We start from the raw sequence: 57,671 nt of genomic DNA on the forward strand, positions 1-57,671 counted from the left end.
ATCACAGAAAATATAGAAAGGATTGATCTATTCCTATGAAAAGTGAATCTGAAAAATTAAGGGAAATTTTAAGGGAACTCCCTGACTATGTCGTAAACTTTTTCTATGCCAAGGACTCTGTCTATCAGCCCAAAACCAAAGTCGCCTATGCGATTGATCTGCGTGTGTTTCTAAAGTATCTTCTCGAAGCGATTCCTGACCGCTTCCCGTACCCGTCAATCACCCAGATCCCGATGGACGCTCTGGATCAGCTTCGCCCAAATGACATTGTTATGTTTTTGGCATACTTGGATGAATACTCGATGAAGGACGCAGATGGAAACTACATCACCCGGACGACTCCGACCGGAAAAGAAAAGATTCAGGTGTTTGAGAATTCTCCGTCTGGAAAACGCCGAAAGCTCGCCTCGATCAAGGCATTTTTCAAGTATATGGTCATCAATGAATACATGACGAAAAATCCGGCGACTTATGTCGATATTCCAAAAGTACCGAAGAAACCGATCGTCGCCCTCACAGAGTCTGAGACAAAACGACTCAAAAAAAATGTTCAGACCGGTGCACAGAAAACGGAACGGGAAAAAGTATTCTTTGAGAAGACAAAATTGCGTGACAATGCGATCATCATGCTTTTTCTCGGAACCGGTATTCGTATCTCCGAACTGTTGAACATTGATATGTACGATTTGGATCTTGATGAACAGCGACTGCTCGTCCGGCGAAAAGGTGGACATACCGAGTTCGTCTACTTTAAAAAAGAGGTGCTCACTGCCCTCTCCGACTACATTGAACTGGAACGCCCGGTTCTGATGAAGATGAAGAGCGAAAAAGAAAAAAAGGCAAACGGACCGCTGTTTGTGTCAAACCGTGGCACACGAATCACGATCAATCGCGTTGGTCAGATTGTCAAAGAATATGGCAGATTTGTCCTGCCACCGAATGTAAAATTCTCTGCTCATCTTCTGCGCAAGAGCTTCGGAACCCAGCTCTATGAGCGAAGCGGTGGCGATGTCTCACTTGTCCAGCATGCACTGGGACATGCAGACTCCTCCACTACCACCCGCTTCTACATTGACTTTGATAAAAACCGCTTAAAGTTTTTGAAGGATGAAGGGGATTCCTCCGACAAGGAATAATATTTATTGCTCAACGGAATATTTTTGTGAACGGCTTTATAAGCCAGATCTCTCGGATCTGGCACAAAGCTGTAAGACTTATGACGAGTTTATTTTGAAAATGAAGGAAGTTTCTGAATTCTGTTTTCCCGTTCTTTTTCTATAAGTTTTGTATACACATGCTCCACAAACCACGGTTCCGTAGATTTTTTCAAGGCTTCTTCCGATGTAAACCATGCGACTCCGCTATTTTCGTCCGCCTTTATCGATACACACTCATCCGAATCCGCTTCCAACAAATACGTCACATTCAAATGCAGATGACTGGATACATATTTGCCTTTTTTTATATGACCATCCACGGTAAGAGACTCCAACGAAAAGATGTCTCTCGATACCGGGCGGACATCCGAAAGTCCCGCTTCCTCCTTGACTTCGCGAATCGCGACAGCTAAAAGATCCGTCTCCCCGTCCGCATGTCCTCCAAGCCACGACCAGGAATCATAAATATTGTGGTATACCATCAGAACCTTGCTTCGGTCTTTGTTGACAACCCAAGCTGATGCTGTCACATGTGCCACCTGATTCTCTCGCGAAAATGCATCTTCGTGCTCTTCGATCCAATTTGCGATCAGAACCTGGTCCCGCTCTTCCTGCTCGTTATATGGCTTGTAAGTTTTGATTGCATGAAGTAATTCCTGACGATTCATCGTTTGTCTGTATCCTTTCTCTTCTTTCTTTTTCTTGCAGAGTTTTCTTTTTTCGTTTAGATTCCCAGTGACTGAAAAAGCGTATACAACTCCTCGGCTTCCTCCATAGATGGTCGCCACCCAAGAACCCCTTAGAGTTGACAACCCGAAAGGCAGGAACATCGCCCAGAGGATCTGAGCGCAGGGCGCATCCCACCTGTCTGGAATGATTCAAATAAACAACAACCCCAACAGCGTCGCATACACCGCTTCATTTGCCTTTACCACAAATGTCAACTCTTCTTTTGTCTGATTCAAACGGCAGAAAAGATTCCAGACGCTTCGATCTGTCGAGCGCAGATAGCCCTGCTTATCATAATAATATCGCTCATCAATCAAGACTGCAATTCGGTCGGCTACTCGTTCTGGCTCCGGGCTTAACATCTCTTTCTCGCAGATATATCCGCGGGTTCGATAATCTGCAAGCAGACACTCTTCCTCCTCCTCATTGTTGGCATAGACAACCGAGATATGAGGATAAGAGAACGAAAGTCGCCTGTGAGAAAGATGCATCATGCTCTGAATATAAAAGGATAACTCGGCATTTGTGCGAATCCGGTTTGTCAGGTGATAGGTCTGAATACCGGACAAATTTTTCAGCTCACGCAGAGTAGATCGATCCAGTTCTTCCGGAGAAATCATATCTTCACAGTCACTTGAAAAGATGATAGGGCGATCCTTGCAGGATTTCAGTAACCATGCCAGTGTCTTTGGTGGAAGCAGATGCGCCTCGTCGACGAAGATCGCATGAAATTGCGAAAAATTGCTACTAACAGGGTTCATGTCACTGTGAGACAGATATTCAATTCGTTGCAGGCGCTCATGGAGAAGATTCCACTGTGCCTTTGCATCCCCGCAGTGAATCATACAAACCTGCTGTCTGACAGAAAGTTTCATCGCAAGATCATACAAAAGCAGGGTCTTTCCAGTTCCGGGAAGACCGGTAAACCAGAACAAACCTGTTCTCTCTGTGCGAATTTTCTTTAAAATCTGCCGTTCAATCTCCCTCTGCTGAGCCGTCAGAAAATACTCTTTTTTCAGAAAACGGGACGGCTCTGTGAGTGGGGAAATCAGATAAAGTTCCGCACGAAACAGCTCCTCAATATTTCCCTCATAATCTCTGCTCTCATTTTGCAGTTCCTCACACAATTTTTCCCAGTCTGTTTCTGCAAGATGATCGTGGTTTGTCAGGCGCACAAGCCGTTTTTGACTGCTGATATAGGTGTAGGAACGAATTGGTTTGCCAAGGACAGACAGGTAATAGCGATTTTGCAAAAGCTGTCGACGGATTGCTTCATCAGATACAGCTCCACTCTTTAACTCGATGTTTAAAATCTGGTCTTCCTTGATTTGAAGAAGATCAAATTCTTTTCCAAGACGTGGTATCTGGAAGGAGTAGAAAAAACGAAGGCGGGCGATCTCTGGCATATGAGCCTCCAGCTGATTCGTCAGATCCCTCATGCTCTCCCATTCCCACTTTCGCATTTTCAGAAAGCTGGTTCTTCCAGAGAGCTGTCGTTCCAATTTCTGCAAATGTTCCAGACTCTGAGTCCTCGTGATCGCATAAACCGAGATTGCCTTCATATTTTTTCCTCACCCTACTGATTACTAATTTTTGCAAAACCCAATTATAATGAAAAACGTTTGTGTTATTCCTATTATAATATAAAGAGACCACAAGTGGAAGTCCATTCAATCGCTCCTAAGAAAGTTTGCGATACCCACCCCTATAAAGGAGAGAGATACTCACTCTGAATCATATAGTTTACATAAATAAATTACGTAAACTTAATAATCTTTTTCTTTCTTTTTCCTTTCACAAATCACCCGAAAACCTTGAATCACCAATGTCGGAAGCATGGCGAGGAGCAGTGTCTGCACCAAATTTTGTGTGTTCATCGCCTGAATCTGAAAAAGACTGTGAAATGCCGGAACACCCACGACAAGAGCGAGAAAACAAGCGCCGATTCCAAACGCAAGCAGGCTTGAAGGATTGCTCTTCAAACCAATCGCAAGCAGGGGCAATTCACTCCGGCAATTAAATCCATGAAAGAGTCTTGCGAGTGTGATTGTCGCAAAGGCCATTGTCGATGCCATAACAGAGCTCTGTTTCAGTCCAATCGAGAAGGCAAAAATTGTTGAGAGTGCAATCAGTGCGCCCTCCACAAGCATTTTGATCAAGAATTCCCGGTTCATCAATCCTTCTTTCGGATCTCTCGGTTTTTCTTTAAGAACGCCTTCGTCTGCGGGTTCAATTCCGATTGCCAGTGCCGGAAGCGAGTCGGTGAGCAGATTGATAAATAAGAGCTGTACAGGCACGAATGGCAACGGGAGCGCTCGCAGGGAAGTGTATAAAACGACAAGGATGGCAGCGGTATTTCCCGATAACAGGTATCTCACTGCATTTTTGATGTTGCGGTATACGGTTCTTCCGTTTGCGACTGCTCGAATGATCGTGGCAAAATTGTCATCGGTGAGAATCATATCAGACGCATCTTTTGACACCTCGGTTCCGGTGATTCCCATCGCAACTCCGATATCCGCCTTTTTGAGTGCAGGGGCATCGTTGACACCGTCTCCGGTCATCGCAACCAGTTTCCCGGATCTTTGCCATGCGCGGACGATTCGAATCTTATTTTCCGGTGAAACTCGCGCATAGACCGAGATTTTTTCGATCGCCTGATCCAATTCCTCCTCACTCATCCGATCCAGCTCCATGCCGGTCAAAGCCAGGTCCCCGTCCTCAAACAGACCGATCTTGCGGGCGATTGCGACCGCAGTTATCTTGTGATCGCCTGTGATCATGACGGTTCGGATTCCCGCAGATTTGGCATCTCTCACTGCCTTGATAGACTCTGGACGTGGCGGATCTGCCATAGAAATCAGTCCGAGAAACACATAGTCGTACTCCGCTTCTCTGCACAGAGGTTCGCAGGATTCCTTGTATGCAAATGCCAGCACGCGCAGTCCTCGCTCAGAAAACTGTTGATTCTGTATCCGAATCTTCTCTCGTTCTGTCTCCGTCATCGGACAAATTTCATTCTGTCTGCGAATCCAGATACAGCGGTCAAGCAGAACATCCACCGCCCCTTTTGTCAGAATCGTTTCTTTCCCATGAATTCGGTATTTCGTGCTCATCAGCTTTCGATCTGAATCAAATGGAATTTCTTCCAGTCTTGCCATCATCTCTCTGAGGATTTCCTCGTTCATCCCCTGTTTCCCAAGAGAGCTATAGCTGGCAAATGCCGGAATCTCCCGAAACATCTCCAAGAGCGCTGATTCCGTTGGATCTCCAATGCTCTGTCCATCAACGATACTCGAGTCATTTGTCAGGACTGCATCGTAAACCAGATACCGCTGTGTCTGGTCGGTCATATCAAGAGCTTTTGCCTCGATTACATTTCCATTTACAAAAATCTGCTGAACCGTCATCTTATTCTGGGTCAGCGTTCCTGTTTTATCTGAGCAAATCACAGAAACTGCGCCAAGGCTCTCCACCGCGCTGAGTTTTTTGATGATCGCATGTTCTTTTGCCATTCTCTGCGTACCGAATGCCTGCACAATCGTCACAATCGAGGTCAGGGCTTCCGGAATTGCTGCAACAGCAAGTGCAACCGCAAAGAGCAAAGCGTCAAGAACCGTCATTTTGCGGGAAAGGCAGAGCGCAAAGACGAGACCACAGATCATCAAAATCAGAATGGCAAGTTTCTGGCTGAACTGATCTAAACTGCGCTGAAGCGGAGTCTTAGACTCTCCTGCCTGATGAATCATTCCTGCAATTTTTCCAAGTTCTGTCTGCATCCCTGTTGCCGTCACAACCACTACCGCCCGCCCATACACGACAAGGCTTCCCGAGTAGACCATATTGGTGCGGTCAGCTAAAGGCGTCTCGCCTGCAAGCACGCCTTCTCTCTTTTCTATATGGGAGGTCTCCCCGGTCAGAGAACTCTCATTGACCTGAAGCGAGTAGCTCTCTACAATTCTTCCGTCCGCGGGGATGAGATCACCCGCTTCCAGCTCCAGAAGATCCCCGATCACAATTTCCCGGGACGGAATCTCGATCTTTTTTCCATCACGAATCACTCTGCTGTTCGGGGAGGAGAGATTTTTAAGGCTTTCAAGCGACTGTTCTGCCTTGATCTGCTGAATTGTTCCGAGAACCGCATTTGCCACCAGAACAAGCAGGATTACCGCAGTGCTCTCCAAGTTTCCGGAGATCATCGAGATTCCACCTGCAATCAGAAGAATCACGACAAGAAGATCACAAAACTGACTGAGAAAAATCTGTCCCGCTGTCTTCTTTTTCCCCTCCTCCAGGACATTTTCGCCTGTTGTCTGCAACCGCTCTTTGGCAGTTTCACCCGATAATCCCGATCGCGTTGTCTTAAAACGTCGGAGTACTTCGTCAACCGACTGGCTCCATACTTCTTTCTGCATCATTATCATTTCTCTTTGCTCCTTTTCATTGTTTGATAAATTTTTAATCTTTAATGCTGAGGATCTCATTTGATGAGGTGATAAGAAAATCATGTGCAGAAAACGCTCTTTTGTCTCAGAAATTCTTTAGAAATTCAGAAAAGAATTTTGTACTGGAAATCCGTGGATCAGGATTTTCGTAACAAAAAAGAGACCTTTACTGCACCAAACATGTACAATCCGTGAAAATGCCAGTGGCATTTGTCATTTCTCATGACATGCAAAGCAATAAAAGTCTCGTTCCATTTCAATGATGTGTACTGTCCGGCAACAAAAAACAGTTGCGTGATGACGACCAGCACAACACCGGCGATCAAAACCGTCCGATGCGAACTACTCCCTAATATGTATTCCAATCTTATCATATGCGAGAAGTTCTTGTCAATTACTTTTTTTAACATGTAAAGTAACTTAATCAAATTTTTTAATGCAGATATGATGATAATCCACAGCGGAGTCCTTGAGCTCCGGTACAGCGACATCATATCGGGTAATCCAGAGAATATCCGTTCCAAGGTAGTCGGAGACTGCCTGTGCCGGAGCACCTCCCTGAACCATGCTTGCGACAGCGAGGTTGCGAAGCTGAGTCATCGTAAACGGCGGAATTTCGAGTGCTTCGCAGGCATCCTTGATATAGTGTTCCAACATACGGGCGGACAGACGCTTCTCAAAACGCCGTAACCGAAAGACAGGAAAATCCTTTTCCACCTGCGCCGGAATCAGCCGGACAATCAAATCAAATAGATCATCAGGAAGCTTAATCTTTCGCTCTCTGCGGTGAGTATCCGGAATGATCATTCCCTTTTGTCCATCGGCATCCATGAAGATATGACCGACATTCAATCCACACAACTCCCTCGTTGTCAGTCCACAGCGCAGGATCGTGGAGATCGCCACAAACATCGTGAGATCATCCCTCTCGTAGAAGTAGGTTAATACCTGATCTACATGCTCAAGTTTGGGAATCGGAGCGATCGGCTGTAATGACCACTCAAACTGCATCTTCGGAAAGGCTCGCTCAAAATGACCTTCCGGATTTGAGGTTGCCCCTGATTTTTGTACATTTTGGGATTGCACCACCGCCTGTTTCTCATCTATAAAACGTGCAAAGCCCCGCAAAGCTGCGATCTGCCACTGGAGCGTCTTTACTGTACTGCTCTTTGTATGATTCTGGAAAAACCGATCGGTCTTCTCCGGCGTGATCTCCATAAAATCACACTTTGTCTCACGACAGAACAGAGCCAGAAGACCGGCGTACTGACGTCTCGTCGTCTGCCGGATAAAACGTGCGGTATATTCCAGAAAAAGATTCTCTGTCTCTTCTGAAATGCAGGAGCACATCTCTCTCAGACAAATTTCATTTTGGTCTTCCATCCCGATTTCCTCTCTTTCTCTCTTTTACTTTTATTCCCGCACTGATGTACCGCTCCAAACAGCTTCGCTGTTTCTCTTATCCACGATTGGTAAACGCTTTGACGATCTCCACAAGAATATCCGCAATCTTTTCCATCGACTGAATGCAAACGTACTCATATCTTCCGTGGAAATTGTGACCACCTGCGCACAGGTTCGGGCACGGAAGTCCCTTGTAGGAAAGGCGAGCGCCATCTGTGCCTCCGCGGATCGGGCATACGACCGGCTCCACATCGAGAGATTTCATCGCGTTCTCCGCAATTTCGATCAGATACTTGTGCGGTTCAATCTTCTCGCGCATGTTATAATAAGAATCTTTCAGATTCAGCTCAACCGTTCCCTCACCATACTTGGTGTTGAGGTAAGAAACAACACTGGTCATCAGTGCTTTCTTCTCCTCGAATTTTGCGTGGTCATGGTCGCGGATGATATAGTTCATGTAAGCATGCTCGACATCGCCGGACATATTATTCAGATGGAAAAATCCCTCATAACCATCCGTGCATGCCGGATTCTGGAACATCGGAAGCATCTGCTGAACTTCCATTCCGATCAGGAGCGCATTCTTCATCTGACCTCTTGCGGAACCCGGATGAATGTTGACACCGTTGATATTGAGCTTTGCGGAAGCAGCATTGAAGTTCTCATACTCGATTTCACCGAGAGCACCACCATCAACCGTATACGCAACATCTGCGCCAAATCCCTCCACATCAAAGAAATCTGCACCGCGTCCGACTTCCTCATCCGGTGTGAAGCCGATACAGATTGTTCCGTGCTCGATTTCCGGATGAGTCAGCAGATACTCTGCCATCGTCATAATCTCGGCAACACCAGCCTTGTCATCTGCACCGAGAAGTGTCGTTCCGTCGGTTGTAATCAAATCCTGTCCCACATAACGCAGAAGCTCCGGAAAACGCTCCGGACTCATCGTCTCTCCGGTCTTGGCATTCATGTGGATTGTTTTTCCGTCATAATTGCGGATAATCTGCGGATGAATCCCATTTCCCGGGCAATCAGGTGAGGTATCCATGTGGGAGATAAATCCCACGGTCGGGATTCTCTTATTCGTGTTTGCCGGAATACGTGCATAGACATATCCATAATCATCCATGCGGACATCCTCTGCACCGAGAGCAACCAACTCTTCTCTGAGCATCATTCCAAGGTTTTTCTGCTTTTCTGTACTCGGAAATGCCTCCTGATCACTCATAGATTCTGTATCAACTAATACATAGCGAAGAAAACGATCTGTAATATTTGACATGATTTTCTGCTCCTTTGTTTGCCATTTTTGTCAGAGAAATTTTTGCTGACTTAAAGTGCCCCTATTATAGCATATTTTTCTGAATACTTCCACTCGTCGTTCATTTAACCCCCGGAGTTTGTGAGCTTCCTCTTTCTCCGAGTATGATTCCCCTATTCTTCAACAGAACTACGATCCCAGCGCATTTTTTTTTCAGCTTCCGTGATTGGGCGGATCACTTTGCAGGGATTGCCGACTGCCACAGAGTTGCTCGGGATGTCTTTGACGACCACGCTCCCTCCGCCGATCACAACATTACTGCCGATCGTGACTCCGGGCATCACCTGAACTCCGCCACCAATCCACACATTGTCCCCGACCGTGATCGGGTAGGCATACTCAAGTCCCTTATTTCGGCGCTCAGAATCGATCGGATGACCTGCCGTGTAGAATCCGCAGTTCGGCGCAATGAATACATTGTCCCCAAACGTCACTTTTGCACAGTCCAGAATGACCAGATTGTAGTTGGAAAAGAAATTCTCACCGATCTCAATATGATACCCGTAATCGCAGAAAAACGGCGCCAGAATGTCAAAGGACTTTTTTGTCTTTCCAAGAAGCTCCTTTATGATCGCCTTTTGCTTTGTCTCCTCTGTCGGACGCAGGTGGTTATACTCATAGCACAGTTCTTTCGCGTGAAGTCTCTCCGCTTTCAGTTCCTGATCATAGTTCGCATCGTAAAGCATCTGCCTTTGCATTTTTTCTTTTTCTGTCAGATCATGTTTCCTATCACTCATGAAAATACCTCCTGTTTTCCCGTTTTTACACCAATTTACAACTCTCCAAGTCATTTTACTGACCAAAGTTTAATGCAGTTGACTTTGCCGAGACTGATGAGAAACTGATAAGAAAAGCAAAAAGAAGAAGGGACTGATCGCCAGCCCCTTTTTCTTTCGACTTTGTTGATACTTGTTGATGTTTTTTGTTGAATAACCTGTTCTATCACGATCTATCATGAATATCAATCAAGTTATTGCTCTAATAGTATCGGAACTCCCCTGAAAAGTCAAGGAAAGATTTAAAATTCCAGATTTTTTAAGGGTCCATTTTTAAGAATTTCATTTTTCAAGATCCCAATCTCCAAATCCAATCAACACAATCAGCGATTTGCCAGTTCCTCCGTGATCTCTTCCCAGGTCACGCCCTTCTGAACCATCAGGACCATCGCATGATACAGGAAATCGGAAATCTCATACTTGATCTCCTCCGGGTCCGGATTCTTCGCCGCAATCACGATCTCCGTACATTCCTCTCCAACCTTCTTCAAGATCTTATCGATGCCCTTGTCAAACAGATAGTTGGTGTAAGAACCCTCCTTCGGGTGAATCTTGCGGTCTTTGATGACGGCATAGACATCCTCAAAGACCTTTAACGGGTTTGTCTCCTTGTAATCCTTCTCTGCAAGTGTCTGGAAGAAACAGTTGTGAGAACCGGTGTGGCAGGCAGGTCCGATCTGGTGGACTTTTGCGAGGATCGTGTCGTTGTCACAGTCAAGTTTTAAGGATTTCACATACTGGAGATGACCGGAAGTCTCACCCTTCATCCACTGAGTCTGACGGCTCCGGCTGTAATAATGCATTTTTCCGGTTTTCAGGGTATCCTCAAATGCCTGCTCATTCATATAAGCGAGCATCAGAACCTCATCGGTCTTGAAATCCTGAACGATGACAGGAATCAGTCCGTTTGGACCGAGTTTGAAATCACTCCACGGCACAGAAGACGTCAGAATATCCATCGGACAGCCCTTTTTGGAAAGTTCCTGCTTGAGTTCCATATAAGAGATTTCCTTATTGGTCTTGTCAGCCTCAATCGCTGTCAGAATCACGCCCTCGCAGTGATCTGCATGCAAAACGTGATAGACCGTCTCAGTCTCCGCTGTCTTGGTGCAGACAGCGAGAGCCGGAAGGTTTTCTGCCTTGCCTGCATCTGCGCTTTCGGCAACTGCTCCGTTTAAAATCAGCATGGAAACGCCGAGCTGTGCAAACTCTTCTGCGCGTGCAAGCGCCTTTTCATCGGAAACCATCATGAAAATCTTCTCAGCTCCGAAACGGTTGGAAACCTCACGGATCAGATCGACATTCTCCGGTTTGTCCGCATCAAGAAAAACTGCCTTTGCACCCGCATACAGATATTTCTTGACATCCTCCATGCGTTTTACGCGACCGCCGACAAGAATCGGCAGATCGATCACGCGAGCCGTCTCCTTGATCGATCCAATAACTGCCTCATGCTCCTCATCATTTTCGGAGAGATCGAGAATCAGAAGCTCATCTGCTCCGCTGTTGTTGATCTGCTCTGCGACTGTGATCAGGGAAGCCTCCAAAGTTGCTTGTGGCTTTAACAGATCTCCATCTGTCCCAAGCAGGATCGCCTGCTTATTTTTACATCCGATGGCTGTGATCAGCCGTTTGGTCTCTGCTGTCATAATTCTTTTTCCTTCTTCCTTTGGTTACTTTGTACCCTCAAAGAGATTGACTGCATCGCGAAGCACAATGCGGTTCTCATAAAGTGCCTTTCCGATGATTGCTCCGCGGATGTGATTCTCATTTAAAGCAGCGAGATCTTCCATGCAGGAAACACCGCCGGAAGCGATGATGTCAAGACCGGTTTTTTCCGTCAGCTCTCTCGTTGCATTTACATTCGGTCCGGAAAGCGTTCCATCTCGGGAAATATCTGTATACACGATGTGCTCCACGCCATACGTCTTCATCTGAAGGCAGAGATCCGTCGCAGAGATACTGCTCGTCTTCTCCCAGCCTTCAACGGCAACCATGCCATTCTTTGCATCCACACCGACTACGATGTGCTCCGGACCGAAAGTCTCCACTAACTCTTTGACAAACTCCGGATTCTCCACTGCCTTCGTGCCGATGATGCAGCGGGTGATTCCGAGATCGAGCATATAGCGGACTGCCTCCGCACTGCGGATTCCACCGCCGAGCTGAACCGGAACATTGACTGATTTCACGATCTCCCGAATCGCCTCCTCATTGACAGAGTGACCGGCAAGTGCGCCGTCCAGATCGACAAGGTGAAGAAAAGTTGCTCCCTCGCTTACCCAACGCTTTGCCATCTCTGCCGGGCGGTCGGAATATACTTTTTCCTGGTCGAACAGACCAAGCGTGAGACGGACACAACGTCCGCCCTTCATATCAATCGCGGGATATAACTGCATGAGTTTTTCCTCCTATGTTTTCCCTAGTATAAGTATCGATCATGGTCATATGAATCCATATCATGTTCTGAAAGCATGTTGCCTGCTGGTGAACTACCCCGACTTAAAGCGTGCCTTTTGTGGAGAGCACATCGGTGATGCGCGGATCAAAGCGGGTTGCCTGATCGAGAGCTTTTGCAAATGCCTTAAACGTCGCCTCAATGATATGGTGATTGTTGAGCCCATTGATCTGCTTGATGTGCAGATTCATCTCTGCGCCGTAGGAGACCGCATAGAAGAACTCTCTGACCATCTCCGTCTCGAGATCTCCGACTTTTTCCCGGTCAAGATTTAAATCATAGACGAGATAAGGACGACCGCACAGATCCAGTGCACACAGGATCAGCGCCTCATCCATCGGAAGAATGCTTGAACCGTAACGCACAATTCCCTTCTTGTCGCCGACTGCCTCGCGGATCACCTTTCCAAGCACAATTCCGGTGTCCTCGATCGTGTGATGGGTGTCCACCTCCAGATCTCCATCGACCGTAACAGACAGATCAAAGAGACCGTGGCGGGCAAATCCATTCAGCATATGGTCGAAAAATCCGATTCCTGTATGAATATCCGCCTTTCCACTGCCATCCAGATTTAATGTCATCTTGATCTTTGTCTCATTGGTATTTCGTTCCATGCTTGCGATTCGTTCCATCCCGCTCATCCCACAGCTCCTTTTTTTCGATTTTTTATTCTTAACGCTTTAATATGCTTAGCCTGTTTAGTCCTCAAAACGAACGCGAACGGAGTTTGCATGAGCCGTCAGATGCTCTGCCTCAGCAAAGGTCTCAATGTCCTTGTGTGCGCGCTCAAGAGCTTCTCTCGAGTAATAAATGATGCTGGATTTCTTCACGAAATCATCGACATTGAGCGGAGAGAAGAATTTTGCAGTGCCGTTTGTCGGAAGAACGTGGTTCGGACCTGCAAAGTAATCGCCGAGGGGCTCAGAGCTGTACTCGCCGAGGAAGATTGCTCCGGCATTCTGGATTCTTGTCATATCCTCGAACGGATTGCGGGTCACGATCTCAAGATGCTCCGGTGCGATCTCGTTTACGGTGTCGATCGCCTCTTTCATCGTCTCGGTCACGAGAATGTATCCGTAGTTGTCAAGGGACTTCTCAAGGATCTCACGACGGGAAAGTTTCGGAAGATAGCCATCCACCTCAGCAGACACCTTCTTTGCAAACTCCATGCTCGTTGTGACGAGAATTGCGGAAGCAAGCTCGTCATGCTCTGCCTGGGACAGAAGATCCGCTGCCACAAAATGCGGATTTGCGCTGTCATCTGCAAGCACAAGGATCTCGCTCGGTCCGGCAATACTGTCGATGCTCACATATCCGTATACCGCCTTCTTTGCAAGTGCGACGAAAATGTTGCCCGGTCCAACGATCTTGTTGACGCGCGGAATCGACTCCGTTCCGAATGCGAGGGCTGCGATTGCCTGTGCTCCGCCGACTTTATAGACCTCGGTTGCACCTGCAAGATGAGCTGCGATCAGGGTAACCGGATTGACCTTTCCGTCCTTTCCCGGAGGAGTCACCATCACGATTCGCTTTACACCGGCAACCTCTGCCGGAATGATGTTCATCAGAACGGAGGACGGGTAAGCGGCTTTTCCACCTGGAACATAGACACCGACACTCTCAAGAGCCGTCATCTTCTGACCAAGAATTGTGCCGTCCGGCTTGCTGTCAAACCAACTGCATCTCTTCTGCTTCTCGTGATACTCACGGATGTTCTTCATGGATTTCTTCATCACGGCCAGGAGATTCGGATCTACAAGGGAAAGTGCCTCCTGAATCTCTGCATCCGTCACGCGGATTGTGGAAGCGTCCAGAGATGCCTTATCAAATTTTGCGGTGTACTCAAAAAGAGCCGTATCTTTTCTCTTGCGGACATCATCCACAATCGCCTGCACCGTATCCTCGTACTCTGTATAGTTGTTCGGATCACGCTTTAACAGATCCGACATGATATTTTTCTTGCTCTGCTCGTCCAGTGTCACAATTCTCATCTTTTTATGCCTCCTGCTGTTCCCTATTTATTCCTCGATATTTATTTTTAAATATCTTAAATCAGGGTTTTTAAATCACGGATAATTTTTCCGATGCGCTCATTCTCCCGCTTCATGCTGACCTGGTTGACCACCATGCGCGCGGAAAGCGGGCAAACCTCCTCGAGAACCGTCAGACCATTCTCGCGAAGCGTTGTTCCGGTTTCTACGATGTCGACAATCACCTCAGACAGACCGACAATCGGAGCCAGCTCAATCGAGCCGTTTAATTTGATGATTTCAACCGTCTGATGCTTCTTGTTATAGAAATAGTCTTTTGCGATTGCCGGATACTTTGTTGCAACGCGGATCAGCTCGTGATGTTTTAAGCGCTCTCTCGCCTCCTCCGGACCACAGACACACATCCGACAGCGACCGATTCCGAGATCAAGAACCTCATAGAGCTTTCTTCCTTCCTCGAGAATCGTATCCTTTCCGACGATTCCGATGTCCGCTGCCCCGTACTCCACATAGGTCGGAACATCCGTCGCCTTTGCGAGGAAAAAGCGATAGCCGAGCTCCTCATTCGTGAAAATCAGCTTTCTGGAGTTCTTATCCTTCATCTCCTCGCAGGTGATGCCGATCTTCTCAAACATCTCCAATGATTTACTTGCAAGCCGGCCTTTCGCCAGCGCAAAGGTCAGATATCTCATGCCTGTACCTCCCCGTCTTCTGTGCTGTATTTTACTGCTCTTTTACCGTCACCGTCAAGATAAATCAGAGATTTAATCTTCTGGCGGGAAGCGCATGCCAGATACTCGGAAAAACTGTGCAGGGAATCTTTTCTCAAAAGCTGAACGGACTTTTTCTCTGCGCGGAGCTCTCCTGCCATGCGGATCGCCTCAGCTCTCGCACTCTCCTCGTAGAGAATCATCGTGTCAACATCGTCGGTCTTTGTGCAGATCTTTTGACGGGACAGGGCCGACATCAGGCGATCCACCTCAATCGCGAATCCGACCGCCGGTGCGTTCTTTCCGAACTGCTCAAGGAGCTTGTCGTAACGACCTCCTGCCACGATGTAGTCGCCGGTTCCGTAGGTATATGCCTTGAAAATAATGCCGGTGTAATAGCTGTACTTGCTCAGCATACCGAGATCATAGGAAACATAATCGCCAAGACCGTAGCTGTCAAGGATCTCCTGAATCTTCTCAAGACGCTCGATCGCACGGACCGCGCGCAGGTTCGATGTCATCGACTTTGCAAGGCGGATCTGGTCAATGTCACCGAAAAGCTCCGGAAGCTTCAGGAAGAGACGCTTAAGCTCAGGGGACATCGTCTGTTCACTCAAAAGTTCCTCGACACCGAAGTAATTCTTATTCTCAATCAGTTCTCTGAGCTGATCCTGCGTCTCCTCATCCATGTGCGCTTCCTCGAGGAGCCCGCGGTAGAAATCAACCTGACCGAGCTCCACCTGAAACTCCTTGAGTCCGGTTGCCTTGAGCGCGTCGATTGCGATCGCAATCATCTCGGCATCTGCATCGATCAGGTCATCTCCGATCATCTCCACGCCGGTCTGCGTTGCCTCCTTGAGTCTTCCGCGGTAGCTTGTGCTGTTCTGGAACGTAGAGCCAAGGTAGCACAGACGCAGAGGGAGCTGTTCGTCCATGAAATACTTCGCTACACAGCGCGCGATTGACGGGGTGATATCCGGTCGGAGAACGAGCGTATTGTTCTCACGGTCGAAGAACTTATACATTTCCCGACTGTCGACACTTCCGCGCTCCGCCTTGAAAATATCAAAAAACTCAAATGCCGGGGTCTCGATATTCTGATAGCCATACAGATGAAACACATTTTTAATCTGCTCCTGTACAGCAAGTTTTCTTGCACATTCGTCTCCGTAAATATCCCGGACACCATCCGGGGTATGCAGTAACTGATTATTCATAATGTCCTCATGTCCTCCCGATTCCTTTTTGATTCAAGTCGACGCTCACGGTGTATATTAGTCATTAAATTCACGATACATCTCGATTCATGGATCTCAATCAAATGAAAAAGTGTCCTGTGGCACGCGCAGAACACTTTCGCATGGTACAGTGATAATATAGTAACGTGTTGTTGCTATTATATGGTAAGAATGGACAGTTGTCAACTGTATTTTCAACAAATTGGAAAAAGTTATCCGACCAGAGTTCCCATTTCTTTAGTCGTTTGTCAGATGGAAACGATCCAGAACATAGAATGCCAGACTCATTGCCATTCCGACGATACATGCCAGAACCATTCCCTTTAACTGGATGTTGCCGATGTTGACCGCAATCCCGGAAAGACCTGTTACAAAGATAACGGAGGTCAGAGCCTGATTGCGGGACTTTGCGAAATCCACCTTGGAATCAACGAGAATACGAAGGCCGGAGGTTCCGATCATTCCATAGAGCAGAAATGAGATTCCACCGATAACCGGTCCCGGAATCGTGCTGATCAGTGCAGACAGCTTTCCGATGAAGGAGCAGATGATTGAAAGAACCGCTGCACCTGCGATGACGCGGACACTGTATACGCCTGTCATTGCCATGACACCGATGTTCTCTCCGTAAGTGGTTGTAGGCACAGAACCGAGCATACCGGAAATCATCGTGGAGAAATTATCTCCGAACAGACTGCGATGAAGACCCGGATCTTTTAAGAGGTCTCTGCCGATGATTTTACTTGTGACAACCTGATGACCGATATGTTCAGATGCAATGACGAGAATAACCGGAAGAATAATCAGGATGGCTTCCAGATTGAATTTTGGTGCAGTAAAATTCGGAAGTGCAATCCAGGATGCCTGTGCGACTTCCTCAAAACTTACAATTCCACATGCTACCGCTGCAAGATATCCTGCGATAACGGCAATCAGAATCGGGATAACAGAGAGAAATCCGCGGAAGAGAACTGAACCAAATACCGCGAATCCAAGGGTGACGAAGAAAACAATGACATTGCTTGGATTGATCGTCTCATCGAGAAGACCGGCATTGCTTGCAGCGGAGGAGGAAAGCTCCAGACCGATCAGTGCAACGACAGGTCCCATTGCTGCCGGCGGAAGTACGACATCAATCCATTTTGTACCAAATTTGTAGATGATCAGAGAAAGAATGCATCCGCAGAATCCGACTGCGACGAAACCGCCGAGTGCATACGGATAACCAAATTTGCTGATAACAATGCTCGCCGGTGCGAGGAAAGCAAAGCTAGATCCCAAATATGCCGGTGCTTTTCCTTTTGTCACCATCATAAAGATCAGCGTTCCGCAACCGTTCATCAAGAGAACGATTGCCGGGTTGATTCCGAAGAGAAAAGGTACTAAAACTGATGCTCCGAACATCGCAAACATGTGCTGGATGCTCAGCGGGAGCAACAGATTAAACGGTACCTTCTCGTCTACCTGAATGATTCGTTTGTGTTCCATACGTTTTTAGCCTCCTGTCTTTCCTACTTGTACTTGTATTGTACTTTTTCGGTACTTTGTATCCTATCTATTATTTCACATTTCGGAGGATTCGTCTACCATTATTGAAAAGATGTCCGTTCATTCTTGTTCGCCTTTGTACGTAGACAAAAAGTTTTTACACACACCTTAGAAAATGTGCTATAATGCTGTTAAATGATCAAAATGAAATCAGAGATCGATGGATATGTAATAATAAGATAGTTCCGTATCAATGGAAGGGCAAACGTATCATCGATCGGGGAAAGGATGAGTGTTTTGAAGATAATTGGAAGAAATGATCCATGCTGGTGTGGAAGCGGAAAGAAATATAAGAACTGTCATCTCGAGTTTGACAGCCATTTGAATCTTTTAAAGATGGGTGGTCATCAGGTGCCGAGCCATAATATGATCAAGACTCCGGAGCAGGTTGAGAAGATCAAAGAGAGCGCAGCAATCAATATCGCAGTTCTCGATTATGTCGCTGAGCATATCCGTGCCGGCATCACGACCGAGGATATCGACCGCTGGGTTTACGAGGAGACGACAAAACGCGGTGCGATCCCGGCTCCGCTGAACTTCGAGGGATTCCCGAAGAGTGTCTGCACCTCGATCAACGAGGAAGTCTGCCATGGAATTCCCTCCCCGGATGTTGTTCTGAAAGACGGTGACATCATCAATGTTGACTGTACGACCAATTATCACGGCTTCTATGCCGATGCTTCCCGCATGTTCTGCATCGGAAACGTCTCCGATGAGAAGCGCAAACTCGTTGAGGTGACAAAGGAAGCGGTAATGCGTGGACTTGCGCAGGTAAAACCGTGGGGCTATCTCGGTGATGTCGGTCAGGCAGTCAATGACTACGCAAAAGAGAATGGTTACAGCGTTGTCCGTGAGATCGGTGGTCACGGAGTCGGTGTCGACTTCCATGAGGAGCCGTGGGTGAGCTTTGTGACGAAAAAGGGCACGGAGATGGTGATGGCTCCGGGTATGATGTTCACGATCGAGCCGATGATCAACCTCGGACGCGCCGACATTTACGAGGACGACTCGAATGGTTGGACGATCCGCACCGACGACGGAAGCCCGTCCGCTCAGTGGGAGATTCAGGTTCTCGTAACTGAGACCGGCTATGAGCTGATTGCATGGTAAGACAACAAGAAAAACCAAAAAAAGAAATCGTAAAATAGTATTAAGAATATAAAAAAAGGTCATGGGTATTGTGATCCGATGTCAATTTTGATTTCCGATTTCACAGGTTCCATGACCTTTTTTATATGATAGGAAATTGCGTCCTATCATACAAAAACGCTCCGCGAGGATGCGCCAATTCTCTGCTTTCGTCGACTTGAACTTTATTCCTGCTCATACCCGTACCGAACAAGCTCATACTTCTCGTCATCCATCCCGCCCTTTGGCTCATAGGCAAACAGGATTTCTTTTAATCGCTGCATCCGGTCACCTGACTGGGCGGCCTGGGTGATAACAGAAGGATTTGCCAGCGTCTCCGTCTGTTTTTTGAGGTCTGCAACCATCTCTTCTAACGTCTCTTTTCTCTCCGGGATTGCAAGACCTGCCATCTTTGCAAGCATCCCGATCGACACGGCGCACTCGGTATCCGCGCTCAGCTTCGGAGTTTTCTCAAGCGCAAGTCGAAGCCGGATATCCACAGACTGTTTTACAATTGAGAATACCATTGTTGCCTCTCATCTCCTCTTCCGTTTCTATTTCTATATCATCATTCCCTCATTATCGTTTCATCACATTGAGTTTTTCCTTGGGTTTCGGGTTGAGTCACCCGATTTTTCCGGATATGTGTTCATCTTCCTTCGCATCGCGCCAGTCGAGATCAAGCTGAATCGCCTCGAGATAGTGAACAAGAAATTCCTTCTTTGCATAAATACGAAACTGATGATCAATCTCGTCGTATGTAAAACTCTTTCGCCCGCCATTTTGCATGCGCTCCCAGAAACGTTTTAAATCGCGCAGAGGAAGGTAGTAGAGTTCTTCCTCGGACTTAAAATAAAGAATGAGAAAAGCGATCCCTCCCTGCCGTTCAAAATCCTCCATAAATGCTACCTGATGCGGGTGGACATTTGCAAGTGGAAATGTGCGGACAGCGCACTCTTTTGCATCGAAACAGATCGGAATTCCCTGAACGGCTCCGATATAGTCGACCGTACTCTTCTGGTCAAAGTATGCGAGTGTGATGTGACGCGAGGATTTATCGATGTTGATCGGCGTGATCGGCGTCGGAATCTTCTGAATCAGCGCCAGATGCTTTTCACGGTAAAGATCATTTGTGCGGTTGATCATATCCTCGAGAATCGATCCCCGCAGTCCACGACTCTTCCAGGTTCCCATGCCGTTTTAAGCCTCCTTCTACTCTACTTTTCTGCTTATTTTAAGCCTCTTTCATACAGGTTTCTAATAATTCCTGACCAAACACCGCAACAAATGGCTTCGGAGCCGGTGCAAACACGCGCTTGCCCTCCAGATAAGAAAATGGCTCATTCAAATGTTTCGGAAATTCCATCTCAAACGAATGAAGCATCTGGGAAGTAATATGGAAACGCTTCTTCGCCTCCTCATTAACTGCGGGATTGCCGTACTTGTAATCCCCGACAAGCGGATGACCGATCGATGCGAGATGCGCACGGATCTGATGGGTACGACCGGTGATCAGCGTAACTTTCAGGAGAGTATAGCCATTCGCCTCTCCGACCGGAACATATTCGGTCTGAATCGGCAGAGCATCCTTGTGCTCCTTCTCAAAAATAGTCACCTGATTCGTCTTCTCATTTTTATAGAGCCAACCGCTGATGTGCTGACGTTCCCTCACGCTTCCTTTTACCGCACACAGATAATACTTATGCAGGGAGCGCTCCTTAAACATCGCAGAGAGCATCTGAAGACCTGCGAGAGACTTTCCTCCGGCTACGAGACCACTCGTGTTGCGGTCAAGGCGATTGCAGATCGACGGGCGAAAACTGCGAAGCTGGTCTTTCGTGAGCTGACCGGAATCAAGCAGATAGTCAATCAGATATTCCACAAGGGACTCATCGGTTTCCTTTGCCTTCTGGGAGAGCATCCCCGACGGCTTGTTGATCAGCAGAATATCCGAGTCCTCATAAATAATATCCAATTTTTTCTTGACTACTCTCTGTATCTTTACCTCAGAAAACTTTTCGATCGTCTCATCTGCGAGAAACAGGCGGACAAGATCGCCCTGCTCAAGTTTTTCTGCTCCGGTACATTTCTTTCCGTTTAAGGTAATATTTTTCTTGCGCATCATCTTATAAAGAAAACTTTTTCCTGCAAGATTCAGATATTTCGCCAGCAGTTTGTCGAGACGCTGACCTGCCTCATTTGCGCTAACATGAATTTCCTTCATAATAAATGAAATCCTTTCGTTAAGTCTTTCGTTTGGCCGTAATGTTTCCGTTTCGTTACTTTTCTTCTCTGCGTTCTTTTTTCTTTATCTTTCTTCGTTCTGTTAGCTTTCCTTTATATGGAAAGATTTTTCAGCAGACGAGATGCATACTCCACACTTCCATCATCCTCGTAGGAATCCGCCGGTTTGAGACTTTCGAGACGCTTAAAGAATCCATGCTCGTCCGAAATAATCTTAAAACTCAGCATCATCTTGTTTGCACGAAGCAAATCGGAAACCGTCTGCTCTGCCTTTGCTGTCTTGAGATTTTTCTTCGGACAGTAAGCATAGATTCCTGCCGGATGCACAATCACCGCGTCAAACGGCAGAACGTACTCTTTTGTTGTCACAATCAGATCATACAGAAGCAGGGTTTTCTTCTCATATGGCACAAGCTTCTGGTGAAATGTCTCACCCGGAGTCCGGTAATTCCAAGATGCGAGAAGCGGGGACGCCATGTTTGCCATCGGAAGAACCGTCAGAATCGCCATCACGGTCAAGACATTTTTCGTCGCCTGCTCACTCGCAAAATGACGTGCGAAAAGTTGGGCAAGAATAGCGAGAAGCAAAATCCCGGTAATCATGAGGCGCATCCGCCGGTTTGTCGTGCGGTATCCGTACTCTCCTTTTTCTTTCTTCTTTTGTCTCAATCTCTTTCATCCTTTCTAACCTTGTAAATCTAATCCGTTTCTTATGCTTTTTTCGTTTCGTTTTCTTATGTATCTTTTAAACTCAGAGATGTCGCATAAGTGCAAGAATCCATGAATGGGGGAGAACCTTGCACAGTACAAAGAATGCCTTCATCCACGGACCATAAATGGAAATCGCTTTTCCCATCATGCTGTCACGCAGGGCAAAACGCACGACCTTGCGCGGGTCTGCCATCGTAAGACGCTTGTAGAGTGGGATCTTTCCTGTCATCTCCGCAATATCAAAGAACTCGGTTTTAACCGGTCCGGGGCAAACTGCGGTCACTGAGATTCCCCGTTCACGCAGTTCCTCGCGCAGTGCCCGGCTGTAACTGAGGACAAAGGATTTTGTCGCCGAGTAGATCGCAAATCCCGGTTGGGGAAGAAAGGACGCCGACGATGCAAACTGAATAATCCGGCTGTTGAATGGCATATACGGGAGCACCATATGCGTGACTGCGCAGAGTGCTTCCACATTCAACTGAATCATCCCTGTCTCACTCTCAAGATCAAGCTCTCCGATCTTTCCGATTTTTCCAAATCCTGCGGAATTGATCAGCATACGAACCTGCGGACGGTGTGCCTCAAGCTCTCGCTCAAACAAAGTCCGATCATCCGTATTTTGAAGATCAAGAGGCAGGATGTGCAGGGGCACAGGCACCTGACTTTGAAGTTGTTCGAGTCGTTCTCCCCGTCTCGCAATCACCCAGATCTCCGAGAATTTCTCTCCAAAACGGTCTGCCAGCTGAATCACCGCTTCTCGCCCCATTCCAGAGGAAGCCCCTGTCACAATCGCAATCGGTTTTGAGTTGTTTTTCATGTACTCATCTGTCCTTTCTCGATTTTCAAATTTTTCAAATTTCGGTGAAAAGTTCCTCATAGTCCTCGATAAAGTAGTCTGCAAGCTGTTCTTTCTCCGCTCTCATTTTTACGGAAAAGTCATCCTCCACGGCACAAACCTCCATTCCTGCAGATTTTCCTGCCTGAATTCCCGCCGGAACATCCTCAAACACCATACAGGAAGCAGGTTCTACTCCAAGACGCTTTGCAACCTCCAGATAGATATCCGGAGCCGGTTTGCCGTTTGCGACTTCACATGCAGTTGCGACAACCTGAAAATAGGGGCGAATTTCCAAAGATTCCAGAACCGCTTCCACCATCGCCTGTCCGTTGCTCGTCGCAATTCCCGCAAGGATTCCGTGTTCCTTTAAGTATTCGAGAAATCTTCTCGCACCTTTCTTTAATGGAACCTGGGAGCGGTATTTTTCCAGACTCATCTCTACCCATGCCTGCTTGATCTCATCGAGAGACTTTGGAAGCTGAAACCGTTCCTTGAAATAGACGGCTGTCTCTGAAAAACTCATGCCCTCGATCACTTTTTCAAGGTCTGGCGGACATTCCAGTCCGAAACCGGAGAGATATTCGATGTCAATCTGATGCCACATCCACATCGAATCCACAAGCGTTCCGTCAAGATCAAACAAAACTGCTTTCTTTGTATTTACCTTTTCCATAATTCTTTGACCATTCAAATTTGTTTCGGAATTTTCCGTAATCGTATTTGTGATGGTTGTAGCTGCGGTGATTGTATTTTCGGTGGTTGCAATTCCATGCTGTTGAAGCGCGGAGATTTCCTCTGCGGTCAGGCGTCGATACTCTCCCGGAGTCAGCGTCTCATCCAGCTTCAAACTTCCCATTGAGAGGCGTTTTAAATATTCTACCCGACATCCGAGCACTTCAAACATTCGCTTCACCTGATGGAATTTTCCCTCCTGAATCGTCAGCAGGACTTCAGAAAGGGATGAAGAATCCTGTGCCAGATGAAGGATTTCCAGTCGTCCCGGTTTTATCTCCGTCCCGTCCTCCAATGTCATTCCCTTTGCCATCTGCTCTTTCGCATTCGCCGGGAGCACGCCGGAGATCTTCGCATAATACTGCTTGTCGACATGTTTTCCGGGGGCAAGAAGGCGATGCGTGAGATCTCCATCATTTGTCAGAAGCAGAAGTCCCTCCGTGTCGATGTCGAGTCTACCGACCGGAAACAGATCTCTGCGATTCTCCCCGCTCAACAGGTCAATGACAGTCTTGTGTCGGCCATCTTCCGTCGCAGAAATGACTCCCTGCGGTTTATAGAGCATATAATACTCATATGCGTGATACAGAATCTTCTCTCCGTCAAATGTGACCTCGTCGCGATCCGGATCAATTTTGCGGTCCGTCTTCTTCTCTGTCTGTCCGTTGATCTGAATTCGTCCTTTTTTTCCTGCTTCTCGAATCTGACTGCGACTTCCCTTGTTCATATCTGCCAGAAATTTATCCAGCCGAATCGGTTTTGCCATATATTTCCTTCTCCATTTCTAAGTTGCGATTGCCCGGTTCCAGTTGCGATCGAGCTTTATACTGCATTTAAGTGCGTTTCATTCCCTTTACTGCCAACGCCATCCCGGATAATACTTGTTCTTTAAAGATCCACCTGCGTATTTTGCCCAGCCGAGAGGGTAATCGTCGACACAGACAAGCACCCAGCCCTTTTTCCATTTTATCTCGTTTTCCTCAAGCGCAATCGTCTCACCCTTCAGATAACGGATCACACGATCATCCTCGCAGGAAAGATTCAGTGTCTGGCAGAAGTCCGAAGCCTTCATCGCCATTGCGACAGCCTGTGACGGCTCAAAACGCTTTCCCTTCCACTCACCAAGCAGAAGTCCTGTGCGGAGATAGCGAAGATTCCAAGACGGGTCAAATGTCTCCGGAAGCAGATAAACGCAGTTGTTTTTGATCATCATGCGGCTGCGGTCAAACGGCTCTGCGCACTGTTTTTCCCATTCGAGAAAATCACTCTCCTTCTCCATGGACTTGATCTCTTTCTCGTACGGATTCTTCCGGGGTATCGCTTTATTTTTCTTTTTCCGATTCTGATTCTGCTGATCCGCGACTGCTTTCTCTGCTTCCACTGCTTCTGCTAATACTGCCCCGGATTCAGATTCTTCTGCGGATTCAGCTTTGCTCTCCTGTGCATGCTTCTTTTGAAGTAATGCCAGAAAATGCCCTTCTCCGCGAATCTTGTGCGGGAACAGGCGAACAACCGGCTCTCCATCCATTCCGCCGACTGCACCGTCCCAGAGCGGGATCGGAACCAGCTGTAGTTCCGGAAACTCTGCAAGAAGCCAATGGATTACCTCCTCATCCTCGATTTGCGCAAAGGTGCAGGTCGAGTAGAGAAGAAAACCACCCGGCTTGAGCATCCGGACTGCCTGTGAGAGAATCTCTTTCTGGATCGGCGCATAGTCTTCCGGTCCGCGTTCCTCCCAGGATCGGATCAGATCCGGATCTTTGCGAAACATTCCCTCTCCTGAGCACGGAGCATCCACGAGAATCCGATCAAAGAACTCCCCGAAATTTTCGGCAAGACGTTCCGGCGGATCGCTGACAACACAGATATTCGGGATTCCAAAAAGCTCCAGATTCTTTAAAAGTGCTTTCGCACGCGAATTACTGATGTCGTTTGAGACGAGAAGTCCCTCCCCGGCAAGACGAGCGCCAAGTTCGGTGCTCTTTCCACCCGGAGCAGCACACAGATCGAGAACGCACTCTCCCGGTTTTGGTGCCAAAATCTGTGCCGGAGTCATCGCGCTCGGCTCTTGCAGATAGTAAAGACCCGCAAAATAGTATGGATGTCTGGCAGGGCGCAGTTCATCCGGATAGTAAAAGCCATTGTCCGTCCAGGCCACCGGTTCACAGCCCTCAAACGGACTGATCTCAGACCAATGTTCGGCGGTTGTCTTTGTGCGGTTGATTCGCAGACCCTGATGCGGGGTTTGCTCGTAGGAGGAAAGCCATGCCTCGTAATCCTCTCCGAGGAGAGTTTTCATCTCATCTAAAAAATGCTGTGGTAAATTCATTTATTTCTCCTCATTTTTCGTTTTTTTGATCCATGATCACAATCCATCATGATCCACAAAATTTAGCATATATCAGTAGAGAGAACGTAAAAAGAAGGAATCGGATGCTGTCCTGCCTCTCCATTCTCATTCTCGGTCTGCTTCTTGCCTTTCCGACACTCGCCGTTGAGGGCGCCGCTGCCGGACTTTTGCTCTGGTTTAACGTCGTGCTTCCGACGCTTGCCCCGTTTATGATCTGCACAAGAATGATTTCTGTCCTCGGAGCGGAACGTCTTCTGATTCGACCATTTTATCCGTTGATTCATGGACTTCTCGGATTTTCCGAGCCGGGAGCCTATGTCCTTCTCTGCGGTCTTCTCTGTGGTTATCCTCTCGGCGCAAGGCTCTGTGCAGAAAAGCTCAAAAACGAAGAACTCTCTCTTGCAGAGGCGAGATGTCTGCTTGCAACGGCAAACCATCCAAGCCCGATGTTTCTGCTCGGATTTGTAAACAGACAGGTGATCCGTGTGTTTGAGCACGCCCAACTGCCCTCGTCCTCATATCTTCCGTCCCCGTCGTCTTTTTCACACTCTCCGTGGTTGATTCCTCTGTGCCTGTATCTTCCGGTGATCCCTCTCTCATTTCTGGCGAGACATTTCTACCAGTTTGAAAGGTTTGAAAAACAGGATTCTCAAGATTCTCAAAAATCCCAAAATCTTCAGGAATACCGGGAACCTTCCTCTGATACTTCCGGTGCTTCCGGTGTCTCCGTGGAAGATGCGATCTTTTCCACGGCTCACACGATGGTTCTGATCGGCGGATGGATCATGCTGTTTTCAATTCTCGCCAAATGGGTACAGACAATTCCCTGCTTTTCTCCATCGATCAAGGCAATCCTTGGCGGAATCGCAGAAATCACGACCGGAATTCCTCTCCTCTGCTCTGCTTTTTCGGAAAAGAAAACACTTTGCCTGATTCTCGTGACCGGCTGTGTCGCCTTTGGTGGCGGATCGGGAATTTTTCAGACGCGCAGTGTTCTTCTTGTCAAGCAAAAAAATGCCGGATTATCCATCCGGCATTATATCCTGTGGAAGGCACTTCATGCCTTGCTCGCAACGGGAACTCTTATTTTTCTTCTGTGGTTGCTTCCTGAGCTGGAGCGGGTGCTACCGGCTGTGCCTGCTCTTCTGCAACGGGTGCATTGGATACTCCTGCAGAGAGCTCATTGCGGTTTGCTGTAACAATGTCATAGGTGGACTGCAAGGAGGCGTTGAATGCCTCAAGATGTCTTCTGGACTCCTCCATCGTGTGACTCATGATCGTCTGAAGACTTCTGAGCATATCGTCGGTGTAGTCAATTGCGCCCTGACGAATGCTGTTTGCATCAACAGCTGCGCTGTCCACGATTGCCTGAGCCTGCTGCTGAGCTTCCTCAACAACACGATTTGCCTCTGCATATGCCTTCTGCATAATCTCATGCTCGTTTACCAGCTCGTTAGTCTGAGCGGTTGCATCTGCAAGGATCGCATTTGCCTGGGTATGTGCCTCGTTGATGATTGCTTCCTGATTGCTGATGATCTTCTGATACTGCTTGATCTCATCCGGAATGCGAAGACGCAGTTCCACTAAAAGCTCCTCTAACTCCTCTTTGTTTACCAGAATCTTCGTGCTGGACAGAGGCTGAAATTTACAGCTGTCAATATATTCTTCAATTTCCCCAATTAACTGTTCAATTCTGCTCATGATAAATTATCTCCTTACCGTACCGTATATTGCTATTGGTGCTTATCCGCAGTCATCCGCTCTCTGAACTTCTCCCGTGTCCGCTCTGCCACCATCGGATGAAGGAAGGCATCGATGTCACCACCGTATCCCGCAATCTCCTTCACAATGCTGGAACTTAAATAGGAATATTTCAGATTGGTTGTCAAAAAGATCGTATCAATATCTCCGGCGATGACCCGGTTTGTCTGTGCCATCTGAAGCTCGTACTCAAAATCTGTAATCGCTCTGAGCCCTCTGACAATCACGTTCGCGTGATTCTGATGGACAAAGTCAACAAGAAGCCCGTCAAACGACATGACTTCTACATTGTCCAGATGGGAAGTTACACTCCTTAACATATTAACACGTTCCTCAACAGAAAACAACGGAGTTTTTGAATTATTCTGCAAAACTCCAATGATTACATGGTCCATCATCTTTGCTGTGCGCTCGATAATGTCTAAATGTCCAAGGGTAACCGGATCAAAACTGCCCGGATAAACTGCTGTTGCCATTTCATTCTCCTCGATAGACAAACATATGTTTGTTTGTCTTATATGTTTTATTTTTCTCCAGAACAAATCCAAGCGATTCCAGATAGTCGAAGGAAGTCTCAAGAGAGGCCTCGATGATAATCGTGCTCTGCTTGTCAATCAGCTCAGAACCTGTCAGATATTCGAGCATCTGTCGCTCCAACTCGTGATTGTAAGGCGGGTCCATAAAAATATAATCAAATCGATACTTTCCTTCTAAACGTTTCAGGGCAGTCAGAGCGTCCGTGTGCATCACAACTGCGCGGTCCTCAAGACGGGTTGCCTTCAGATTTTCCCGCACAATCTGTACCGCATCTGCATTTTGTTCCACAAATACCGCTGTCTTTGCGCCACGGCTGAGCGCCTCAATTCCGATTCCACCACTTCCGGCAAACAGATCCAAAAATGTGCAGTCTGCCAAATCATACTGGAGCATATTAAAAAGAGTCTCTTTGATTCGATCCTGGGTAGGTCTTGTATTCATCCCCTCCAGTGTTTTTAAAGAAACGCGTCTTGCGCTTCCGGCAATCACTCGCATTGCTTCTCTTCTCCTCGATTTCTGTTCTTGTTTTCTTCACTTCGACAAATTTTCATGTACCATTATATAGGGAAATTTTCCAATACACAAGTTGTTTTTTTCTTTGAACATGGTTTTCACGGCTTAGGATGTGTTTACAAGAATTCTTTAAGTTTTTTAGATTTTCGGTTACATATTTCGGATTTCAGGGTGGATTTTTCAAGTTTCTGACAAATTACGCAGAAGATGCTAGTGTAAGATTCTTTTTGAAACACATACTAACATCGTAACCAAACACCAACCAGTCACAGAGCAGAAGAATTTCCATTCGCCTGCTATGTGGCAGGCAAAATGGAAAGGAGGCCATATTTATGGCAGGAAAATCTTCTAACAGAGCAGAGGTACCGGAGGCAAAAGAGGCACTGGATCGTTTCAAGATGGAAGTAGCCGGTGAGCTGGGTGTTCCGCTGACCAACGGTTACAACGGAAACTTAACCTCCGCTCAGAATGGTTCTGTCGGCGGATATATGGTGAAAAAGATGATCGAGGCGCAGGAAAAACAGATGGCCGGCAAGTAAGCAAATAAGAGTAAAAAACTCTTAAAAGATCCGAAGAAATCCCAAAAAGAGATTTCAGAAAAACGAAGACAGAAAAATAAAAGGATCAAAAAAGAGAGGCTCCGGGATTTTATGCCCGGGGCTTCTCCTCTTTTAAATCAAAACCCTGTAACCAGAAGACAGATGTTTAATCCAATCACTGTCACACCGATCAGGACAAGCAGAAAAAGATCAAGGCGACTGTTTGCAAATTTCCCCATAACTTTCTTTGATGAGGTCAGATAAACCAGCAAAATAATCGTGATCGGAAGTTGCATCGACAAAAACATCTGGCTGTATACAAGTCCCGTAAAAGGATCTTTGATAAAGAAAATGATCGCGAGAGACAAAAGAAACAGAACGATGATGCCGAGTCTGCTGTGTCGGTCTCGAATGTCATAAGGTTCCTCGAAAATTCCGGCAGTGATACTTCCGCCCGCCATTCCAGCTGTCACAGAAGAACTGATTCCCGCCATCAAGAGGGCGACTGCGAAAATCACGGAGGCGGAGGGACCAATCAACGGGGTCAGCATTTTTGCTGCCTGTTCGAGTTCACTCACCTGCTCACCTGCCTGAAAAAACGTGGATGCGGCGACGATCAGCATTGCACTGTTGATTGCCCAGCCGATTCCCATTGAGAGTAGCGTATCAAGAAACTCGTACTTGAGCTGTTTTCGAATCACAGCCTCCTCCTGTACATTCCACTGACGACTCTGAATGACTTCCGAGTGGAGGAACAGGTTGTGTGGCATCACGACTGCGCCGAGCACACTCATGATTACCGGCATCGAACCCGTCGGCACAGACGGAACAACCCAGGCGCGCGCAGCCTCCGGCCAGTCAACTTTTACCATCAGAATCTCAATCAGGAACGCAAGACCGATCAGAGAAACAAATCCGATGATCCATCGCTCCAGCTTTCGGTAGGAGTTTGTCAGAAGCAGTCCCATCGAAACTGCCGTCATCAGCACCGATCCAAGTTTTACAGGAATAGAAAACAGCATGGACAGCGCAATCGCTCCGCCGAGAATCTCGGCAAGAATCGTTGCCGTCGTTGCCATCAATCCGGTCAAAAGAGCAAATCGCCCCAACCATTTCGGAAGATATTTCGTGGCGCTCTCCGCCATGCAAAGTCCCGTGACAATTCCAAGATGAGCGGCATTGTGCTGTAAGATGATCAGCATGATTGTCGACAGCGTAACCATCCACAAAAGTGCGTAGCCGTAATCCGCTCCGGCAGCGACATTGGAAGCCCAGTTTCCGGGATCAATAAAACCGACTGTCACAAGCAGACCCGGACCGATGTATTTCAGGATCTCGAGTCCGCCGTTTTGTTCCTTATGCATACCGCCTTCCAGCCAATTCTTTAATTTTTTCATTATTATGCTATTCCTTTCTGATTTCCGATTCTACCATAAAAATTGAAAATGCAGAAGAGATTTTCACCCTGCTGAGAAACTATGGCTGTTAAGCGGTTTTTCTATGAAATTGTCCCCGTTCTTTGTGTTTCTTCATGTGCTTCGTTGGATCTTGGTGTCTTTTCTGATGGTACTGTTTTACTGTTTTACTTTTTTAGTATTTTTCTACTCCGAAGTGGTAGATTGTCGTGGTGTGATACTCCTCTCCAACTTTTAAGACAGGAGAATCAAACTGCGGTTTGTTGATTGCGTCCGGGAAATACTGGGTCTCAAAGCAGTAAGCGGATCTCTCTCCATACTCAGCACCATCTTTTCCGCGGGAAGAATGCAGAGAGTTTGCTGTGTAGAACTGGATACCCGGAAGATCGGTGTACACGTCCATCGTGCGTCCGCTCTTCGGATCGTATGCCTTTGCGGACAATGCCAGATCGCCTTTTTCATGATTGAGTGCCCAGTTGTGATCATAACCCTTAGCCTGATTTAATGGCTCATAATCAGAATCGATATCGCGGCCAATCTCCTTCATTGTGGTGAAATCCATCGGTGTTCCCGCTACCGGAACAAGCTCTCCTGTCGGAATCGACTCGGCATCTGTGATCGTGAAGGTGTCTGCGTCAATCCAGACCTGCTGATCCTCGATGGTTCCGGACTTATGTCCACGAAGGTTGAAATATGCATGATTCGTGAAGTTTGCGATCGTGTCCTCATCTGCGGTCATCTGATAGTCAATTTTGACACTGTCATCCGGAGTCAGGGTGTAACTGACTGCAATCTGTGCATTTCCCGGGTAATTCTGGTCTCCGTCCGGGCTGAACAGGGAGAATGTGATCTTTGTGCCAAGCCCAGTCTCCTCCAGCTCTGCATCCCAGAGACGATCGCGGTAATAATCCGGTCCGCTGTGCAGGTTGTTCTTCGTGCCGGAATTGATCACAAGTGCATACGTCATTCCATTGAGGGTAAAAGTTGCTCCGCCGATGCGGTTTGCATTTCTTCCCACAATCTCACCAAGATGACCACCCTCGTGCAGACAGGTATCCACGCTGTCATAGCCTAAGAGAACGTCATCGATCTTTCCATTGCGATCGAATGTCTTCATCTCCAGCCAGATTCCACCGAGATCCGTGAAGGAAGCGGATATGCCATGTTCATTTGTCAGCGTATACTTATACACCTGCGCTCCGTTTTCCAGTTCCCCAAATAATTCTTTTTTCCAAGCCATATGATTGATCTGCCTTTCCCCTTTAAGGATTTTTCTGTTTGTTGTCTGTCATACAGACATGTACAGACATTTTTTCATTCACTCTTATTATAACACATGCACCTGTCTTTGACGATTTTTTCCGGACTCTTTTTCTTTTTTAATACTTTCTCTTTTTTATTCGTTATGTTTCTTTTTTCTATCTTTTTTCTCTTTTTCTGTTTTCCGATTTTAAGCGCGGTTTGAGATTCTTAGCTCATACGAGCAAAATGGCTCTACATCAACGCCTTGGCAGGATTTCAAAGAATCCTCTCAGCGGTTGACATAGAGCCATTTTTCTTATTTTTGTACGAAATGACTTTGTACAAAATGGAAATGATTATTTAAGCGATTTTCGTTTTATTTTGCAGAGATATAACCCTGAGCGGTCAGAAGCTCTGCACACAGAACAGCTCCACCTGCTGCACCGCGAACGGTGTTGTGGGAGAGACCTACGAACTTCCAGTCATAGACGCTGTCCTCTCTCAGACGACCAACAGAGATTCCCATGCCATGCTCGAAGTTTACATCCAGAGATACCTGCGGACGGTTATCCTCCTCGAGGTACTGGATGAACTGTGCCGGTGCGCTCGGAAGTTTCAGCTCCTGCGGAAGTCCGCTGAAGTTTACGAGCTTCTCGATCAGCTGTTCTTTCGTCGGGTTCTTTCTGAATTTTACAAATACGGCAGCGGTATGACCATTCAGAACCGGAACACGGATGCACTGACAGGTGATCTTCGGCTCCTGAGCCTTTACAATCACGCCATCCTCGATTTTACCCCAGATTCTCAACGGCTCCTGCTCACTCTTCTCTTCCTCACCACCGATGTACGGGATGATGTTGCCAACCATCTCCGGCCAATCCTTGAAGGTCTTACCTGCACCGGAAATTGCCTGATAGGTCGTAGCAACTACCTCATACGGCTCAAACTCTTTCCATGCAGTCAGTACCGGAGCGTAGCTCTGAATCGAGCAGTTCGGCTTTACTGCGATAAATCCACGCTTGGTTCCCAGACGCTTCTTCTGGAACTCGATCACCTTGAAATGCTCCGGGTTGATCTCCGGAACTACCATCGGAACATCCGGAGTCCAGCGATGTGCGCTGTTGTTGGAAACAACCGGAGTCTCAGTCTTTGCATAAGCCTCCTCGATAGCGCGAATCTCATCCTTCGTCATATCAACGGCACTGAATACGAAATCTACGCTGGAAGCAACTTTCTCTACTTCATTCACGTTCATGACAACCAGCTTCTTGACACCCTCCGGCATCGGGGTATCCATTTTCCAACGTCCACCTACTGCCTCCTCGTAGGTCTTACCTGCGGAACGCGGGCTTGCAGCAACGGTCACTACCTCATACCAAGGATGATTCTCCAGTAAAGAGATAAATCTCTGTCCTACCATTCCAGTGGCGCCAAGTACGCCGACTCTCAATTTCTTTTCCATAATTGTAAAGTCTCCTTCTCTCCTTGTTCGTACAGCGACGGCGCCGGGGGAGCCTTGAGCCTCCACGTCGAAGCTGAAATCAATTCTTGATTATCCTATCTCATATTGGTAAAAAAATCAAGCCTTATTCGCGATAAAAATACACTTGTCCGCCACAAAACGACATTTTCTGTATCTGGTATACATTTGCACGCGACAGACGGATTATCCCGCGTACTGAAGCCCATCAAAACACTCATCCTCCGGAATTCCATCGATGGTTCGAGGATAAACATTCTCTTCGTTCGTATCAAGACGGATCTGACAGGTCTTTCCATCTGCGGTCTCTGCGGTGACATAAGTCGAATCATCTGTTGCTTTCAACTTGAGTGCCGTTCCTTTCGGAAGTTTCTCCTGTTTTCCGTCAATCCAGACCGGAACCTCCTGCTTTGTCGTCAGAGTCGGCACGATCTCATCAGCCAGATAAGTGCCCGATACAGTAAAATCGTCAGAGAGCGGTTGTGGCATTCCATCCTCCCCGATCTTATAGTGACGGAAAATGCTGTATGTGCTGAGCATATCAGACCGGCGGAACAGAATGAAGTTGTCCGGGTCTGTCATGACGGAATCATAAAACGAATCATCCGAGGTTCCGCAGTAAGTAATTCCCTTTGTGCTTAAATCAAAGATGTGGAGACTGCGAAAATCATTCGCCTCCTTCGTCTCAATATAGAGATAACTGCGATTGTCCTTTGTCTGGATCAGCCAACATTTCGGATTGTTGAGATCATCGGTTGTCTCTTCCCCGTTTGACAGAAGAAATGCAGACGCACTCCCAGTCTCTGCAAAAAGAGAGGTCGTTCCGGTCTGAGAATCGGTCTGCTTGGAGATTTTCACAGTCTCCTTATTACCGTCTCCATCGAGATCAACAGAAACCTCCTGTTCCTCATACAGAGGTTGAATCTTTGCCTCCGTAACAGAAGTTTTCCCGTCTTTTATGGAATCACTGGACAAGAGACTAACAGGGAGAAATTCTGGCTTAAACAGATTTCCCTCTGTGGCAAACGGGATCTCCACAACCTGACGTCCCGCTGCATAAGGCGCAAGATCATAGTTGTTAAACGTGATCGTCACACCGTTTTGATCGATCGTCCACGAGAGCATCTCTGTGTCCGACAAATCGGAATCCACACTCGAATCCGTCTGCGCGCCATCCGTTCCTGTACCATTTGCACCATCTGCACCATTTTTCCCGGCAGCTGCAGTCATATCTCCGTAAAACATACTCTTTACAGTATCTTCATAACCATCGAAAAACATATCCGGAGAGTAATCCTCCTTCAGCTTCTTCTTGACATACTCGAAAATCCCATCATAGTTCTGAGCAATATCCTGAAGCGTGTACCGTTTTCCAGTCTGCGGATTGAGGTTATAGCCGGTTACCATCGAATTGGGATGAGCACCGCCAAGATAATCGTATTCCTCGACTGACAAACTGACAATCTGCTCATCCGCCCGCTTCGGAATCACAGAAACCTCGTAGGCAAGCGGAGTGCTGTCTTCTCCTGTCTGCATATCAAAAAATTCCTTGTTATCCTGATAGATCTGATCCAGTTCTTGTTCCTGATTCTGATTAAAGGTTTTTAAGGCCTGTTTCAGTGCGTCATGACCGTCTGCCATCAGATACATCTGATCCACGCGACCGTTAAAGAGCTGTTTTTGGTCTTTCCATTCGCTCCGATACTTCGGAATGGAAGTCAGGCAGAGGGTATCTGAGCTCTCATTGGAAGAATTTTTTGACGCGTCTGCACCGTTCTGTTCCCCTGTACCTGTGGAATTTTGATTTTTCGAATCGCCATCTGTCTGATTTCCCTGATCAGAGCTCTGACTATCCTGCACCGTAGTCTGACTGGAACCATCCATTGAAGTTTTATGTGCCTGACAACCGTTTACCGCAAGCATCACAGCAGTCGAGCAGACGGCAAGTGCCATCCATTTGCTTTGTTTAAGATTTCTTTTTCTCATAGAAAAGACCTCCTCTTTGTACCTCTGTGTATATTGGAATTTTCCCAAAAGGGAAATAAGAAATTGTTCATTGGTGGATTGATTTCTTTCATCCTCATCATATCACAGGTTTCAAAAAGGAGGTCTGACGTTTCCATTAAGATTTGTTTACGTTCCTCGCAAAATTATTTAAGAATTGTGATACTCCCACCTAAAGAGGAGGGGGACATCCACTCTGAGTTATAGGCGGACTTTGCTTCCCTTTCCGTCTCGTTTTGCCATCTTCAACCGGTTTAAGTGCACTTCTTTTTTCCTGTAAGTGATGACCGGGTCCTGGCTGACAAAATAGAGGTCTTCGAGTTCATCCTTGTCGGAGAGACGAATTCCACGGACTCCGCGAGAATTCTTCTTCATCTCAGGAATTTCTTCCATCATGAAGCGCAGGAACATTCCGGATGCCGACTGGAGCACAATCTCCTGTTCGGTTCCGACAATTCGCACATCGAGAAGACTGTCGCCATCCTGAAGTTTTGTGGAGGCAACGGTTCTATTGTTTGTGACAAATTCTTCTGCCGGCACCTGTTTGAGCATACCCATTTTTGTCGCAAACAGAAGAAGCTGACCCGTCATGCGCCCGCTCACGGTAAGGAAGACGATCTCCTCCTTGCTTCCGTCGTACTTGCTCACATTGTCGATCGGGACACCCTTGTCACGCATCTTTCCGTATGGAAGGTCGGAAAGTTTCGGCTGGTGCAGGCTTCCGGTATTCGTGAAGATGCACAGTTTGTCCGAACTCAGGCATGGAATCACATACTTATAATCATTTTCAATCGTCTCCTGATTGCGGTCGTAGGTCGATCGATCGATCGTCTTGCAATATCCGAAGCGATCCATGATGAAGACAACCTCCTGCACAACCGGAGCAATTTCCTCAACAACAGCATCCTTTCCATCCTCGATCTTTGTGTGACGCTCCGTCGCAAACTCTGCACGAATATTCTGGAGATCTTCCTTGATCACAGCATTCATTGTCTCTCGACTCTTTAAGATCTTCTCATACTGTGCAATTTTTTTCAGACACTCCTTGTACTCTTTCTCAAGTGCCATGATCTCAAGACCGATCAACTTGTACAGACGCATCTCGAGGATTGCACTAGCCTGTTTCTCGGTGAATCGAAGCTGTTTAGCATCCTCCTCAAATCCCGGTGTCTTAAAATGAATGTTTGAGATGTCGCCATTCACCAGGCAGGCTTTCGCGTCGCGCAGATTTCTCGAACCGCGCAGAATTGCGATAATCAGGTCAATGATGTCACACGCCTTGATCAGACCCTCACGGATCTCCTTGCGCTCAAGCTCCTTGTCGAGAAGTGCCTGATACTTGTGAGTTGCATTCTCATACTGAAACTTCAGATAATTGGAGAGAATTCCACGCAGGTTTAACGTCTCCGGACGACCATTTGCGATTGCGAGCATATTGACGCCGAACGTATCCTCGAGCTTCGTCTTCTTGTAGAGAATATTGCGGATGCGATCGATGTCCGCATCCTTCTTCAGATCCAGAACAATGCGGATGCCTTCCTTGCTCGACTGGTTGGAAATATCTACGACATCCGTGAGTTTTCGATTCTCGACGAGGTCTGCCACATCCATCAAAAACTTATTGATTCCGGCGCCGATCATCGTGTACGGAATCTCGGTGATGATCATCTTGTCGCGGTCGGATCGACGTTTTCCAAGTTCCACCTCGATCTTTCCGCGCAGTTTGATCTTTCCGGTTCCGGTCTCATAGATCTCTGCGAGATCTTTCTTGTTTGCAATGATACCTCCTGTCGGGAAGTCCGGTCCCGGCATATAAGTGAGCATCTCCTCGGTCGTCATGTCCGGGTTGTCGATGTATGCCTGAACAAGGTCAATGACTTCTCCGAGGTTGTGTGGCGGAATACTTGTACTCATGCCGACTGCAATTCCCTCAGAGCCGTTGATCAAAAGGTTTGGCACGCGAACTGGAAGAACCTCCGGCTCCTTCTCCGATCCATCGTAGTTGGAGACGAAATTTACGGTCTTGTCAAGATCCTTTAAATAGACCTCCTCCGCAAATTTTTCAAGGCGCGCCTCGGTGTAACGCATTGCGGCAGCTCCGTCTCCCTCGATGGAGCCAAAATTTCCGTGTCCGTCCACAAGTGCCATACCCTTCTTGAAGTTCTGGGACATAACTACAAGCGTCTCATAGATCGAACTGTCTCCGTGCGGATGGTACTTACCCATCGTATCTCCGACAATACGCGCAGACTTTCTGTGCGGTTTGTCATGACCAAGTTTCAGCTCTCCCATATCGTAAAGCACGCGTCTCTGTACCGGTTTCAGACCGTCTCTGGCATCCGGAATCGCGCGCGCGGTGATAACACTCATCGAATAATTCAGATAACTGCGTTGCATTTCCTCAGAATATTCTGTTCGCAAAATCTTTTCTGACATTGTCTCTGTTCCCCTGTCTGTCTCTAGTTCTACTTCTTGTTCTTAGTCCGTCTGTTTTTTTCGTCTATCTTCTGCTATCTTCTATTTTTTCTTTTTTTATATCATCATTCTGGTCTTGATCTTATGCGTCGATCTCCGCTTCATCCGCATGGTCGTGAATGAACTGTCGTCTCGGCGGGACATCGCTTCCCATCAGCATTTCCGTCACCTCAGATGCCATTCTCGCATCTTCGATTTCGACCTGCTTGAGCACACGACGCTCCGGATCAAGTGTTGTCTCCCAGAGCTGTTCCGGATCCATCTCACCGAGACCTTTGTAGCGCTGTAAACGGAATTCACCGGTGTGACTCTTCTTGTATCGCTCAAGTTCCTTGTCATCATACAGATACTGCTCCTGTCCACGGCTCGGGATCACCTTGTAAAGCGGTGGCATCGCAATGTATACATGTCCATTATAGATCAGCTCAGGCATAAATCGATATAAAAATGTCAGAAGCAGAGTATCGATATGGCTTCCGTCTACATCGGCATCCGTCATCAGAATAATCTTGTTATAACGCAGTTTGGAAATATCAAAATCATTTCCGTATCCCTCTGAGAATCCACAGCCAAAGGAATTGATCATTGTCTTGATCTCCGCATTCGCAAGCACCTTATCCATCGAAGCCTTTTCTACATTGAGGATCTTTCCACGGATCGGGAGAATCGCCTGATAGAGGCGATTTCTTGCTGTCTTTGCAGAACCGCCTGCAGAATCACCCTCTACGATGAAGATCTCACACTTCTCGGCATCTTTGCTTTCACAGTTTGCAAGTTTTCCATTGCTGTCAAAAGAAAACTTGGATTTTGTCAGCATATTTGTCTTGGCTTTCTCCTCCGCCTTACGGATCTTTGCAGATTTTTCCGCACAGCCGATGATTGCCTTGAGCGTCTCCACATTTCGATCAAAGTAATGCTGGAGCTTGTCTCCTGTGATGGAGAACACAGCCTTCGTCGCATCTGCGCTCGCGAGCTTTGTCTTCGTCTGTCCCTCGAAAATCGGATCACGATGTTTGATAGCAACGATTGCCGTCATACCATTTCTCGTATCTGCTCCGGTAAAGTTTGGATCTTTGTCCTTTAAGATACCGAGTTCCTTTGCGTAGGAATTGATTAACTGGGTGAAACGGGTCTTAAAGCCAACCAGATGTGTACCACCCTCCTGAGTGAAGATGTTGTTGCAGAATCCAAGAATATTCTCCTCAAACGCATCTACGAACTGGAACGCAATCTCAGCCTCAATTCCATCTGTCTCGCTCTTAAAGTAGATCGGCTCATGAATCGGTATCTTTCCCTTGTTCACTTCCTTGACATAGGCAATGATGCCTTCCGGCTCATGATAAGTAATGCTCTCCTCCTCGCCCGGACGCTTATTCTCATAGAAAATCATCAGCTTTGGATTCAGATAAGCGGTCTCATGGAGACGGCTCTTTAACCAGTCTGCCTTGAAGCGTGTCTTCTCAAAAATCTCTCCATCCGGAAGAAAGTTGATCTCTGTTCCGGTTGATCTCGTCTTTCCGAGAACTGGAAGAAGACCATCCACAAGCTCCACGGTCGGAATTCCTCTTTCGTAGGCATCGTGGTGAATCTGTCCGTTCTTATACACCTTTACATCCATGTGCGCAGACAGTGCATTTACGACGGACGAGCCCACACCGTGAAGACCACCGCTTGTCTTATATGCATTATTGTCAAATTTTCCACCTGCGTGAAGTGTCGTAAAGACAACTCGCTCTGCGGAAACTCCTTTTTTATGCATCTCAACCGGGATTCCTCGTCCGGAATCCTTGACGGTACAGGAACCGTCTGCTTCCAGAGTTACCCAGATTTTATCACAGTAACCCGCAAGATGCTCATCCACCGCATTGTCCACGATCTCGTAGATCAAATGATTCAGTCCCTTGTTGCCAACGCCACCGATGTACATACCGGGACGCTTGCGGACTGCTTCAAGTCCTTCGAGTACGGTGATGCTGTCTGCATTGTATTGTGTCTTTGCCATGAATCTTTCCCCTCCATTGTTCTTCTGCTCCTTCGCGCTTTTCATGTTTCTGGCCTGTCCGATTTGGATCATCAATCATCGTTGTGATTTATTATTATAATTTATTATTATAATTTATTATTATAATTTATTATTATGATTTATTAGGATCATTCATCGCTTATGATTACGCTGATTATCGTAATTTACGATTTATTACGACTTATTGCGGTTTATCACGATTCATTTTATTTTTATTTTTCGCAAAAGGAGAAACAGATGCCCGCACACCTTTCATGTGCGGGCGCTGAGACATATTATCACAGAATTGTTTGAAAAAAGCAAGTATCTCTGATCACGGAAAATTCGAGAGCAGGAAGAAAAAGCTCCTGAATCGTTCCACTTCTCACGAAAATTTGCCATCAGCAAACAAATGTTCGATAGATGTATTATAGATCATTTTGAAGAAGGTTTCAAGTGTTTTTTTACATTTCATCATCTGAATCTGATTCCGACGGTTCCACAATCCGAATCTCCGACGGAATCAATGATTTTTCACAGTTTCTTTCGAGATATTCCCGAATTTTTACGATATCAAGTTCAGCTTTTTTGTCAAAGCCAGCTGGTCCCGCTTCCATTGCAGGACTTACCTCTGCCGTCAAAATCAGTTTATTTCCCTCTGCATAGCGCACATAAGCCTCTGCATGTTCAACTCCCGGATAATGACAGAGCGTACTCTCAAGCTTGTACAGATCAAGGAAATGACAACCAGTCAAACCCTCCTGAAGAATCGTGCGTCCGCCGTTTTCCAAAAGATCAAGCGATCCATCCGGGAGAATTCTTGCGGTATATCCCGTCTGATAAAGCATGCCAGGACCATACGGATTTGTGATACGATCCCTCCATGTTTCCGGCTCATAATCCATCACATAGAGTTCGCCCCACGCACCAAACGGCTTCTTCCGGCAATTTTTGTCAAATACATAAACCTTAACCGGCTCTTTTCCATCTACATTTCTTAAGAGCTGGCGCTGAACCGTGTGATTCAACTGATCTGCGGTCACCGTGTAATGCAGAGGGAAGAGCTTGTCCGGAAGGTGACGTTTCAGACGGCGAACCAGGGTCTCCTCCTGCATTGCCTCCATCAGAGTCTCCATGATCATCATGAAGCATTCAAGCTGTGCCCGGTCGAAGCGGTTTTCCCAGTAGCGAAGCTCGTAATAATATCCCTTCTCATCGGTGAATACCTGAAGATGAAACGGGAGCGCATCGAGTTGCATTTTTTCGCGTTTTGCCGGATAACCGCCGATTGTTCCAATGTTCAAGAGATCGCCCTGATATTGGAAGAACATCTCATCTGCATGAAGATTGGAGATATAACAGCGCATTGTGTTGACAATCTGTTTTCCGGATGTCTTTAAAAGTTCCGGTACGGTCTGGTCAATGTCCGGCGTGCAGCGGAAATAGTAGGTCAAAAACAGCGGACCGGCAAGACGATGCCAACGGCTGTCCGTTCTTCCACTGTGAATCGATGAACATACCGTGTCATCCTCATTACTGAAAATTCCAATGCTGAGATTGTATGCAGTCAGGAAAAAGACATTCTCGGAAACGCTATATTTCTTACAAAATGCCGTAACCTGATGACGGCTGAGTCTCCGGAAACGCCCTCTTAAAACCGCATCAATTCCATGCTCAAGATCGTAGTCATCCGGTCTTGTCAGAATGCTCTTTCGAATCTTGAATCCCTTCATCAGATTCTGGAAATACTCTTCATTCTTTGTGCGAAGTCCTCTTGCATCTCGATCTTTCTCATCGAGAATGTACTCGTAGAATGTATAGCTCTCCGGTTCCACCGCTTTTCTGAGATAAAGCTGATTCAAATCCTCAAACAGCACATTCATCGTCATTCCATCGCCCATAATGTGTGCAAGATCGAAAAAGAAATAATTTGCAGAATCTGTCTGATAGATTCCAATGTGGTACAGATTCTCGCCTTCTCCGTAGAGATATGGATAGAGAAGATTCTCTCTCGTCTTCTCCCACTGCTCATCGCTCAGATGCGTGATCGGAATCTCAATCTTTCGCTTGTCATCACGGAAAATTTGGTATCTCCCCTCTGCCATCTGAATAATTGCCTTGAGTTCCGGATGAATTTCAAACAACCATTCCACTGCAAATTTCAGTCTTCTCAGATCCACTCTCTCGTCTAACTTATAGAGGAACGGCAGGTTTGCAGTCGTATTTCCCCTCATCACATACGCAAAATACAACTGAAGATTTGTGAGCGGATAGACCGGACGAACACTGTAATCAACCTGATGTTTCTCGTCCTCTTTGCTTGCCAGAGCTTCCAGCTTTAAGACGGAATCATGTTTTACAAGATCATCTAAGGTCATCGAGAGCTTAATTGTCTTATAGAGATCTGTCAACAACAACACACTTCCGAGCGAGTCAAGTCCTGCCTCATAGAGCGGCGTATCGATTCCAAATTTTCTGTGACCGAGTACCCCTGCAACACACTCGTAAATCTGTTTCTGGTACCCTGTCTCCGGCATGCGAAGATTCTGCTCTTCCTGTTTTTCGAGTTTCTTTCCCTCAAAATACTGATTGCGGATAATTTTTTTTGAAGAAGTCTTTGCAAACGGAGTCTCACGGATCGTACAGCGCAGAATGCGTTTGAACGTTGGCAACTCCTGATTATGTTTCTTGACAATCGCGGATACTGTTTTTTCAATATCCTCGACTCCTGCGACCTCTGCGTATTTGTAATTCGGATAAACTTCCGCACAGATCCTGTCATCTGCTCCGTACACAAGAATATCCTCAATCAGACGATCATCCTCAAACATATTTTCTATTTCTTCCGGTGCAACATTCTCGCCGTTGCTGAGGATAATCAGGTTCTTCTTTCTTCCGGTCAGATACAAAAATCCCTCATCGTCCACGTGTCCGAGATCTCCGGTGCACAGCCAGCCATCCTCCGTGATCGCCTCCGCAGTCTTCTCTGGCTCTTTGTAATACCCCATCATCACAGACGGGCTCTTGACCTGAATCTCACCGTCGACAATGCGAACCTGGCAACGGTCAACAATCTTTCCGACGGAATCCACCTTGTCTGGACGTGACCAGTCTGGAGAAGAGATTTTCGGGGAACACTCAGACATTCCGTATCCCTGAGCGATTGTGATTCCAAGTCGCTGATAATTCTTTGCAAGATCCGGTGCGAGATAACCGCCACCGCTGATAATTTTGTGAAGCCGTCTCCCGAGAATCTGCTCCTTGATCTTTCGGATCGGGATCTCCGGCTTCTGACGGCTCAAAATTGCAATTCGATTGTAGAGCGTCTTTGCCATCATTGGAACCATGCGCATCGCAGTTGGCTCAAACAGCAAAATATGCTCTGCCAATTTCTTCATATCTCGATTTAAGCACAGGACTCCGCCATAGCGCATGACCGTGAAAACATCGCCGTTCAAGCAAAATACATGGTGAATTGGCAGGACATTTAAGTAAACTTCATTCTCCGGATTCAGCAGATCTGTCGCACAGAATGTATTGTCCATCAGATTTCCATTGGAGAGCATAACTCCCTTTCCTCGTCCGGTTGTTCCGGAAGTAAAGAGAATCATCGCACACTCATCTTCCTTTGCATCTGACGGAACTTTCTGTCCGGCATATTTTTTGAGAATCTGATCGGAGCATGGAACGTGTTTGCCGTGCTGTAAGGAAATGTATTCGGTCACATTTGGACAGTTCGGACGCACATCATCGGTGATCGGATGAAATTCCCAATCGTAAAATAAGACATCCACATCGGAACGATTGAGGCAATCTGCGAGTTTCTCCGCATTCATCTGCACATCCAGCGGAATTCCTGTATCTCCGCCCGACATCACACCGAGAAGCACCGCAAGATAATGGTAGCTACTGATTCCGAGAAGTCCAACTTTCAGCTTGTGACCTACTTTCTCCCTCTTCTCTCTCGCCCATGTTGCAATCACATCACAGTCCTCTGCAAATTGGCGATACGTCACGCAAAACACCTTTTCATTTTCTTCATACTTCAGAAACACACGGTCTCCGTGTTCACGACCAGCATTTTGCACGAGATCGTAAACCGTTTTGACATCCTGATAGGTAATCATAGTTCCTCCCCTTTGAAAACTAAGACAGATTCATAAGATCTGTCTCAAATATAACATGTCTTAAGGAATATGTAAACATTTTTCAACCAATGCTTTTGTTGAAAAATCACAGTTTTATGTCGATATTTGTCATTTTTTAATTCGTTTTGCAAATAGGCATTTTCTTGTCGGAACTCCTGAAAATAACTAAAAATTTATAGTTCTCTTCTTAAATCGCTAGCCTTCTAACATAATGATGATGCCTCCTTTCGAGTTTGTGTGTCCTACAAATAAGATAGCACATTTTGTTGAAGTTTCTTTATATTATTTTTTATCTAACACAACAGGTTAATTTCTGTTAACTTTAACGAAAAATTTACACAATTTTAGTTATAAAAATACCGACTGCCAATCATTGGATTTTGGATCTAACTTTTGGAAGCCGGTACATTTTAGAACCTCGTCTCTTTACTTTAATTTGCTCTCTTAGTTTCTTAATTTCTTATTATTTTCTTTGTGTTCCTGGTTCTTCGGGTTCTTTGTGTTATCCGAGTTTTTATTTGAGCTGTTTTCCATCTGCAAATGCTTTGCCTACAACCTTTCCTAGTCCCATATAGGTATTATTGACCGGATCAAAGATGATCGGTTTAAGCTTTGCCGGATCTACTTTTCCATCTGTGAGAATACTCTCATCTGCTGTTACATTGACAATCTCACCGATCAGAATTCCGTCTTCAAAACTTTTCAGCTTACATTCCAGCGCCAGAGGAAGATCTTCGATCAGTGGTGCATTCACGCGGGTACTCTTAACTGCATGAAAGCCGGCTCTTGCAAATTTATCCGGTGTCTTTTTCGCAGACTCCACACCTACATAATCACAGGGGATAACCGTATCTTCCGTCGCCATGCTGACGGTAAACGCACCTGTTTTTGCTATATTTTCCGTTGTCTTATGCTCGGACATGCTGATGGAGATCTCATTCATATCTGTGATTGCTCCCCAAGCTGCATTCATAGCATCCGGAACTCCATTCTCGTCATACGTTCCAACAATCAATACCGGCATCGGATATAAAATCGGTTTCGCGCCAAAGTCGACCCTGCTCATTTTCGTTTCTCCTGTACTCTTCATTTTTTGTTATTCTTACTTTTTGATTTATTATTTTCGACTTTCATTCTTGATTTTGATTCTTTATTCCTCGTTTGTCTATATTCGTTTATCTATATTTTGGTGTTTTGACTTTTCCTACAAACTGTGCTGTTTATGCTGTGGTATACCTGGTATACTGAGGTAACGCACAGAAACTTCTTTTGTCAACCATACTCCATTTACAGACAAATAAAACGGATATCCATCAGCTGCCATTTTTTTTGCATTTACCTGATAGACAGACGGTTTTCCATGCCGACTTCCAACTGTTTTTGCAGTTTCATAATCTTTTGATAAGTGCACATACAGTCTGGATTTGCGAATTAATCCAATCTGATTAATGGACTCCACATACTTCTCAGCAGTCCCATGCCATAAGATTTCCGGTGGATTCTTTTGTTCCAATTCAACATCCACTGGAATGGAATGACCTTGATTTGCCCGGATTAATGTTTTGTCTTCATTGAAAGAATATCTCTGTTTCGAGTCCGTTCTCACGATTTCTTCCAACATCTGCATATTGAAATTTCTAGTCTTCGCGATCCCATTAATCAAATCTTCTGTATCTGCCCAGCCATGCTCATCCACTTCAATACCGACAGTTTCTGGATGATGCCGTAAAATATAAGAAATAAATTTCCCGAGACTATTGCTCTTATCATGCTGTCCCATATTCATCCACTTTCCTTTCTGTGTTAAGTTGCATTCTATCAAAATCACTGCACATCCACGCGGAACGTATAACTCAGAAGAAGCTAGTCTCCCCTCCTGAAAAAGTTTGCGATCCCTCACCTATGGAGGAGTGGAACATTCACTCTGTGTTATAAAATTTGTACCATTACATAATTACCTTCCTCTTTGCTGCCAATTGCTCGGATTTTTGAAACTCAGTATACTGGAAATGTTGTTTGCGAACTACCCCGACTTAAAGAAGTCGGATGTTCTCTTGCAAGTTTCTCCTGACTTTCTCTGTAATATTTATGATTACTTCCAATCTGACCATTGTGATCTACATACAGACCATTTGACGCACAATCCAGACCAATCACATTTTCCAGATCCGCCACATAATCACAAACAGGAGGATCAAATTCAAACAGAACCGAGGCAAAAAAGCTTCCATCAGATTTCTGTGAAATCGTATCGGATTTTATCTGCCATCCTTCCTTTGGCTTTCTATGAACGACCGCTTTCACCTTTCCAACTTTCGGTAATTTCAGTTCCTTTTCATACAACGCAATCGTTTTATTTTGATTATTTGTTGTATAGGATTTTCTGCTATATTTTGCCGATTTATATTTTGGAAATTTTAGTAAAGATACTGAATGATTATTTGTGTTAAGATTCACATTATAAATACATCTTATGCTAGTTACGACTGAATGATAAGAATATTATAATGCAATCAAAAATAAAAGTCAACGCCGTATATCCCGCAATTCATCCCACCACATACACATTTGTTTAGAGGTGGGGATTTCTTGCTCACGGCGTGTTAACGGAGAAATGATATGACATATGTAAGAAAACGAGGGAACTCCTTTCAGATCACAGTCTCCTGTGGCTATGATTCATCGGGAAAGCGTGTTATAAAGACGACAACATTCACGTCAGATGCCGGATTGAGTAAAAAGCGTGCGCAGGCAGAAGCAGAAAAGTTTACGGTACGCTTCGAGGATAAAATAAAGACCGGCGGAGATATTTCCAGTGATAAGCTCACCCTTGAGAGGCTGTGCGTTGAATTTCTGGAAGATATGGAAGATGAAGATTGTTTAGCGGTTTCGACTCTGGAAGATTACCGGAAGCGTATTGAGAGCCGGATCATACCGAGTCTCGGACATCTGAGGCTCACGCAGATCACAAACCGCGTTGTGAAAGGATTCTTGAAAAAACTTGGAAAAGGCGAGCGATTAGACGATCGCGGAGGAATGTTGTCTGAAGGGACCGTGACAAAATACCGGGCGACAATCAGCACTGTACTCTCCTATGCCGTAGAGGAAGGTTATCTTCCGATCAATCCGCTGATCTACTCAGGAAAACAGCACAGATGTGCAAAAACAAAACGAGAATATAAGACCAAACAGCTCACCATTGATCAGACAAAACGTTTTCTCTGGCTACTGGATAATCCGGTTGAGATCCGCAGGCAACAACATACAGCCAAGCGCAATGGTCAAACCATTCTGATAAAAGAATGCTCTTAGACCTGGTCTCTTGATCTAAAATAGCGGTTATTCTTCTACGTGGAGTTTTTTCGTAGTATAGGGCTCGTCCTTATAGTATAGACCTTTGTCATCATCAGGAAGTACCATTTCAACAGCGCAATTATCAGCGCAATCGTCAATATTGCTGTGATCATTTCTTTTCCCTCCTGTGCCATCTGGTATGCAAGCACCTGCCAGATCTCACATTTAGATTTCTGCTCGTTCCATGCTTTTCACAAAAGTTGCCCCGCGAAGAAACGCCAAAAAGTTTCTCTGCTCTTCTGCGGTGAGCATCTTCAGGAAAACCAAAACTGCTTCTGCTTCTTTCTGGTTTTCTGTTGCAAGCATTGTCCTTACACTTGTCACCATAACCATTATTATCACTCCTTTGCTTTTGTAGCGTTTGGCGGTTTTAAATTACCGCTGTACGTTATCTTCTATGCCTACTTCTTTCACCAGACCAGCGAAGAAGCCATGAAAATTATGTCAGAAACGCTCATTGAACCGCAATCACAACCTTAAAGTTGTGAAAAAAATCGGCAGTAGTCGCCAAATCGCGGTCAAAAATGCGAAAAAGGCGGGTGAAAAGGGATTTCTTTCTTTTTCACCCGCCTTTAAATTTTATTCCAAAACAACAAAAAACCCTTGATTTACAAGGGTTCCTCATCTCAAGCTCCCTGCCGGATTCGAACCGGCGACCTACGCATTACGAATGAGAGGTTTTACTTTTTCTATTTTTTCGTATTTCCTCAAAACCCAGTATTTAAGCGGGTTTCACAGATTTTATTTTTTATAATTCCTTGTATTTCGCTCTCTTTTTCGCTCTCTTTAGTTGCTAAACAGTTGCCAGCAGTTGCCAAGGTCACAATCTGAGCGCCGTTCTCTCTGTGCTACTCGTCCATGTCTGATTGAACCGCTCCACTCCGTTACCAGCAAGCGCCATAGAATAGATCTTATCAAACTCCTCAGCCTCCGGAAGAAACGATCTTAGGTTCTTGCTAGCAACGCTCCGCAAGTGTCGGATTGCTTTATCATATTCCCGGCGGATCACATACCCCTCTGTTCCCTGAGCCCTTGCGATCTGTGCAAGCGTCTGTTCGTTCCTGTACCGCCGTTTGATGATCTCCGGCTGATTATCCGGTAACTCGTCCACATATCCCCATAAAAGGGCGCTGAGGGCTTCCCCGTCCACTTTATCGGCAACCTCATCCTCAAGAACGTCTCCCGCTGTCAGCGTGTCCATATATTCCAGATCGTCCCCGTCATTCGCTCCCGCCATCGGTGCATTGAGACTCATCACGCCCCTTATATAGACGTTCTTTTCGATTTCATGGACACTTTCCCGGCTCACGTTCAAATAATAGGCTACAAGGTCAATCGGGGGCTTTCTGCCGTATTCCAGCCGGTACGCATTGCAAAAACGCTCGTACCGCTGCACCTGTTCCAGCCTCCCAGCCGGAAGATGTAAAGAACTATTATCTGCCATATATCGCCCGATCCGCTGCCTGATCCAGAAACCGGCATAGGTGAGGAACTTCACGCCCGCCGTGGGATCATAGTTTTCAATCGCCGGATACAGTGCTAAAAAACCCTCCTGTTCCAGATCCTCCATGATTCCGCTCTCCCGGTACTTCCAGACAAGGGAATGGATAAACCCCCGTGTCTGATCGTAAAGGGCTGCCATGTTCTCCGGTACGTTCTCCCCGGCTCTGATCCGCTCTACAAGCTCCTCGTTTGTCATTTCCTCACCTCATCCCATCACTACTCAAACATACATGTCAAAACACCGCTGAAAACAAGGCAGACACCGAACAAAATCAGCTTTGCTCTCGCCTGTGTCAGCTCTGCCCCGCGCCGGTTGATTCGCTGGTGGCACAAAATCGAACTGCCGACCGCTGTCATGATCGTTCCGTACAACATACGCGCCCCTCCTTTCTGCTTCCAGCGGGAGCGGGAGTTTACAAGGGTGTAACGTTTCGTTACATCCCCAAGGGTGTCGCGTTTCACGACACCCTTTCTCTGATCTGCCCGCCGGTTATTGTGAGGGAAATTATACCTTGAACCGGTCAAATAGACAATATTGAGGGATTTTTCAGACATTTTCACGCTTTCCGGTGCTGATCAGCTCCATGCTGTCTCAAATTGTGTGACATTTCACCCGCTGGAACGATCACAACGGGAGTAGAAATTTGCTACCCCCTTTCCATTCCTACAAGAACACCAGTTCTTTAAGGTATCCGACGGGAGCGGGATTTATGATGCCATCCCCTCAAGAATCATTTGATCGAACATATTTTCCCGAACTCCAGTTCTTTTAGGTATGGTCAAGCAATCCCCCGCGGTATCGTGTCAAGAAATCACCTCCGGTTCTCGCTGGAAGATTGTACACTGAGGTGCCCCCCTGTTTTAGAGAGTCACAGCACGCACCCGCCCTCTGTTTTCCCTGATTTTGGGTATGTGTTCGCCTGATCGGCAAGGGTATCCATACCACAGATACCCTTTTTTAGGGACTCAAAAAACTCGTGATAGATCCCGCTCCCGGCTCTGATCTGACAGAACGAAACGTTCTCCCAGCTCCGGCACACCGTCACAGGTGACACCAGCGACCGCCTGACTTGGTATTTCACCGGCACAGATACTGTTTCGGTACTTTAGGTATATTGGTCACTCAAAAAAGAGACACCAATAACCGCCCTGTAACTGCTTTCCAAATTTGGAAAGGGGATTTTTCCCGCCCCCTCGGGCTTCCCTCATGCTTCTCTCACGCTTCACAGCTCCTTTCTTGCTATTCGCTTCCCATTTTTGGGTAGCAAGTTTCACAGCCCCCCCCTTGAACCGCTTAACCTCTCCAATATTCTCCAACATTTTCGGCAACGGTCAGCGTTCGCAACGTTCCGAAAAAAATTCAACGTTTTTCCACGGTCAGCGTTTAGTAACGTTACCATTCAAAAATCTTGTAAAACCTTGTTGAATGGCTGAAGAATCTGAAGTTTTCTGAAGTTGCAACGTTGCGATAAACCTTAACAAAACCTAACATAAATCTTAGGGTTTCTTAGGGTGCAACGTTGCAATAAACCTTGTCATTTCTAAACATCAGCTATTCCGAACGCTCGCTATTTTATCCGAACGTTCGCTATTCGTTTGTTTTGGAATTACAACGTTGTACAACATTCGTCGTTTTGGAACGTTGCAACAGGAGCGGGACTGTTTGGAGCGCTCCATTCGTTTCGTTTTGGAAGTCTGCCCGCTGGTTACCTCCGTACTTTCAGGAACGCCGGTTTTAATTCCGTCGCGTTTCACGACGCATTTACAAGTGTGGAACTTTTCACGCTTGTTGACGGGATGAAACATCCCATCACGGTTCAAGGTGTCTGACGGCTTTGTAGCGGGGTTTTACTCAAAAATGAGTAAAAGGTTCGGATGTCGGCAAAGCCGATTTCTGAAAAGCCAAAAATGGATTCACCCCAGCTTCATCCCTGCTCTCTGTACAAGGTTAGCATTTGTTAGCATATTGGCTCATTCTGCCGGCTTTTCCCTCTCCCCCTATCAAGTATACCCTCAAGCGGTTTCAATGCCGTATTCCTTTATTCTGTATTTGATTTCAGAGAATAAACAGCGTTTTACGAGAGATGGTCCCGCTACCCTTGCCAGCGTCTCCCGATCATGGTATACTCAGGGGGAAATATTAATCAACGTGTTATAATTGCAAAAGGAACCAGAAAAGCGCCCGGATCTCGTAGGCTCGTGATCGGGTGCTTTTCTGTGCCATAAATTGCCCTCTGCCTCCCAAAAGTTGCTAAATACAATTTTCAACGTTAACAAAAGTTAACATATGCTCCTCGCTGTGCCCTTGCCTTTCTCCTACGGCTCTGTTATACTGATCCAGTATCTATGCTCTTTTTGGGGACCGTCTGATGTGGGCGGTCTTTCCTTGCATTATCCCCTAAATCATCGGCAAATTCCCCGTTTTCTTCTCTTACCCTAACAATTCCCCACTCCACACATAAAAACCCGAATTTGACCCAAATTACACGGCTACGTCTGGTGTTTTGGTGGCATCTTTGGCGATCCGGTACGGGAGCGGGTACGGTATACCGTAAAACGGCACAAAAAAAAGAGCGCCCATTGCTGGAACGCTCAAAAAAAGGATGCTACAATGTTTGCGATGTCGTGTCGCGTATTTAGGGGGATTGCTCCCGCAATGGGGGGCGCTGTCTGCCTCATGTTAGAAATCCTCATCACAGCCCCCATTATATCAAACCGGCTAAGGAAAGGCAAGTACCAGCGCGGGAAAGTGCCCCTACCTTATATCACTACTTTCAAGCATGATCTTTTGAGTACCATTTACCTCAAAAGCTAAGGCAACACCAGCAAAGTCAGCGATCTTGATAAGATCCTCCGCTGAGAAACTCCCACGATTTAATTTATTTTGGAGAGATTGCGGGGAAATTCCCAGATATTCCGCCAGTTCAACGTTCTTTTTCCCTCTAACAGACAACAAAGCTCTAATTTTCTCAGTTACTGCCATTTTCAGCCTCTCCATATTCGTATATTGTATCACTTGCAAGATCTATCATATCATTCCAGAATACACAAGTACGACTCGGATCAAGCTGAACTTGATTGAATAATCCCGGGATAGTTTTCAGATCTTGATAGCTTGGAATGGTATCAATATCATCCTCAACGTTGTAAAGTACGCCTTTCCCATCATCGAAAACAACCTGTAATACAAAATTGTTCATAGGCTTCACACTTTTAATTCTTGGAATCATACAAACACCTCCTTTTGCGGATCACTGCCACTTATAACGGTGGCAGTTTTCTCAAGTTCTGATTGTCCCACATTTCAAGAAGCTCTTTTTGATTCTGAGCCATCCACTCTTGAACCATGTCACAGGCTCTCTTTGGAAGATCCCCCTCAGTCATTTCCATCGTTCTCAGATCAAATATTCCAACATGTTCACCGTATAAAGCATGTAGATGACTTGGTTCGTGCTCCTTTGGTTTGAAAAACATTTTGATTACAATTCCATAAAATCTACTGATTTCCGGCATTTTTATCTCCCCTTTCACTGTCCTAAGCCCATTATAGCATACTCAAAAACGTTTATCAACAGATTTTTCTCTGATCGGTTTGAGAATGCCACGCTTGCCAGTTCCTCCCCCGTCTGGTATACTCTTCTGTGAGTGGCGAACTTCCTGAAAACTCTGTAAGCATAAGAAACCCCGGCACCTTTTCACAGGTCCGGGGCTTTTTCTTTGCTCGCTGGTGGCTTATCGCATCACCAGAAAGGCGATCGTCATAAGGAAATTCACAATCAAGGATACTGTCAACAGCTCCTCCGTGTTCTGAAGCTCTTCCAGTAATTCCGCTCTATCTCTCTTCATGGATTAATTCCCCCTGTATTTTGTCTCGTTCCGCTCCCGATTGTAGCGGTATTATCTGCCCTGTTTTGCCTTGCGTCTCGCCCGCTCCCGTCTGATCCCATGCATCAGCCCCAGCGTGTAGAACAAATTCGCATCAATCAGCTTTGAGTCACGCTCACCGGGCTTATAATACCGGTTATTGACTGCTTCATAGGTTTCGCGCGACAGTCTCATATCATTCGCATAAATCAGCGCCTCAATATCGTCCTCTATGCTGATCGGCTCCGCTGGCTGTGTCTCGCGCTTGCTCTGCTTCTCCTGTTCCGGTTCTTTAGCTTTTGCCAGTTTAAAAGCCACGCTCATCAGCGCACCAACCTGTTTCAGACGCTCCCCGGCTGTGTGTGTATGTTCCAGTGCTATATCATTCTCGATTCTCGGCACGCTGAGGTTGCTGTCTTCATGCGAGAAATGATCCTGATCCAGCTCGTTGCACATCGCCCACGCTTTTTCTACGTCCATCTTGACTCTAGTCAGCAAGCTCTCAATATCAATTAATTTCTGTACAAGCTCCATCGGTTTACCCTCACTTTTTCAGTATTTTGTGGGACTTTCGGACTTTTTTGTCCAAAACCCTTTATTTTCTTCTGAAATCGTGATATGCTCGCCTCGTTCTTGGGTGGGAGCGTATCACGTTTCTATCATCTCCCCCGGCGGGCTGGCACCCGTCAGGGGATTTTTTTATTCAATCAGAACGGGAGTTTGCCTTTAAGTGCACATTCAAAAGCAATATCAATATCAGTCACTCTATCGCAAATACTGCCCGTTTCATCCTTGATTCCCTGTAATGCATCGACAGCAAGTTTAAACTCAGCGATCTTGATAAGCTCCAGCGCCGTCCCCTCTGTATATCCGGCATCAATCAGCTCCCTGTATTCTCTGACCGCGTCCTCAGTTTCTTTTCTCATGTGTGTTATTCCTTTTCCTCTCAATGGGTGCAAAAGGTGCAATTTAAAATTATATCGTCTCTATATATGTATATATGACCGCCTTATAGACGTTTTTCTTTTATATATATTTGCTTTTAGAAATAATTGCACCTATTGCACCTAAACACGTTTTCATCAGTTAAATGGGAGCTTTTCTTGGGTGCGATCCACAGGAACAAATTCACTTTCAAGTGTATTTTTGGCACCATCAGATGCACTTTTCCAGCAAATTCCCCCAAAACAGCGAATCCCGTGATATGTTGTCTCTGCATATCCTTTCGCCCTCAGATCATCATAAAATGAGTTGCGTCGCAATGCTTGAAGCTGTTCCTCAGTACAATATTCTTCATACTTACGAAATAACTCCTTGCGCTCTATGCGGTTCTTCTCTGATCGTTCCGTGCAATCTTCCATGAAAGCCGTCACACTATCAGAGCTACGATAATACTCGTGAACAAGCATCTTACTGTTTGGGCTATCCAGCTTTGCCCCCGTTGCGTATACAGTTCTGAGTGACTGAACGCATTTACAAATAAAAGCCGGCATACTCTGAGCGAGTCCCTCTTTCAAGTTCTCAATTTTCGGTCCTTTCTTGTCAATGTGGATCATCAGCAAACGCCTGTAAAATGCAGTGGTTTTTTCGTCATAGGATTTCGGCATCTGATTGGCTGAAAAAATCAACTTTGCATAGCTCCGAAACCAGAACGTTTTACCACCTTTATATTCTCCCTTTACCGGGTCCTCTCCGGTGATTCGCTTGACTGCATCCACCTGCTCAAGTGCCTTTTTAGGGAGATCTGCACACGCATTTAAAAGTTTTCCCAGTAATTCCGTTGCCGTAAAACGCTCCCCTAATTCCTGTAATGCAATCCCACAAGTATTTTTCGCACCGACCATATCCATCAACATATTAATAGCCGTAGACTTGCCAGCTCCCGGCGCACCAGTCACAACTAAAAACTTCTGGAATTGTGTATCTCTTGTCATACAATATCCGGAATATGCGAAAAACATTTCTCGATCCGCCTGATCTGGTATTAAACCCTTAAAAAATTGCTGTGCCACAGAGCTGTCAAAATCCGCCCTTGACTCGTAATTATGCGGGATCTGGTTGATTGATAGATATTTCGGATCATGTGCGTGCATCTGGTTGTTGAGTAAGTCATACATCCCATTTTGAAAATTGATCCATGTAGCGGGATAGCAGTTTATTTCGCTGTTTTTCTTTGCCAGACGGTAATCAATCATAATCAGACCATAAACACGATTAATTCGCGTCACGGTAATAAGTTCTGGAAGAATCAGGCTTTTTATATGTGCTTTTAAGATTTTTCCATCCTCATCTCTCATATAGTAGCCCCTACGATAAAGATAGGGCTGTCCGTCCATAGTGAAAAGCTGTAATTCGTGCGTAATATACTCCGCTATTTCATTATCAAGAATCTCATAAGGTCCATGTTTACCAATCTTGTGGAAAACCAGCAAATCTATATTCTTTTCTTCTGTCTCCACTTGCCTGCCGTTCTCCTTTCCATTTTTCCTCAAGTTGCTTGTGATACCATGTAGCGGTTTCTTTCAGTGCCTCTTCTCTGGTTGCTTCGTACTCATCAACAAATTGTTTGTAATACGCTCTGGCTTTCCCGCATCCGATCCCCTCAAGTCGGCTGAGGGCGATCTCTGCAAAACCGGGATATGTAATTTCATAACCGTAGATTTTCATAAAAAACGCACGGCTCAATTTCATATCTGACCGGATCTCTGAAAGAAGTTTCTCCCGGCTCATCATGCCAGCGTCCCGCCATTCATATACTCGATCAACTTCCCCATGTTCACCAGATACTTACGACCGGCTCTCATATGTACGATCTTGTGATTGATACACAACTTTCTCAGGCAGTCATAAGATAAACCGGTGCGTTCCGCTGCCACCTGCAACGTCACCATCTCCGGGACTTCATAATTGCTCTCTGTCATATTGTTCTCCTTTCCGTGTTTCTACTGGCAATTTTCTGTTTTTTACCCCGTACCCTATAAAGAGTACCCCTGAAGGGTTTCAGTGTTGGATTTCTGACTTGCAACTCGCTTGTTTAAGGCTGTAACTCGCTTTGCAGCGGCTTCACGCTGTTCATCTGTCAAATGAACTTCCCGCTTCTTTGATCTGACTGTCAAAAAGCTCTTTGGGAAAGTGTAACGTCTTGCCACTACCTTGCCCTCATACTTGAATTCCTGAATCACTTTGAACTGCTCCGGGTTCTGCTCCACCAGCTTGTCGAACTTTCTGATCCATACCGGATCTGACGCGTAAATGTCCGCGTTTTCCTCCGCTGCATTGAATGTGATAACGCTCTCGCGCTCCACTGCCGTTAATGAATATGCCATTTTTGCTCCTTTCTGATGCTTCTCTGTGCATCCCAGACACCCCAGCCCCGGTTTATCTGGTTTCTAGTTTTTCCCAGTTCTGGAAGAAACCTCACTCGTTTTCTGTGTCGATGATCTCAGTTACATCAACACCCAGCGCGCGGGCAAGTCGTCCGGCGCATACTGGTGTGACTTCGCGCTGATTCAAAATCGTGTTCATTCGCGCACGGCTCACTCCGTAGGTTTCTGCAAGCGCGCTCACCGTCATGCAGTTGGTAGCTCTCGCAAGGTCAATTTTGTCTCTCGATACTCTCATGCTATCACCTCACTTGTTTTTTTTGATATTGCAGTGTGTAATATTACAAACTGCAATATTACTTTAATATCATTTCGTAATATTGTCAATATGGTATTGCTATTTTTATTACATTCTGCTATTGTTTGAATGGGAGGTTATTGAAAAAAATGGACGATATTTTTGAAAGGATAGGGAAAAATTTAAAATCGTTACGCAAAGAGCGCAACGTTTCTCAGAAAGAGCTTGCAGAGGCACTAAATGTATCACAAACATCGGTAGCACTTTGGGAAACTGGAAAACGCAAGCCATCACTAGAAACCATTATGCAGATTTCAACTTTTTTTGCTGTGCCTTGTGATTTTTTGTATTCTGAGAACTTGCAAAATGATAAAAAAACAGTTAACGAGTTGATAAAGGAACGATATAAGACCATTAGCAACAATTCAACAGATAATGACATTAACGAAACGCGCCAAATCGCACAAAAGTTGCTTGAAATCCCGGAATTACGCGAACTAACGCGCCAAATCGCACAAAAGTTGCTTGAAAGTCCAGAATTTCTTGATCTTGTTCGTACTGCAAAAGATATACCGCCGGAACAACTAAAGGCGCATACTGAATTTATGAAGAGTCTGAAACGCCAAGAAAAAGGAGACTACGACGAACCTTGTTGATTTATAAGGTGTCATCATTTCGGTGACCCCATCAAACCCGCTCAAAAATGAGCAAAACCCCGCTGCACTCAAAACCCTTTATTTTGCACACAAATATTTCTCTGTATGTCCCAGACACCCCAGCCCGGTACTTGGAAAATCAGAAAAAATATTGTAAGATGCACAAAAAGAAAGGGGAATTGTACAAAATGGCTTGTATCAGACAGAAAAAGAATGGATCATACAAGATTATTGTTAGTTGTGGCTATGATCCAGCCGGAAAGAAACTGACAAAAACAATCACGTTTACACCGGAAACATATACTAAGACAGGAAAGCTAAAGGCAGAGAAGACGATTGAGAGAGAGGTAAATGAATTTGCAGCGGACTTTGAGAAAAAGGTTCTGACGGGAGAATATACAGCCGGGTATACAATGACGCTTGCTGTATATGCTGAGAAGTATCTGGAAGAATATGCTAGGGAAAACCAAGCGCCCAGAACCTTTCAATCAACTGAGAAGACTCTGAGCGCCTTTGTGGCTGATTTTGGATATATGACACTGGAAACACTCAACCCACTGTTTTTACAGGGATATTTCAACGATATGGCAAAGATCCAGAGCCAAACAGGCAGCGGGACACTCTCACACGGCACGATCAAGAGGAGAGCTGCCGTTTTATCCGCTGCACTGTCTCAGGCGGTACGCTGGAATCTCTTGAAAGAGAATCCCATGAACCGGGTTCAGATCAAGAGCCGGGAGGCTGGCTGGATCAAGCCCACAAGCTCTAAAATGT

At 46.2% G+C, this 57,671-nt stretch carries 52 protein-coding genes and 1 pseudogene (1 of these 53 running past the window's edge); 7 read left to right on the forward strand and 46 right to left on the reverse strand.

Annotated elements, in window-relative coordinates; translation table 11 throughout:
• Nucleotides 1-35 precede the first annotated feature (35 nt).
• Nucleotides 36-1,136 (forward strand): tyrosine-type recombinase/integrase, encoded by a 1,101-nt coding sequence (locus AC4EVX_RS07440; protein ID WP_177977936.1) that lies wholly within the window; start codon nt 36-38, stop codon nt 1,134-1,136.
• Between the two features lie 89 nt (nt 1,137-1,225).
• On the opposite strand, the gene AC4EVX_RS07445 is transcribed toward AC4EVX_RS07440, so the two are convergent.
• The 13 genes from AC4EVX_RS07445 to uraA all read right to left on the reverse strand — a co-directional run bounded on the left by AC4EVX_RS07445 (nt 1,226) and on the right by uraA (nt 17,720).
• On the reverse strand, nt 1,226-1,825 hold the full coding sequence (locus AC4EVX_RS07445) for an NUDIX hydrolase (RefSeq protein WP_490159893.1): 600 nt from the start codon (nt 1,823-1,825) through the stop codon (nt 1,226-1,228).
• A gap of 210 nt (nt 1,826-2,035) precedes the next feature.
• A complete protein-coding gene (locus AC4EVX_RS07450; protein ID WP_490159894.1) occupies nt 2,036-3,448 on the reverse strand; it encodes a DNA/RNA helicase domain-containing protein in 1,413 nt (470 codons plus the stop codon).
• 204 nt (nt 3,449-3,652) lie between these two features.
• A complete protein-coding gene (locus AC4EVX_RS07455) occupies nt 3,653-6,304 on the reverse strand; it encodes a cation-translocating P-type ATPase (protein ID WP_490159895.1) in 2,652 nt (883 codons plus the stop codon).
• A 447-nt stretch (nt 6,305-6,751) separates the two neighbouring features.
• A complete protein-coding gene (locus tag AC4EVX_RS07460; protein WP_490159896.1) occupies nt 6,752-7,714 on the reverse strand; it encodes a tyrosine-type recombinase/integrase in 963 nt (320 codons plus the stop codon).
• A 76-nt stretch (nt 7,715-7,790) separates the two neighbouring features.
• Nucleotides 7,791-9,020, reverse strand: coding sequence for a peptidase T (gene pepT / locus AC4EVX_RS07465; RefSeq protein ID WP_490159897.1), 1,230 nt, complete (start codon nt 9,018-9,020; stop codon nt 7,791-7,793).
• A gap of 152 nt (nt 9,021-9,172) precedes the next feature.
• On the reverse strand, nt 9,173-9,775 hold the full coding sequence (locus AC4EVX_RS07470) for a sugar O-acetyltransferase (RefSeq protein ID WP_490159920.1): 603 nt from the start codon (nt 9,773-9,775) through the stop codon (nt 9,173-9,175).
• A gap of 383 nt (nt 9,776-10,158) precedes the next feature.
• Nucleotides 10,159-11,484 (reverse strand): bifunctional phosphoribosyl-AMP cyclohydrolase/phosphoribosyl-ATP diphosphatase HisIE, encoded by a 1,326-nt coding sequence (hisIE, locus tag AC4EVX_RS07475; protein ID WP_177976757.1) that lies wholly within the window; start codon nt 11,482-11,484, stop codon nt 10,159-10,161.
• A 24-nt stretch (nt 11,485-11,508) separates the two neighbouring features.
• The gene (gene hisA, locus AC4EVX_RS07480) at nt 11,509-12,234 is read right to left on the reverse strand and encodes a 1-(5-phosphoribosyl)-5-[(5-phosphoribosylamino)methylideneamino]imidazole-4-carboxamide isomerase (RefSeq protein WP_177976758.1); all 726 of its coding nucleotides are present in this window, start codon (nt 12,232-12,234) and stop codon (nt 11,509-11,511) included.
• A gap of 103 nt (nt 12,235-12,337) precedes the next feature.
• Nucleotides 12,338-12,925 (reverse strand): imidazoleglycerol-phosphate dehydratase HisB, encoded by a 588-nt coding sequence (gene hisB / locus AC4EVX_RS07485; protein WP_177976780.1) that lies wholly within the window; start codon nt 12,923-12,925, stop codon nt 12,338-12,340.
• A 66-nt stretch (nt 12,926-12,991) separates the two neighbouring features.
• The gene (gene hisD, locus AC4EVX_RS07490) at nt 12,992-14,284 is read right to left on the reverse strand and encodes a histidinol dehydrogenase (RefSeq protein WP_177976759.1); all 1,293 of its coding nucleotides are present in this window, start codon (nt 14,282-14,284) and stop codon (nt 12,992-12,994) included.
• A 56-nt stretch (nt 14,285-14,340) separates the two neighbouring features.
• Nucleotides 14,341-14,976: an ATP phosphoribosyltransferase gene (hisG, locus tag AC4EVX_RS07495; RefSeq protein WP_177976760.1), complete on the reverse strand. Its 636-nt coding sequence runs from the start codon at nt 14,974-14,976 to the stop codon at nt 14,341-14,343.
• Nucleotides 14,973-16,211 (reverse strand): ATP phosphoribosyltransferase regulatory subunit, encoded by a 1,239-nt coding sequence (gene hisZ / locus AC4EVX_RS07500; RefSeq protein WP_177976761.1) that lies wholly within the window; start codon nt 16,209-16,211, stop codon nt 14,973-14,975. The genes hisG and hisZ overlap by 4 nt, the downstream gene beginning before the upstream one ends.
• 258 nt (nt 16,212-16,469) lie before the next feature.
• Nucleotides 16,470-17,720 (reverse strand): uracil permease, encoded by a 1,251-nt coding sequence (uraA, locus tag AC4EVX_RS07505; protein ID WP_177976762.1) that lies wholly within the window; start codon nt 17,718-17,720, stop codon nt 16,470-16,472.
• A gap of 288 nt (nt 17,721-18,008) precedes the next feature.
• Between uraA and AC4EVX_RS07510 the strand changes: the two genes are divergently transcribed.
• Nucleotides 18,009-18,890 carry a methionyl aminopeptidase gene (locus AC4EVX_RS07510; RefSeq protein WP_331682053.1) on the forward strand — a complete coding sequence of 294 codons (882 nt, stop codon included), beginning with the start codon at nt 18,009-18,011 and terminating at the stop codon, nt 18,888-18,890.
• 203 nt (nt 18,891-19,093) lie between these two features.
• Here the strand turns inward: AC4EVX_RS07510 and AC4EVX_RS07515 are convergent, their stop codons facing one another.
• From AC4EVX_RS07515 to AC4EVX_RS07550, 8 genes and pseudogenes are all read right to left on the reverse strand, one after another.
• Nucleotides 19,094-19,435: a DUF3837 family protein gene (locus AC4EVX_RS07515; protein ID WP_490159898.1), complete on the reverse strand. Its 342-nt coding sequence runs from the start codon at nt 19,433-19,435 to the stop codon at nt 19,094-19,096.
• Nucleotides 19,436-19,532: 97 nt separating this feature from the next.
• Complete coding sequence (locus AC4EVX_RS07520) at nt 19,533-20,102, reverse strand: Holliday junction resolvase RecU (protein WP_490159899.1); 570 nt, start codon at nt 20,100-20,102, stop codon at nt 19,533-19,535.
• 40 nt (nt 20,103-20,142) lie between these two features.
• The gene (locus AC4EVX_RS07525) at nt 20,143-21,132 is read right to left on the reverse strand and encodes an RluA family pseudouridine synthase (protein ID WP_490159900.1); all 990 of its coding nucleotides are present in this window, start codon (nt 21,130-21,132) and stop codon (nt 20,143-20,145) included.
• 113 nt (nt 21,133-21,245) lie between these two features.
• Entirely contained in the window at nt 21,246-21,821 is a 576-nt protein-coding gene (locus tag AC4EVX_RS07530) for an O-linked GlcNAc transferase-like protein (RefSeq protein WP_490159901.1), read from the reverse strand.
• 82 nt (nt 21,822-21,903) lie between these two features.
• A complete protein-coding gene (locus AC4EVX_RS07535; protein WP_490159902.1) occupies nt 21,904-22,680 on the reverse strand; it encodes an SDR family NAD(P)-dependent oxidoreductase in 777 nt (258 codons plus the stop codon).
• Between the two features lie 34 nt (nt 22,681-22,714).
• Nucleotides 22,715-23,374 carry an HAD family hydrolase gene (locus AC4EVX_RS07540; RefSeq protein WP_490159921.1) on the reverse strand — a complete coding sequence of 220 codons (660 nt, stop codon included), beginning with the start codon at nt 23,372-23,374 and terminating at the stop codon, nt 22,715-22,717.
• 93 nt (nt 23,375-23,467) lie between these two features.
• A pseudogene (locus AC4EVX_RS07545) lies at nt 23,468-24,199 on the reverse strand (pseudouridine synthase); the annotation flags it as partial.
• 87 nt (nt 24,200-24,286) lie between these two features.
• Nucleotides 24,287-25,762, reverse strand: a complete 1,476-nt coding sequence (locus AC4EVX_RS07550) for an RsmF rRNA methyltransferase first C-terminal domain-containing protein (protein WP_177976769.1) — start codon at nt 25,760-25,762, stop codon at nt 24,287-24,289.
• Between the two features lie 104 nt (nt 25,763-25,866).
• Between AC4EVX_RS07550 and AC4EVX_RS07555 the strand changes: the two genes are divergently transcribed.
• Nucleotides 25,867-26,982 (forward strand): nucleoside recognition protein, encoded by a 1,116-nt coding sequence (locus AC4EVX_RS07555; RefSeq protein ID WP_490159903.1) that lies wholly within the window; start codon nt 25,867-25,869, stop codon nt 26,980-26,982.
• Here AC4EVX_RS07555 and AC4EVX_RS07560 read toward each other — a convergent pair.
• The 3 genes from AC4EVX_RS07560 to rsmD are packed head-to-tail and all read right to left on the reverse strand — an operon-like array spanning nt 26,867 to nt 28,576.
• Nucleotides 26,867-27,487, reverse strand: a complete 621-nt coding sequence (locus AC4EVX_RS07560; RefSeq protein ID WP_308451299.1) for a vacuolar family H+-ATPase subunit H — start codon at nt 27,485-27,487, stop codon at nt 26,867-26,869. The genes AC4EVX_RS07555 and AC4EVX_RS07560 overlap by 116 nt on opposite strands.
• Nucleotides 27,488-27,516: 29 nt before the next feature.
• Nucleotides 27,517-28,020: a pantetheine-phosphate adenylyltransferase gene (gene coaD, locus AC4EVX_RS07565; RefSeq protein WP_177976772.1), complete on the reverse strand. Its 504-nt coding sequence runs from the start codon at nt 28,018-28,020 to the stop codon at nt 27,517-27,519.
• 1 nt (nt 28,021) lies between these two features.
• A complete protein-coding gene (rsmD, locus tag AC4EVX_RS07570; protein WP_308451284.1) occupies nt 28,022-28,576 on the reverse strand; it encodes a 16S rRNA (guanine(966)-N(2))-methyltransferase RsmD in 555 nt (184 codons plus the stop codon).
• A 350-nt stretch (nt 28,577-28,926) separates the two neighbouring features.
• Here rsmD and AC4EVX_RS07575 point away from each other — a divergent pair, with 350 nt between their 5' ends.
• Complete coding sequence (locus tag AC4EVX_RS07575; protein ID WP_177976774.1) at nt 28,927-29,133, forward strand: alpha/beta-type small acid-soluble spore protein; 207 nt, start codon at nt 28,927-28,929, stop codon at nt 29,131-29,133.
• A 137-nt stretch (nt 29,134-29,270) separates the two neighbouring features.
• On the opposite strand, the gene AC4EVX_RS07580 is transcribed toward AC4EVX_RS07575, so the two are convergent.
• The 10 genes from AC4EVX_RS07580 to AC4EVX_RS07625 all read right to left on the reverse strand — a co-directional run bounded on the left by AC4EVX_RS07580 (nt 29,271) and on the right by AC4EVX_RS07625 (nt 46,356).
• A complete protein-coding gene (locus AC4EVX_RS07580; RefSeq protein WP_177976775.1) occupies nt 29,271-30,530 on the reverse strand; it encodes an Nramp family divalent metal transporter in 1,260 nt (419 codons plus the stop codon).
• A gap of 193 nt (nt 30,531-30,723) precedes the next feature.
• Nucleotides 30,724-31,788, reverse strand: a complete 1,065-nt coding sequence (locus AC4EVX_RS07585) for a galactose-1-epimerase (RefSeq protein ID WP_177976776.1) — start codon at nt 31,786-31,788, stop codon at nt 30,724-30,726.
• Nucleotides 31,789-32,166: 378 nt separating this feature from the next.
• On the reverse strand, nt 32,167-33,252 hold the full coding sequence (gene asd / locus AC4EVX_RS07590; protein WP_432630604.1) for an aspartate-semialdehyde dehydrogenase: 1,086 nt from the start codon (nt 33,250-33,252) through the stop codon (nt 32,167-32,169).
• Between the two features lie 204 nt (nt 33,253-33,456).
• Nucleotides 33,457-35,256, reverse strand: coding sequence for a DUF3298 and DUF4163 domain-containing protein (locus AC4EVX_RS07595; protein ID WP_490159904.1), 1,800 nt, complete (start codon nt 35,254-35,256; stop codon nt 33,457-33,459).
• Between the two features lie 219 nt (nt 35,257-35,475).
• On the reverse strand, nt 35,476-37,710 hold the full coding sequence (locus AC4EVX_RS07600) for a DNA gyrase/topoisomerase IV subunit A (protein WP_490159905.1): 2,235 nt from the start codon (nt 37,708-37,710) through the stop codon (nt 35,476-35,478).
• 121 nt (nt 37,711-37,831) lie between these two features.
• On the reverse strand, nt 37,832-39,751 hold the full coding sequence (locus tag AC4EVX_RS07605; protein WP_308451289.1) for a DNA gyrase/topoisomerase IV subunit B: 1,920 nt from the start codon (nt 39,749-39,751) through the stop codon (nt 37,832-37,834).
• Nucleotides 39,752-40,215: 464 nt separating this feature from the next.
• Complete coding sequence (locus AC4EVX_RS07610) at nt 40,216-43,878, reverse strand: non-ribosomal peptide synthetase (protein ID WP_490159906.1); 3,663 nt, start codon at nt 43,876-43,878, stop codon at nt 40,216-40,218.
• A gap of 535 nt (nt 43,879-44,413) precedes the next feature.
• On the reverse strand, nt 44,414-44,965 hold the full coding sequence (locus AC4EVX_RS07615; protein WP_308451291.1) for a flavin reductase family protein: 552 nt from the start codon (nt 44,963-44,965) through the stop codon (nt 44,414-44,416).
• A gap of 138 nt (nt 44,966-45,103) precedes the next feature.
• On the reverse strand, nt 45,104-45,679 hold the full coding sequence (locus AC4EVX_RS07620) for an RNA 2'-phosphotransferase (RefSeq protein WP_490159922.1): 576 nt from the start codon (nt 45,677-45,679) through the stop codon (nt 45,104-45,106).
• Between the two features lie 215 nt (nt 45,680-45,894).
• Entirely contained in the window at nt 45,895-46,356 is a 462-nt protein-coding gene (locus AC4EVX_RS07625) for a hypothetical protein (RefSeq protein ID WP_490159907.1), read from the reverse strand.
• A 162-nt stretch (nt 46,357-46,518) separates the two neighbouring features.
• Here AC4EVX_RS07625 and AC4EVX_RS07630 point away from each other — a divergent pair, with 162 nt between their 5' ends.
• Entirely contained in the window at nt 46,519-47,211 is a 693-nt protein-coding gene (locus tag AC4EVX_RS07630; protein ID WP_308451293.1) for a tyrosine-type recombinase/integrase, read from the forward strand.
• An 862-nt stretch (nt 47,212-48,073) separates the two neighbouring features.
• Here AC4EVX_RS07630 and AC4EVX_RS07635 read toward each other — a convergent pair.
• The 12 genes from AC4EVX_RS07635 to AC4EVX_RS07690 form a co-directional block, all read right to left on the reverse strand.
• A complete protein-coding gene (locus tag AC4EVX_RS07635; RefSeq protein ID WP_490159908.1) occupies nt 48,074-48,952 on the reverse strand; it encodes a sigma-70 family RNA polymerase sigma factor in 879 nt (292 codons plus the stop codon).
• Between the two features lie 20 nt (nt 48,953-48,972).
• Nucleotides 48,973-49,311: a hypothetical protein gene (locus tag AC4EVX_RS07640; protein ID WP_490159909.1), complete on the reverse strand. Its 339-nt coding sequence runs from the start codon at nt 49,309-49,311 to the stop codon at nt 48,973-48,975.
• Between the two features lie 2,200 nt (nt 49,312-51,511).
• A complete protein-coding gene (locus AC4EVX_RS07645) occupies nt 51,512-51,739 on the reverse strand; it encodes a helix-turn-helix domain-containing protein (protein WP_432629156.1) in 228 nt (75 codons plus the stop codon).
• Nucleotides 51,726-51,986 carry a DUF2442 domain-containing protein gene (locus tag AC4EVX_RS07650; protein ID WP_490159910.1) on the reverse strand — a complete coding sequence of 87 codons (261 nt, stop codon included), beginning with the start codon at nt 51,984-51,986 and terminating at the stop codon, nt 51,726-51,728. Before AC4EVX_RS07650 ends, AC4EVX_RS07645 begins: the two co-directional genes overlap by 14 nt.
• A 31-nt stretch (nt 51,987-52,017) precedes the next feature.
• Nucleotides 52,018-52,269 (reverse strand): DUF4160 domain-containing protein, encoded by a 252-nt coding sequence (locus AC4EVX_RS07655; RefSeq protein WP_432629158.1) that lies wholly within the window; start codon nt 52,267-52,269, stop codon nt 52,018-52,020.
• 384 nt (nt 52,270-52,653) lie between these two features.
• On the reverse strand, nt 52,654-53,154 hold the full coding sequence (locus AC4EVX_RS07660) for a hypothetical protein (protein ID WP_490159911.1): 501 nt from the start codon (nt 53,152-53,154) through the stop codon (nt 52,654-52,656).
• A gap of 173 nt (nt 53,155-53,327) precedes the next feature.
• Entirely contained in the window at nt 53,328-53,546 is a 219-nt protein-coding gene (locus tag AC4EVX_RS07665) for a hypothetical protein (protein WP_490159912.1), read from the reverse strand.
• 156 nt (nt 53,547-53,702) lie between these two features.
• The gene (locus tag AC4EVX_RS07670) at nt 53,703-55,079 is read right to left on the reverse strand and encodes a DNA primase family protein (RefSeq protein WP_490159913.1); all 1,377 of its coding nucleotides are present in this window, start codon (nt 55,077-55,079) and stop codon (nt 53,703-53,705) included.
• Nucleotides 55,027-55,353, reverse strand: coding sequence for a hypothetical protein (locus AC4EVX_RS07675; RefSeq protein ID WP_490159914.1), 327 nt, complete (start codon nt 55,351-55,353; stop codon nt 55,027-55,029). The genes AC4EVX_RS07670 and AC4EVX_RS07675 overlap by 53 nt, the downstream gene beginning before the upstream one ends.
• On the reverse strand, nt 55,350-55,541 hold the full coding sequence (locus tag AC4EVX_RS07680; protein ID WP_490159915.1) for a helix-turn-helix domain-containing protein: 192 nt from the start codon (nt 55,539-55,541) through the stop codon (nt 55,350-55,352). Before AC4EVX_RS07680 ends, AC4EVX_RS07675 begins: the two co-directional genes overlap by 4 nt.
• A gap of 54 nt (nt 55,542-55,595) precedes the next feature.
• Nucleotides 55,596-55,946 (reverse strand): hypothetical protein, encoded by a 351-nt coding sequence (locus AC4EVX_RS07685; RefSeq protein ID WP_490159916.1) that lies wholly within the window; start codon nt 55,944-55,946, stop codon nt 55,596-55,598.
• A 91-nt stretch (nt 55,947-56,037) separates the two neighbouring features.
• Nucleotides 56,038-56,241, reverse strand: a complete 204-nt coding sequence (locus AC4EVX_RS07690) for a helix-turn-helix domain-containing protein (RefSeq protein ID WP_490159917.1) — start codon at nt 56,239-56,241, stop codon at nt 56,038-56,040.
• Between the two features lie 149 nt (nt 56,242-56,390).
• Here AC4EVX_RS07690 and AC4EVX_RS07695 point away from each other — a divergent pair, with 149 nt between their 5' ends.
• Both AC4EVX_RS07695 and AC4EVX_RS07700 read left to right on the forward strand, forming a co-directional pair.
• On the forward strand, nt 56,391-56,897 hold the full coding sequence (locus AC4EVX_RS07695) for a helix-turn-helix domain-containing protein (protein ID WP_490159918.1): 507 nt from the start codon (nt 56,391-56,393) through the stop codon (nt 56,895-56,897).
• Between the two features lie 158 nt (nt 56,898-57,055).
• Nucleotides 57,056-57,671, forward strand: the 5' portion of a protein-coding gene (locus AC4EVX_RS07700; protein WP_490159919.1) for a phage integrase SAM-like domain-containing protein. 20 nt of this gene lie beyond the right edge of the window; 616 of the gene's 636 nt are visible here — the first part of the coding sequence; the start codon lies at nt 57,056-57,058; its stop codon lies beyond the right edge, outside the window.

Source organism: Brotaphodocola sp. (assembly GCF_983179755.1).

Excerpts from the sequence above, each read along its gene's own strand:
- AC4EVX_RS07440 (WP_177977936.1), top strand. The coding sequence starts at position 36 with ATGAAAAGTGAATCTGAAAAATTAAGGGAAATTTTAAGGGAACTCCCT.
- AC4EVX_RS07445 (WP_490159893.1), bottom strand. The coding sequence starts at position 1,825 with ATGAATCGTCAGGAATTACTTCATGCAATCAAAACTTACAAGCCATAT.
- AC4EVX_RS07450 (WP_490159894.1), bottom strand. The coding sequence starts at position 3,448 with ATGAAGGCAATCTCGGTTTATGCGATCACGAGGACTCAGAGTCTGGAA.
- AC4EVX_RS07455 (WP_490159895.1), bottom strand. The coding sequence starts at position 6,304 with ATGATGCAGAAAGAAGTATGGAGCCAGTCGGTTGACGAAGTACTCCGA.
- AC4EVX_RS07460 (WP_490159896.1), bottom strand. The coding sequence starts at position 7,714 with ATGGAAGACCAAAATGAAATTTGTCTGAGAGAGATGTGCTCCTGCATT.
- pepT (WP_490159897.1), bottom strand. The coding sequence starts at position 9,020 with ATGTCAAATATTACAGATCGTTTTCTTCGCTATGTATTAGTTGATACA.
- hisIE (WP_177976757.1), bottom strand. The coding sequence starts at position 11,484 with ATGACAGCAGAGACCAAACGGCTGATCACAGCCATCGGATGTAAAAAT.
- hisA (WP_177976758.1), bottom strand. The coding sequence starts at position 12,234 with ATGCAGTTATATCCCGCGATTGATATGAAGGGCGGACGTTGTGTCCGT.
- hisB (WP_177976780.1), bottom strand. The coding sequence starts at position 12,925 with ATGGAACGAATCGCAAGCATGGAACGAAATACCAATGAGACAAAGATC.
- hisD (WP_177976759.1), bottom strand. The coding sequence starts at position 14,284 with ATGAGAATTGTGACACTGGACGAGCAGAGCAAGAAAAATATCATGTCG.
- hisG (WP_177976760.1), bottom strand. The coding sequence starts at position 14,976 with ATGAGATATCTGACCTTTGCGCTGGCGAAAGGCCGGCTTGCAAGTAAA.
- hisZ (WP_177976761.1), bottom strand. The coding sequence starts at position 16,211 with ATGAATAATCAGTTACTGCATACCCCGGATGGTGTCCGGGATATTTAC.
- uraA (WP_177976762.1), bottom strand. The coding sequence starts at position 17,720 with ATGGAACACAAACGAATCATTCAGGTAGACGAGAAGGTACCGTTTAAT.
- AC4EVX_RS07510 (WP_331682053.1), top strand. The coding sequence starts at position 18,009 with ATGAGTGTTTTGAAGATAATTGGAAGAAATGATCCATGCTGGTGTGGA.
- AC4EVX_RS07515 (WP_490159898.1), bottom strand. The coding sequence starts at position 19,435 with ATGGTATTCTCAATTGTAAAACAGTCTGTGGATATCCGGCTTCGACTT.
- AC4EVX_RS07520 (WP_490159899.1), bottom strand. The coding sequence starts at position 20,102 with ATGGGAACCTGGAAGAGTCGTGGACTGCGGGGATCGATTCTCGAGGAT.
- AC4EVX_RS07525 (WP_490159900.1), bottom strand. The coding sequence starts at position 21,132 with ATGAAGGAAATTCATGTTAGCGCAAATGAGGCAGGTCAGCGTCTCGAC.
- AC4EVX_RS07535 (WP_490159902.1), bottom strand. The coding sequence starts at position 22,680 with ATGAAAAACAACTCAAAACCGATTGCGATTGTGACAGGGGCTTCCTCT.
- AC4EVX_RS07540 (WP_490159921.1), bottom strand. The coding sequence starts at position 23,374 with ATGGAAAAGGTAAATACAAAGAAAGCAGTTTTGTTTGATCTTGACGGA.
- AC4EVX_RS07550 (WP_177976769.1), bottom strand. The coding sequence starts at position 25,762 with ATGAATTTACCACAGCATTTTTTAGATGAGATGAAAACTCTCCTCGGA.
- AC4EVX_RS07555 (WP_490159903.1), top strand. The coding sequence starts at position 25,867 with ATGCTGTCCTGCCTCTCCATTCTCATTCTCGGTCTGCTTCTTGCCTTT.
- coaD (WP_177976772.1), bottom strand. The coding sequence starts at position 28,020 with ATGGCAACAGCAGTTTATCCGGGCAGTTTTGATCCGGTTACCCTTGGA.
- rsmD (WP_308451284.1), bottom strand. The coding sequence starts at position 28,576 with ATGCGAGTGATTGCCGGAAGCGCAAGACGCGTTTCTTTAAAAACACTG.
- AC4EVX_RS07575 (WP_177976774.1), top strand. The coding sequence starts at position 28,927 with ATGGCAGGAAAATCTTCTAACAGAGCAGAGGTACCGGAGGCAAAAGAG.
- AC4EVX_RS07580 (WP_177976775.1), bottom strand. The coding sequence starts at position 30,530 with ATGAAAAAATTAAAGAATTGGCTGGAAGGCGGTATGCATAAGGAACAA.
- AC4EVX_RS07585 (WP_177976776.1), bottom strand. The coding sequence starts at position 31,788 with ATGGCTTGGAAAAAAGAATTATTTGGGGAACTGGAAAACGGAGCGCAG.
- asd (WP_432630604.1), bottom strand. The coding sequence starts at position 33,252 with ATGGAAAAGAAATTGAGAGTCGGCGTACTTGGCGCCACTGGAATGGTA.
- AC4EVX_RS07595 (WP_490159904.1), bottom strand. The coding sequence starts at position 35,256 with ATGAGAAAAAGAAATCTTAAACAAAGCAAATGGATGGCACTTGCCGTC.
- AC4EVX_RS07600 (WP_490159905.1), bottom strand. The coding sequence starts at position 37,710 with ATGTCAGAAAAGATTTTGCGAACAGAATATTCTGAGGAAATGCAACGC.
- AC4EVX_RS07605 (WP_308451289.1), bottom strand. The coding sequence starts at position 39,751 with ATGGCAAAGACACAATACAATGCAGACAGCATCACCGTACTCGAAGGA.
- AC4EVX_RS07610 (WP_490159906.1), bottom strand. The coding sequence starts at position 43,878 with ATGATTACCTATCAGGATGTCAAAACGGTTTACGATCTCGTGCAAAAT.
- AC4EVX_RS07615 (WP_308451291.1), bottom strand. The coding sequence starts at position 44,965 with ATGAGCAGGGTCGACTTTGGCGCGAAACCGATTTTATATCCGATGCCG.
- AC4EVX_RS07620 (WP_490159922.1), bottom strand. The coding sequence starts at position 45,679 with ATGGGACAGCATGATAAGAGCAATAGTCTCGGGAAATTTATTTCTTAT.
- AC4EVX_RS07630 (WP_308451293.1), top strand. The coding sequence starts at position 46,519 with ATGACATATGTAAGAAAACGAGGGAACTCCTTTCAGATCACAGTCTCC.
- AC4EVX_RS07635 (WP_490159908.1), bottom strand. The coding sequence starts at position 48,952 with ATGACAAACGAGGAGCTTGTAGAGCGGATCAGAGCCGGGGAGAACGTA.
- AC4EVX_RS07640 (WP_490159909.1), bottom strand. The coding sequence starts at position 49,311 with ATGTCTGAAAAATCCCTCAATATTGTCTATTTGACCGGTTCAAGGTAT.
- AC4EVX_RS07645 (WP_432629156.1), bottom strand. The coding sequence starts at position 51,739 with ATGGCAGTAACTGAGAAAATTAGAGCTTTGTTGTCTGTTAGAGGGAAA.
- AC4EVX_RS07650 (WP_490159910.1), bottom strand. The coding sequence starts at position 51,986 with ATGATTCCAAGAATTAAAAGTGTGAAGCCTATGAACAATTTTGTATTA.
- AC4EVX_RS07655 (WP_432629158.1), bottom strand. The coding sequence starts at position 52,269 with ATGCCGGAAATCAGTAGATTTTATGGAATTGTAATCAAAATGTTTTTC.
- AC4EVX_RS07660 (WP_490159911.1), bottom strand. The coding sequence starts at position 53,154 with ATGGAGCTTGTACAGAAATTAATTGATATTGAGAGCTTGCTGACTAGA.
- AC4EVX_RS07665 (WP_490159912.1), bottom strand. The coding sequence starts at position 53,546 with ATGAGAAAAGAAACTGAGGACGCGGTCAGAGAATACAGGGAGCTGATT.
- AC4EVX_RS07675 (WP_490159914.1), bottom strand. The coding sequence starts at position 55,353 with ATGATGAGCCGGGAGAAACTTCTTTCAGAGATCCGGTCAGATATGAAA.
- AC4EVX_RS07680 (WP_490159915.1), bottom strand. The coding sequence starts at position 55,541 with ATGACAGAGAGCAATTATGAAGTCCCGGAGATGGTGACGTTGCAGGTG.
- AC4EVX_RS07685 (WP_490159916.1), bottom strand. The coding sequence starts at position 55,946 with ATGGCATATTCATTAACGGCAGTGGAGCGCGAGAGCGTTATCACATTC.
- AC4EVX_RS07690 (WP_490159917.1), bottom strand. The coding sequence starts at position 56,241 with ATGAGAGTATCGAGAGACAAAATTGACCTTGCGAGAGCTACCAACTGC.
- AC4EVX_RS07695 (WP_490159918.1), top strand. The coding sequence starts at position 56,391 with ATGGACGATATTTTTGAAAGGATAGGGAAAAATTTAAAATCGTTACGC.